The sequence below is a fragment of the Shewanella mangrovi genome (assembly GCF_000753795.1).
In the GTDB taxonomy this organism is placed as follows: domain Bacteria; phylum Pseudomonadota; class Gammaproteobacteria; order Enterobacterales; family Shewanellaceae; genus Shewanella; species Shewanella mangrovi.
Genome location: NZ_JPEO01000003.1, coordinates 1 through 57,671 on the forward strand (window position 1 = coordinate 1; position 57,671 = coordinate 57,671).

Genomic DNA, 57,671 nt, shown 5'->3' on the forward strand with positions numbered 1-57,671 from the left:
GGTTTAAGGGTGACAATAAAAAAGGAGCCAATAGGCTCCTTTTCTGAACAGTCATAAAATGGCTGAAATTAAGCTTCGTACTTACGCATCACCAAAGTTGCGTTAGTGCCACCGAAACCGAAGCTGTTGCTCATTACCGTCTTCAGTTCAGCATCACGATATTCACGGACAATTGGCATACCAGCAGCAGCTTCGTCTAAATTGTCGATGTTGATAGATGGTGCGATAAAGCCACTTTCTAACATGATCAAGCTGTAGATGGCTTCATGAACGCCAGCAGCACCCAGCGCATGACCGGTCATTGACTTGGTAGACGCAATTGGTGGAACTGCATCACCAAAGACTTCTTTAATGGCTTCCAGTTCACGTACGTCACCTACTGGGGTAGATGTACCGTGTGTGTTGATGTAATCGATTGGCGTATCAACATCTTGCATCGCCATCTGCATACAACGCACAGCGCCTTCACCACTTGGTGCCACCATGTCGTAGCCATCAGAAGAGGCACCATAACCCACAACTTCCGCGTAGATTTTTGCGCCGCGAGCCAACGCGTGCTCAAGCTCTTCCACCACGACGATGCCGCCGCCACCTGAGATCACAAAGCCATCGCGGTCTGCGTCATAGGTACGAGAGGCTTTTTCTGGCGTGTCATTGTATTTAAATGACAGCGCGCCCATGGCGTCAAAGCCCATGGTTAAGGTCCAGTTGATCTCTTCTGCACCACCGGCAAACACCATATCTTGTTTGCCCATCTGGATCAGTTCAACCGCATGGCCGATACAGTGTGCACTGGTTGCACAAGCAGAACTGATAGAGTAGTTCATACCTTTAATTTTGAACGGGGTAGCCAGACATGCACTGGCTGTGCTCGACATAATACGTGGCACAATATAAGGGCCAATACGTTTTACGCCTTTGGTACGCAGCGTATCTGCTGCTTGTACTTGGTTAGCTGAAGAGGCACCGCCGGATCCGGCAATCAGACCGACGCGAGGATCTGAATATTGCTCTTCCGTCAGATTTGCGTCCGCAATCGCTTCTTGCATCGCGATATAAGCATAAGCAGCTGCATCGCCCATAAAGCGCAAGGCTTTACGATCAATCAGTTCAGATGGATCGAGCTTGACGTTTCCCCAGACATGACTGCGAAGTTGCATCTCTTCAAACTGGGCTGAATGGGTGATGCCGCTACGGCCTTCACGCAGAGATTCAGTCACTTCTTGTTTGTTATTACCGATACTTGAAACGACGCCAATTCCGGTGATCACGACTCTTTTCATGTTTTACTATCCATTCCGTACAATTGTGTACATTCAAATTTTGCTGACGCAATGTTAGCTGTTTTACTCTGCACAAGTGGTCAGCTTTCCATAACTACGGCTAAAATGATGCCCATTTACGGCAGCAATGTCACATTTAGCCCTATAAAATTCCGGTAGTTACTGTGCAAACATCTGAACATCAGCACTTTTCTTCAAGTATTGCCTATTGTGGTGTAAACGCCACCCGACTGTTATTTGATGAAATAATCAACCAGCCTGCCAATACGGCGCATTATCGAGTGCTGTTTTTATCGGCAACTGATTCTGACCTTCAACAACGTCACGCAGAATTTAAGCAACAGTTGCACGCGCTGCCAGCCGATAACCGCACGACGAGACTTAAGCATGCACTGTTACAAATGAGCCGCGACGGTTTCGCGATAGGTCAGCGCTACGTCAACAATGGTCTTTGCCTTGATATCTATCCGCTATTAAATGCGGAGCGCTTAAAACATACCTTGTTATCCAAAGCCACGTTGCAACGATGGGAGTTAAGCGAATCCAACATCAGCGACATCCCCCACCAACTTGCTTGGCAGATGGCACTCATCAGCCAAAATGGCGCACACGTAAGCTTACCAAAGCATGCCAATTCAGCATTACAACATGCATTAGTGACAGCAGGATTTCAAACTAACGAGCATATCAGCGCGTCAGTTTCGTCAACTAACGCTGACATTATCAATCAGGAGAAAGCGGCACTCACACTACGCACAGCGCAAGCCATGCTTGCTTATCCCGTTTATGTGGAAAAGATTGCAGACAAAGCCGAGACCATTGCGATTATTGGCGCTGGCGTTGCAGGAAGCCAACTGGCGCTTTCGTTAGCAGAAAAAGGCTATAAAACACGGGTGTTCTGTGCTGACACCAATCCGGGAGAAGCCGCATCAGGCAATCGCCAAGGCGCCTTATATCCGTTACTAACGCCTGAAACATCCGTACAAAATCGCTTTTTTGTGCAGGCATTTGAGTTTAGTCGCCAACGCATTCAAAACTTAGTTCACTATGAACCCACCCTCGCCCATGATTTTTGTGGTGTGTTGCAAACAGGTTTCGATGAACGCAGTCGAAAACGACTTGCCAAAATTGCTCATGGACAAGCGTGGTCAACAGAATTGCTGCAATGGATATCGGCGGAGACTGCCACTGAAATTGCCGGCCTCGACATCCACGAAGATGCGATATTTTATCCCAACGCTGGTTGGGTCTGTCCGCAACAACTCACTCAGTTGTCACTGGCACGCGCGCAATCTTTAAATCTATGTCGTTTTACTGGCAACTGTAATATTCAACATATTGAGCGGCAGCCCAACGGGTGGTGGTTAACTAGCGCTACAGAACGTTTTGGGCCTTTCCGGCAGCTAGTTTTGGCCAACGGCGCCGGCGTCACTGAGCTGACTCAATTCAACGCCTTACCTATTTCACCATTCCGTGGCCAAGTATCAGAAATTGACAGCAACCCGACGCTCGCCCAGCTTAAAACCGTACTTTGTGCTAAAGGCTATCTGACGCCCGCCTGGCAACAGCAGCATTGCTTAGGAGCCACCTACATCAAAGACGAACGTGATTGCACTGTGAAAGCCGAAGAACAGCAAGACAATTTAGACAAGCTGAGATTAAGTTATGCGCACCATGATTGGCTGGAGAGTATTGAGATGGGCGAGCGGGCCCGTGTAGGCGTCAGAATGGTGACTCGCGATCATCTGCCAATGGTGGGACCAGCGCCTGACATTAGCGAAATTTTTACGAAGGCCGAAAGACTGGGGCCAACCCCAGAGAGCATTAAGGAATGGCAGTCTCAACCTGCGCCGATTTTATCGGGGCTTTATCTGTTGGCAGGATTAGGATCTCGTGGCATCTGCAGTGGGCCACTAGCGGCTGAAATATTGGCATGTGAACTCACTCATCAGCCCATGCCGGTGAGTATTGAGGTGTTACAAGCACTTAACCCTAACCGTATGTGGCTGCGAAAATTACTTAAAGGTCGAGCAATTACCTGCTGAATCAGCTGTTCAGAAGAGACAACAAACCGACACAAAAAAGCCCTGCATTGCAGGGCTTTCAAACAGTTCAAAGGCAATTAAGCCGTAAGGCGCTGCTGCAATTCTTGCCATGCAGTCGCCACTAAACGATAGTCGTGATCTTCCAACTCTTTGGCGGCCAGCTTTAAACATTGCTGCATTTTTTCGGCTAATGCTGCGGTGCTATGGTCGTCTTCGGCTTCCAACTCCGCCAGCACTACTGCGAAATGGCCCTGAAGATAACCACTTGCGAATAAGGCATCATCATCGCCCTTAGCGACAATTTCCCCAATCCACGCCTCTAGTTGTTGATCATAATGTTCCAACATGTGTCACTCCGATAAATCCGGATTGGCAACCCGGTACATTACATAATCCCGGTATCCGGTCACAATTCGATAATAGCCGCTCATCTCAGCGTCTAATTCAGGGTCGCCACTATCCACGATTAGCGGCCGACCTTCAAGCGCTTTGAGCTTAGTTTTTGTCGCAACGATAATGATATTGTCTTTACCAATCTGGCGGATCAACGCCGGAGTCAGCTGTTGATTTCCCCGGCCTAAAATATGCCCTTGTCCACCAATCAAGGTGATCACCAACTTCGTCGCTTGCGCTTGGCACGCGGCAAGCAGTTGCTGCGCGGTAAGATCACTCGCCACCAATTGGCGCTGCTGCACGAGGTCAACGCCCAACAGCGTGTTATCGACGCCAAGCTCGTCCATTATCGCCGCAACTGTGGAGCCCGACCCCATAATAAACAACTCATCTTCCATGTTGTCGATGACGTCTGCCGCGATATCAGCCAAGACCAATTCGTCGACTTCGCGCCCGCCCATTTTTACGGCTTGAATATAACGTGGCTCAGCAGGCACTAACATTTCACCAAAACGCTTCGCTTTAACCGACCCAGCACGAAATGCCTGCTCGTCGATGTCCATCACATCAGCATCCATTAAACTGACAAGCTCACCGTTAATCAGCATTTGTAGTACTCTGCCAGCCGCATGCGGGGTTATGGCATAAACACCCGAATGAATTTTCACCCCGGCAGGCACGCCAAGAACGGGTTGGGTTTCAGACACAACGCTATAGACATCACGCGCGGTGCCGTCACCACCAACAAATAACAACAGATCGAGGGATTGCGCGCTCAGTGCTCGCACCGCAGCTTGGGTATCGGCCGCTGTCGTCAGCTCAGCATCGGCGCTATACAACACCTGCGTGTCAAATCCCAGTTCACTGGCCACACGCTCGCCAAGCTCGCCCGCTGCGGTAAAAATCTGTACTCGATTGGCAAAGGGCTGCAAGGCTGTTAAAGCTTGTGCCGCACGCAAAGGCGCTTTGGGCTCAGCACCGCGAGCTAAGGCTTCAGCTGCAACGCCATCGCTGCCCTTAAGTGCAACACTGCCACCCAAGCCAGCTAACGGATTGATAATTAGCCCTAAACGGAATTTAGCAGCATTCAAGCTGGTCATACGTACTCCTTCCATTAATCGGCTGTGGCCTCAAGGTCCACTCTGCATGCTGGTGTCGGGATAAAATATACCGTTAACATAGCAGCCACCGCGCACGCAGCAGAGAATAACCACACATAGGCAGCCCCGGAACCATCACCCCATATATGACCGCTTATCCAGTTGCCGATAGCTCCGCCCAAACCAAAACTCATACTGGCATATAACGCTTGGCCTTTGCTGGCATGCTCTTTACCAAAGTTGCGATGGACAAACTGAATCGAGGCGGCGTGCACTAACCCAAAAGTAAAGGCATGCAAAATTTGGCTCGCAATGAGTGCCACAATATGTTCAGGCATAGTTGCAACAAGACACCAGCGAATCGCCGTCATCGCCATACTGAACATCATTAAGGTTTTCAGATTGAAGCGCTTGAGCAACCGAGGCACCAGCATAAACATAAAGATTTCAGACAGTGCGCCCATCGCCACAAAAATGCCGGATAGCGTTTCGCTATACCCTACTTTTTTCAGGTACAGCACGAAAAAGCCATAAAACGGGCCAACACTGGCTTGCAGCAATAATGCAGAAAGCAAAAACAGCACAATTGCGCGATTGAATACTAATGGCGGTTTGCTTACAGTGTGGTGTTCGGTTCTTGCTTGACGACTCGATGGCAATGGCAGAGAGCAGACAAACAAACCGACAAATAGCGCCAATCCGACCCATAGTACCATCTCAGCGCCCCATTGATTCACCAACCAGCCAGTAATCACCACCCAGATGATGTAACCGACACTGCCAAAGCTGCGGACAGAACCATAGCGATGCGCATTACGGCCTAAGGTATCAAGCGTTAGCACCTCGACCTGTGCCAGAATTGCATTCCAAAAGAAGGTATAAAAGGTGAGACTCGCCGCCAGATACCAAAAACCGCCATCGTAGAAGAAACTGAGATACCCGGCTGCAGCGGTAAAACTACCAATTTTTACTAACTCGGCACGCAAGCCATTCCGGTCAGCCACCATTGCCCACAGATTGGGAGCAATGATGCGAGTGCCCATAAAAATCGCCATCAAAAAACCAATTTCAGCCGCATCAAATCCACGATGTTCAAAGAACAAGCCAAGATAAGGAATTAACGCGCCTAAAATTGCGAAGTAGAAAAAATAACAGCCGGAGAGCCAACGTAGCGGCCCTCCGGCAGAAAATAGACTGGACATAGTGAAAATTTCTAACGCATTCCTAATACTGGAGTTGGACTGTTTACGTCGATATTTTGCGCGCGGTGGCGCAGAAGATGATCCATCAACACAATCGCCAGCATGGCTTCTGCAATCGGTACTGCGCGAATGCCCACACAAGGATCATGACGACCTTTGGTGACAACTTCAGTCGACGTACCTTGTACTGTCATGCTTTCACCAGGGATGCTAATGCTAGAAGTCGGCTTTAACGCCATGTGTGCCACGATAGGTTGTCCGGACGAAATTCCGCCCAATACACCGCCAGCGTGATTAGAAGCAAACCCCGCGGGAGACATCAAATCTCGATGTTCTGAACCTTTTTGGGTAACAACGGCAAAGCCATCACCAACTTCAACCCCTTTTACCGCATTAATGCCCATCAGAGCATGTGCGATATCAGCATCAAGGCGATCGAACACTGGCTCGCCGAGTCCGACAGGAACATTAGTTGCCACCACCGACACTTTGGCGCCTACGGAATCATGCTCTTTCTTCAGATCGCGCATGTAGCTATCAAGCGCTTCAACTTTACTCGCGTCCGGGAAGAAAAAGTCATTTTTCTCCACTTGGTCAAAATCAATCGTCTCAGCACAGATAGGGCCAAGTTGCGACAGATATCCACGAATTTCGATACCGAAATGTTGTTTAAGGTACTTTTTAGCCACAGCGCCTGCGGCAACACGCATTGCGGTCTCGCGCGCGGAAGAACGGCCACCACCACGATAGTCGCGCAAACCATATTTTTGCTGGTAGGTATAATCGGCATGGCCGGGGCGGAATTGATCTTTGATGTTGGAATAATCTTGGCTGCGCTGATCAGTATTGTGGATCAACAAACCGATAGAAGTGCCTGTTGTTTTCCCTTCAAACACGCCAGAGAGAATTTGCACTGCATCCGGCTCACGTCGAGCAGTGGTATGACGCGAACTGCCTGGACGACGTCGGTCCAGATCATGCTGCATATCAGCTTCGGTCAACTCAAGTCCTGGAGGACATCCGTCGATGATGCAACCTAACGCCACACCATGGCTTTCTCCAAAGGTAGTTACGACAAAATTCTGACCTATGCTGTTTCCCGACATCTAGTGATCCCACCCCTTCATTTTATTGTGTTGTTATTGATTTCTCTTTACTTAATCGTTGTTACGATATTGTGCGAACAACGCTTGATGTTCGACTAATTGGTCGCGTGTCAGCACAAATACGCCATCGCCACCGCGCTCAAACGAAACCCATGTAAACGGCACATCAGGAAACTGTTCCATCAAATGCACCATGGAGTTTCCGACCTCTACCACCAACATCCCAGTGTCAGTGAGATAGTCAGCAGCATTTGCCAAAATACGTTTGGTCAAATCCAAACCATCAAACCCAGACGCGAGCCCGACCTCAGGTTCATGATGGTATTCTTCCGGCATATCCGCGATATCTTCTGCGTCCACGTAGGGAGGATTGGACACAATCAAATCGTACTGAGGGCCTTTCGGCAATGCGGCAAACAGGTCTGACTGCATTGGATAAACGCGATCCATCACACCCAGCGTTTCAATATTAATTTGTGCCACTTCTAACGCATCTTCACTGATATCCAGCGCATCCACTTCAGCATCTTCAAAAGCATAGGCACAGGCGATAGCGATACAAGCACTACCGGTACATAAATCCAGCACTCGATTGACTGGCTTGTTATAAAGCCATGGACTGAATTGATTTTCAATCATTTCGGCAATCGGCGAACGCGGCACTAACACCCGTTCATCAACATAAAACTCTAATCCGGCAAAATTTGCACGATGGGTTAAATACGGTACCGGTATACGCTCGCGGACGCGACGAATGATGAGTTCAACAATTTTGTGTTTTTCGCTACTGGTGAGGTTGGCGTGCAATACCTGTGGGCCAATTTCTTCTGGCAAATGTAACGAATGAAACACCAATGAAATCGCTTCATCCCACGCATTGTCAGTACCATGTCCATAATAGATACCTGCGTCGTTAAATCGGCTTACCGCCCAGCGCAGCATATCTGCAACGGTTCGCAGCTCTGTGACTGCTTCATCAACAAAAATCTTGTCCAAAAGACCACTCCAGTACGTTCATATCCGGCCCATTGTAACTGAACTCTGTTCAGAAGGAACAGAATTCAATAAAATGCCGCCATGAACAAAGAATTTGACGATAACGGCGCCGCCGAATTTGAAAAATTGTTGCAGGGAGTCAAGCCGTTAGCGCAGGACAAGCTGCATTTTCGGCCGCCTGTAAAATCCCGCAAACAGATAATTGAAAACAGTCATCGCCAAACCGCTGAAGTGGTGTTTTCTGACATTTATCAGCCGCTATTGCCTAGCGAAGGCCCAATGCGCTGGAATCGAGAAGATGTTGATCCGGTCGAAGTAAAACGCTTGCGTCGTGGTGACTATGTGCCCGAGTATCTACTCGACCTACATGGCATGCGCCAAACAGAAGCGAAGCGTGAAATCTCTGCACTTATTCAGGCGTGTGTACGACAGAACAGCCCTTGTTGCTGCATTATGCACGGTCATGGCACGGGTATTCTCAAGCAGCAATTACCTATTTGGTTGGCGCAGCACCCTGACGTTAAAGCCTTTCACAAAGCCAATAAAGAATGGGGTGGCGACGCAGCCTTGTTAGTTTTGGTCGATGTGGCTGAGCCAACACAAAAACGCTAACTGCCCAGTGTACATTCCATAGCCATTAAAAAAGCACCCTTCGGTGCTTTTTTATTTTCATATCACATCAAGCAATGCTATGGGGCGACTGTTGCCACATCAAGGAGGCGTGTTTACCCATCAAATCCACCAAGGCCACCGCTGAGGTAGCAAATAAAGGTGGTTCCATTCCTGGGACAAATTCACTCACCATATATCCCAACAAGGGCATATGAGAAACCACTAACACATTCTGTGCCTTGAATTGCTCGGCGTACGCCAGTACCAAACGAGAAGCCATATCCGGATCCGCAGCTGGCACTAATTCATCTAATACTTTCACCTTGTGCGGTACCGGGAAATGAGATGACACTTCTTTCCACGTTTGCATCGCACGCAAATAGGGACTGACCAATACGAGATCAAATTCCGCTACACTGTTTTTTAACCATTCGCTCATCATGCCGGAATTGTATGTTCCCGACTCTGTTAGCGATCGTTCCCTATCGCTTCGCGCATGGTGTTCCGCTTCCCCGTGCCGCATCAGAAATAACTGCATACATCACTCACTCATGATGATCTACTTTTTATTATGACCCACTATTGTAGTCTTTTCTTTTGCAGGAACAACTCCCCTTTACCTTCCTGTGTCGCAGATTGAGGAGTAAATTTGCCAAACAGCTGATTCGGCTCCAATATATAGGCATTAGTCTTTAAAGAGATCCTACTTTTGCTGCCAAAAAGCGACATCATCACGAGCCCTAATGACACGCGCGAATACCGTTTTCTCACGCTGTCTAATGGTATGAAAACGATTCTGGTGAGCGACATGGAAGCCTCACAGGCAGCTGCATCGGTAGCGGTAAATGTCGGTCATTTTGACGATCCTGTTACTCGACCAGGCATGGCGCATTTCTTGGAACATATGTTGTTTCTCGGTACAGAGAAATATCCTGACGCCGGTAGTTTTCTGGAATTCATTAACCACCACGGCGGCAACAATAACGCCTGGACAGGTACCGAACACACCAATTTTTTCTTTGCTATCAATGCCGAAGTGTTTAACGAAGCCGTTGATCGCTTTAGCCAATTTTTTATTGCACCATTATTTAATCAGGAACTAGTAGACCGCGAACGACATGCCATCGAGTCCGAATTTCGACTTAAGCAAAAGGATGATATTCGCAGGGTCTATCAGGTACTTAAAGAAACGGTAAATCCTCAGCATCCCTTCTCAAAATTCTCCGTAGGTAATCTTGAGACACTTGCAGGAGAGCCTGCACAGCTTAGAGAAGAGTTACTGCAGTTCTATCAGCAGAATTACAGCGCTAATCTGATGAGCTTGTGCTTGGTAGCCCCCTGCTCACTCGACGAACTGGAAATACTGGCGCACAAACATTTCGCTCTGGTAAAAAATCAGCAGCTAACCAAACCCTACCCTGAGACTCCGTTATTTACAGCTCACCAGTTAAGCAAGTTAATCACTATCGTGCCGCTGAAAGAGCAAAAACGTCTCACACTGAGTTTTAGTATTCCAAGTATCCATGAGCAATACCATCAAAAGCCGCTGACCTTTATCAGTCATCTACTAGGTAATGAAGCAGAAGGCAGCCTACTTTCTTGGCTTAAAAATCGCGGTTATGCGGTTAATTTATCCGCCGGTGGTGGTATTCAAGGATATAATTTTAAAGAATACAACATCAGCGTACAGCTGACGGAAAAAGGCTTACAACACTATCAGGAAGTGATTTCGGCTTGCTTCGCTTTTATCAAATTAATAGCGACACATGGGCTGGAAGCTTGGCGCTATGATGAAAGAGCCAATCTGCTTAAGTTGGCGTTCCGCTATCAAGAGCAAAGTAAGCCGATGGATTTAGCCAGCCATCTCAGTATGAACTTGCATCACTTTTCACCTCAAGACGCAATTTGGGGCGATTACGTGATGAATGGCTTTAATAAAACACTCGCAGAACAGATGCTGTCGCTGATGACACCTGACAATATGCGCCTGCAGTTAGTCGCAACTGAATTGCCAGCGGACAAACAAGCAGACTGGTATCACACACCTTACGCCATTAATGAAATATCCGCAGCCCAATTAGCGGTTTGGCGCTCTCCTAAAATTCCCGATGGTTTAAGCTTACCGGCGCCCAATCCGTTTATCGTAGAAGACAGCAATGCTCGACAGGAAGCCGACGTATCCGCTTGTCCGATCATTGTCGCTGAAGCTGCGGGCTATCGTATCTGGCATAAAAAAGACGACGAATTTAATGTGCCTAAAGGCCATATCTATCTGTCACTTGACTCTGACGAAGCCAGCAAAACGGCGCGCCACGCTGCGTTAACGCGATTATACGTGGAGTTATTACTAGACCATCTGGCAGAGTATACCTATCCTGCGGAGGTCGCAGGATTAAGCTATAACATCTATCCCCATCAGGGGGGGATAACCTTGCATTTAGCTGGCTACACTGGTCAGCAGGAAAAGTTGCTGGATGTATTAATAGAAAATGCTAAAGGCTGCATGTTTACCGAACAGCGTTTTCACAATATCAAGTTGCAGTTGCTGCGGAGTTGGTACAACCACCAACAAGCCAAGCCGATTTCACAACTTTTTACGAGCTTAACGGTGACATTGCAGCAGCGTAGTTTTGAGCCTCACAAAATGGCTGAACTATTGGAAGAATGTACACTGGAAGACCTGTGTGAACATGTCGCTGCGTTTTTCGACAAGATTTACCTAGAAGGCTTAGTGTACGGTGACTGGCTCACCTCGGAAGCCAAAACACTGTCTAAAAAAATGCGCCATATTCTGTCGCTAGTATCCAAACCTACTGACGAATCGGCACGCGAGTTAGTCGATATCCGCAATAAAGGGACGCTGTTGCGTGAACTTAATATTGCTCATCAAGATAGTGCTATTATCGTTTATTATCAGTCTGAACACGCTTGTCCAGAGCAGATGGCAATTTTCAGCTTGTTGAACCACACCATGTCTTCGTCGTTTTTCCACGAACTACGTACTGAAAAACAACTGGGATATATGCTGGGAACCGGTTACTTACCGCTGAATCGCCACCCAGGCATTATCTTCTACGTCCAATCACCCGTTGCTGGCCCGCTAAAACTATTAGAAATCATTGACCAATTTATCGCCGATTTTAACTATGCGGTAATGCAAATCACCAATACTCAGTGGGAAGCAACCAAGCAAGGATTGATCAATCAAGTCATGGAACATGATGCCAATATGAAAACTCGCAGCCAACGCTACTGGGTAAGTATTGGCAACAAAGATTATGAGTTTAATCAACGCGAAACCGTAGTCGCTAAAATCAAACAACTCACTCGTGCCGATCTCATTAAATTTATGATGAAGAAAATGCGCACAAAAACTGCGGATAGACTGGTTATTTTTAGTACTGGCGAACAACACAAACAAACAGATGCATTAACCGCAGGAGTTTCAATTGATGACTTGCGAGCATTTAAACAAAGCAGTGATAACTTTAATTTTTAATGCAATGTATGCGTTGCTAATAACGAGAGATGTTAGCGCACCGCGTACAATCGACGGAAACGTAGACAAAAGTAGCAAACTCGCTAGAATCGTATGTTAATTAATCGTTTAATTTTGACAAACTCATTACTTTCTGAAAGAGTTATGATTCAGATACTTGGCATCAACTAAATAAAGACAACATTATGCCGAATAGAACATTTTGGTTGCTTCTCATTCTTCAACTTTCCATTTCAGTAGCGGCCTTTTCTGCCCCAAGCAGAGCTTCCGATGACACGCCATCCGTTACAAGCGACACCAAAGCTGAATCTGTTGAAGATTCAGATGATAACTTCTCTCCACCAGTCCTACTTAACGTAGACACCTATGGCGTATCAGAAGGACTTTCTCAAAGCACAGTCACCTCAGTGGCTGAGGACGACGATGGCTATATCTGGATTGGTACCCTCAACGGACTCAATAGGTTTGATGGTAAGGAGTTTAAACAGTTTTATGCGAATGATGGATCGGGGCTAGATAGTTCATTTATTCGAAATATATTTTTCTCTAAGTATTATAAGAGAATCTACATTAAGACAGATGAGTCAATTTTTTACTTTGATAAAAAAATTGAAAAGTTTATAAATACCGCACTAGACCCAAAATCCATTAGTCTTTCTGAATATCAAAAGATATCTTCTGATAGTTACACCTTTAATAGAAACATCGAAAATGATCATGAAATTAATATCGACAATTTCAAAACATCAATTTTCTTTAAAAACGTATTATATACTTTAGATTCTGATGGCAATCTTTATAGGAATGGTGAAGATATTATCAGAACTAATATAATTGATATTGTAAGTACAACCAACGATCTTGTTGCATTATCAAAAGATAAAATTGAGTTCATTGAACAAAAACAGATTATAAAAACCAATATGGATGCAATCTATGTAAAAAATGGAACTTTGTATTCTATAAAAAAATCTGACATATATAAAATCAAAAATGATGAAGTAATAAAAATAGGAAGAATAAATTCCAAGAATTTTTATATAAGTAAAAATCATTACATAAAAACAATTCGCAGTGGAGTAATACTTTCTAACCTAAATGAAGGTTTTTTGTATATGGGGAAAACAAAAAACCTTCTAAAAACTATCGAGAAGTTTCAAAGTCCTGTTTGGTCTATATCAAAAACCCTTGATCTGAAAAATAATAGTTTTAACTTTGTTATTGCTGACAACAGTACAAATATCAAAGTTTTTGACGAAAAATTCCGAGAAAATCTTGATGTGAACTGTAATATCGCAGGAGCAAAATCAGCCACTATTTATAATGAACACATATATTTAGGATCATTAAACGGCGTATTCGAATGTACATTCGATGGAAAGAACAGAAAAATTTTAGATAAGCCAGCCACAGTAATTAAAAGCTACAATAATAGCCTACTAATCGGTGCTGCCGACGGTGAAATATACAAATTCGACAGCAATAGTGGAATCCAATTAATATATAGCATTCCAAACAAAAATCCAATATTTGACATATACGAATCGCAAAAAAATAATGAGATTTACATTGCTCACCAAGATGGTATGGAAAGGATTGAATTATCATTAGATAAAACAACCTTGAAAAACTCATACACCGAAGTTTCCGGGAAAATAGTATTCTGCATATTAAAAGATGGAGATATAATATATATTGGAACTAATGACGGTGTATTCACTCTTAAAGATGGCAACCTATCAAAAATAAGCAGAAGTAAAAAATCAGTTTTTTCAATAACAAAGATAAATGATATAGTAGTAGCTAGTTCAATTAATGAAGTCCAACTATTTAATAACGAAAAAACATATATTATAAATTCGTTAATGGGTGCTCAGTACGAATACAACAGCCAAAGCGCAGCCAATAATGGAAAATATATCTTACTTGGAGGAAGTGAGGGATTAAGTATATTTGAGCCTAAAGATTTAATAAAAACAATAACCGAAACAAAAAAAATCGAAACTAATATAGACTCTATACTTGTATTTAACATCCCACTAAAGCCCGGGACGGTGAAACTTCCAGAAGCAGCTTCAATAGCAAATGAAATAACATTGAAATATACTGATTACCCATTTACACTTAAGTTTAATAGTCCTTCGAGCAGTTCTTTTGAACCTGAATATAAATACCGATTAGCAGGACTATCTTCCGAATGGATTGCAAGCAACAAAAATCAAAGTGCTACCTACACTAATCTTTCTCCAGGAAAATATGAATTCCAAGTTTATGCTGTTAACCCGATCAACGATGAATCTGGTGCTATAAAATCAATTGGTGTAGTTATTACTCCGCCATGGTGGCTATCAATTGAAGCCAAATTGATCTACTCACTAATAGTATCGCTGATTGTCATCTTTTTAATTAAAGCCATTTTAAGAAAAAGACAAATTCAACGCCAAATAGCTCAGAGTGAAGAACGCCTTAAACTTTCACTGTGGGGAAGCGGTGATGAAATGTGGGACTGGGATATTGAGACAGGCAAAATCTACCGCTCCAATATATGGGGGGCCCTTGAATTCCCTATGGATGGTCAGCGCTCTGGTAAAGATGGAGAAGAAAGTAATATTCATCCGCAAGATCAGCTAAGGGTAAGAGAGGCCTTAGATAAACATTTTGTTGGTGAAACTGATCATTTCGAAGCAACATATCGTGTAAGAAGTAAAAATGGCGATTGGTTGTGGATTCTCGATAGAGCAAAAATCGTAGAGCGTGATGATAAAGATCAGCCTCTTCGCATGACCGGTACAATTAAGAATATCAATAGTTTTAAAACTGCCGAGGAACAGCTCAGGCTGTTTGAACGTGCTATTGAAAATATATCAGAAGGTGTATTCATTCTCGATATAGACTTCAATTTCGTTGAGGTAAATGAGGCAGCTTGTGATATCACTCGCTACACACATGATGAAATGGTAGGAGTGCCACTCTACTTTGCAAAATACTCAGAAGATTACAATAAACAGATTGTTCTGTTACTTAAGCAACAAGGCCGATGGAATACTGAAATCGAAGTAATACGTGGCGATAGCACAGAGTTCTTGATGGAACTGACTATCGATGCAATTTACGACGAACAAGGCGTATTAACTCATTATGTTGGTGTTTTCTCAGATATTTCTCACCGTAAAAAGCAAGAAGCTGAATTACGACGATTAACCAACAATGATTTACTAACTGGGCTGCCTAATCGATCGAATCTGCAAGTGACGTTAGAAAACCTTGTGAAAAAAGATAGTCATCATACGTTAATGATGATGGATTTAGATAATTTCAAAAAAATTAACGACTCCCTTGGTCATCAAATCGGTGATGAGCTGTTAAAGAATGTAGCAACAAGACTACGCAAAGTTGTGCCCAAGCACACCAACCTCTATCGTCTTGGCGGGGACGAATTTGCTATTTTGATTGATAACAATCCTGATATAGGCTCTAGCGCAATTATTGCCAATGATATTATTGAAGCATTTAGAGCACCGTTTGAGCTCTCAGAAGAAATTTTAGTTGTCGGTGTGAGTATTGGTATCGTGCTGTATCCTGAAGACGAACAAAACGAGCAGGCATTGCTACGTAAAGCAGATATTGCCATGTATCATGCAAAGTCTGCTGGCGGCAACCGATATCAGTTTTATTCTGAATCACTTAATCGTAATGCTCTGCGTCAACTTGAAGTTGAAAGTCTTATCCGTGAAGCATTACGAGATGATCTATTTGAAGTATATTTTCAACCCAAAATTAGTTTAGCGACGACCAAACTTGCGGGAATGGAAGCACTTGTTCGCTTAAATCATCCTAAACACGGTCTGATTTCCCCGGCGGAGTTTATTCCTCTCGCAGAAGAAACCGGTTTAATTGTCGAGATTGGCGATGTTGTGCTTAAAAAAGCCTGTTTCGCCGCCCAAGGTTGGCGTGAACAAGGATTATTTAACGGCCGAGTCGCCGTCAACCTTTCGTCACGTCAGTTTGCGTTACCAGACCTGCAGACACGTATTGAAACGATTTTGCAATTAACTAAGCTCCCTGCTTCCAATCTTGAATTAGAAATTACCGAAGGTACCGTTATTAAGCAGCCAGAGAAAGCTATTAAAGTGATGCATCAATTAGCAAAACTCGGCATTAGTTTAGCACTTGATGATTTCGGTACTGGCTACTCATCATTATCTTATTTAAAACGTTTTCCTATTCACACACTAAAAATTGACAAAGCCTTTGTTGACGATATCGATAAATCAGACAGAGACCTAAAGATGGTCGATTCAATTATCACAATTGCACACAACATGGGACTCTCAGTTGTCGGTGAAGGAGTGGAGCAAACTGCACAACTCAATATACTCAGAGCTTTAAAATGCGAGGAAATACAGGGATTTATATATAGCAAGGCAATATCACGTGATGATTTCACATCTTACTTAGAACGAGATTGTCTGGAGAAAAATTTAGGGAACGGAACCGAATAGTCAATCGTCAAAATTACGACGTTAAAAATTGGCACGCTAGATGCTTTATCTACTCTGACCTGTGTAACGAGCCTGTCGGCTTAGACGCTTACTAAACATAGAAAAGAGAGATAGAGATATGATTAAAGGATTCGTTCTGTCCGCTACTGCGTTAGCTTGTTTTAGTGTTTTTGCTGCTGCTCCTGGCATCAAACTGCAACCAGTTGAAGTTGCTGCTGCCCCTGGCATCAAACTGCAACCTATTGAAGTTGCTGCTGCCCCTGGCATCAAACTGCAACCTATTGAAGTTGCTGCTGCCCCTGGCATCAAACTGCAACCTATTGAAGTTGCTGCTGCCCCTGGCATCAAACTGCAACCTATTGAAGTTGCTGCTGCCCCTGGCATCAAACTGCAACCTATTGAAGTTGCTGCTGCCCCTGGCATCAAACTGCAACCTATTGAAGTTGCTGCTGCCCCTGGCATCAAACTGCAACCTATTGAAGTTGCTGCTGCCCCTGGCATCAAACTGCAACCTATTGAAGTTGCTGCTGCCCCTGGCATCAAACTGCAACCTATTGAAGTTGCTGCTGCCCCTGGCATCAAACTGCAACCTATTGAAGTTGCTGCTGCCCCTGGCATCAAACTGCAACCTATTGAAGTTGCTGCTGCCCCTGGCATCAAACTGCAACCAGTTGAAGTTGCCGCTGCCCCTGGCATCAAACTGCAACCAGTTGAAGTTGCTGCGGCCCCTGGCATTAAACTCCAACCAATCGAAGTCGCTTAAGGAGAATCACTATGCTGAATTCAATCAAAAAAGCGCTGGGTATTGCTAAACCACAACGTAAAAAAGCTAAACTGCCACAAGGCTTAGTTCAACTTGAGGTTGTTAATGCTAAAGGTTGGTGGAACTAATTGGACAAATCCAATTAAGAATATCAAAAAGGGAGCTCAGGCTCCCTTTTATTTTATATGTAACAGTCAAAATTACGGCATATATTTACCGCAAGGCAATGCCTCTACGGCTAATTATTACCCATAATTAAACTTCTAATTTCAGTAAGTCGCCACAGGATTTTCTTAATAATCCCGCACAACGCCATAAACCTAGACAGGCGACTAATATAGCACCGCTCAGAGGGGCTAACCACCACCATAGAAAATGCGCTGACACCTGTAATTCAAACACTCTCGTTTTTAATATCCACAACGCAAACTCAGACACCGTAACGGCAAGTACACCGGATACGGCCCCTAAAATGGCAAATTCCAACGTTGTCGACCAACGCAATAAGCTGCCTGAAGCGCCGAAGGTGCGTAACACCGCTAGTTCCTTTTGGCGGCTAGCCATGCCAGCTTCGGTTTGCGCAATCATTACCAGAGAACTCGCAAGGACGACCATCACCAGCACTAAGGTCAACGCTAACGATACCTGAGCAACAATTCCACGAAGCTGAACGATCATTGCCCCAACATCAATAATAGATACTGTAGGAAACTGTTTGATTAAGTCGAGAATTACTCCCGCTTGCTCAGGTTCCAGATGAAAGCTAGCCATGGAGGTATACATAAACGGTGCTAACGCTTCTTTTGAAAAAATCATAAAGAAGTTAGGCTGTAACGTTTCCCATTGAACTGCACGAATACTAGCAACTTCAACGTCAACTTTTTGGTTATCGATAATAAATGTGAGCTTATCACTTAAACCAATTCCCAATCGCTCTGCGACACCCGCCTCCACCGACACCTCGTTTGCTCGTTCATTAAAGTGCCCCGACATAATTTTATTATTTGGTGGCAGTGTTTCACGCCAGGTGAGATTGAGTTCGCGCGAAATACCGATACGCCCCCGCTCCCCCTGTCTCTGCTGTTCAGGTGTAATCACTTCCTCACCATTAATTGCACTTAACCGCCCGCGAATGACCGGATAGACGTCCGTCATTTCTATTCGATGTGACTGAATAAATGCTTCGAGCGGTGCAACTTCTTCGGGCGCAATATTTACCAGAAAGTAATTTGGCGCATTCTCAGGTAGCTGCTGTTGCCATTCATTTAGGAGATCTTGCCTTAAGGCCAAAATAGTCAGCAGCAATACCAATGCACTGGAAAATCCGACTAACTGTACCGAGTTTTGTCTGGCTCGACGGCGTAATCCAGCTAATGCTAATGCGACCGGGCTCGAGGTTTTCATGCCGACGCTACGTCCTGCACTTACCAGAAGATAACCCATTAATGCCAACAACAGTCCTAATAGCACCACACTAGCAACGACCGTCAAAGTCAGAGTGAGTGAACGCGAATAGAGCCATCCAAGCACCGCCATAGCCAACAAACTCAGTAACGGATGAAGCCAATTACTAATCGATGATGACTCTAATTGGCGTTGCAACACTCGTAATGGCGGTACAGACAGCAGTTTCAATAGCGGAAATGCAGAAAACATCAAAGCACTAATGAATCCGGTAGCGATACCTAACAACACCGGACGCCAGATTGGCGCATCGTATGCTGCAATTTCTGCGGGTAGAGCAGGCGTTATTGCCATATCAAGCAAAAAGCCGCCGAAAAGCCCTAGCACGACGCCAACGCAGGTAACTAACAGTAAGTGCATGCCAAATAACCAGCGAATTTGCTTAGCAGAAGCACCAAAGGTTTTAAGCATGGCAACAACATCATAATGACGCTGACAATATCGCTGTGCCGCAATGCCGATAGCCGCACAGGCAAGCGCAATCCCAAGTAAACTCGCCAGCAGTAAAAAACGCTCAGCCCTTTTAACAGCCGAAGCGACTGGCGAATTTCCGGATTGAATATCAACCCAGCGTTGCGAGCTGGTCAGTTTAGGTTTGGCATATTCCTCAAACGCTTCGAGCGCACTGGAGTCCCCGGCGAATTGATACAGATAAGTCACCCGGCTTCCGGGCTGAACCACGCCAGTCGCAGGCACATCATCTAGACGCATCAGTACCACGGGCGACGAGGCAAAAAGATTAAAACCACCATCCGGTAGCCGTAAAATTTCTGCAGACATGGCTAACTGGCTATTGCCCAACTCAACCGACGGCGGATGATTCAGCAATCCTGCCAGCCGACTTTCATACCAGAGCTGATGATGTAAAGGCGTTTTATTGGGCTGTGGAGCAGACAACTCGACAGTCCCTTTAAGCGGGTAGTTATCATCAACAGCACGCACCGTCACCAGTTGAAACGCATCGCCCGCATAGACCATAGAGTTAAATTGCAAACTCCGCGACAGTGATAAACCAAGTTCCTCGCTCTCTGCCAGAATGGCTTCATCTAACGGTTGCGGTGAGTTAATAATTCGGTCAGCAGCGATAAATTTTGACGCTTGACCATTAATCGCGACCTGCAGTCGTTCGCTCACGCGCGCGAGCCCGGTGACTGATAACACGGCTAACATCAGTGCTAAAATAATCAGCACTAACTGTCCTTGCTTGAGTTCACGGTTAAAAAGCCGCCAAGCTAACTGCCATTCCATTAGCCCGCCTCCTGCTCCGTTGCAATTTCAAACAACTTACCATCTTGCATTTCAAGCTGGCGCCGACACCGCTTTGCCAAGGTCAAATCATGCGTCACTAACACCAATGTGGTCGAGCTTTCCCGATTCATGGCAAACAACATATCCGCTACACGATCAGCATTGTGCTTATCCAAATTACCTGTGGGTTCATCAGCAAATAGTACTTTGGGTTCACAGATAAATGCCCTAGCGATGGCGACCCGCTGTTGCTCTCCACCAGAAAGTTGCTTGGGTAGATGACCGAGACGATGCTCCAGCCCTACCCTTTGTAGCATTTGCGTCGCTTTAGCTCGCGCATCTTTGATACCCGACAGCTCTGCAGGCAACATGACGTTCTCAAGCGCTGTCAGGGTATCAACCAACATAAATGACTGAAAAATAAAACTGATTTTTTGCTTCCGCAACGCGGCCTTTTGCTCTTCGTCGAGGCCAACCAGCGAAACGCCGTCAAGACTAATCTCACCTTCCGTTGGAGAGTCCAATGCTGCTAATAAACCAAGTAACGTTGATTTCCCGGAACCGGAAGGCCCCAATATCGCCACACTTTCACCAGACTTGACTTCCATATTGATGCCTTTCAGGATAGTCAGCTCACCTTCTTGAGTCGTTACTGTTTTCACCAAATGGGAAACTTTTATGGCACTGTTGTTCAAGTTCGCTTCCTTATGTTGTCGTCCTGTGGCGCTGTTACCACTGTTAGTTATTCTGCTGACGGCGCCTGCGCAAGCTGCCACTTTACTCATAGTCGGAGACAGTCTAGGCGCCAGCTATGGCGTAAATGAAAAAGACGGTTGGGTTGAAGGGCTACGTAACGCTTTACCACAACACACGCTGATTAATGCGTCGGTCAGTGGCGAAACGTCTGGTGGCGGCTTACGTCGTCTGCCGTCACTACTAAGCTCTGCATCGCCCGATGTCGTATTGATTGAACTTGGTGGAAATGATGGGTTAAGGGGGTTTCCACCGCAACAGTTGAAAAACAATCTTACAAAAATGATAGCCTTAGCCAAACAGGCTGGTGCAAAAGTCATGTTGTCAGAAGTCATGGTACCGCCCAACTATGGCCCCCGCTATGAAAAAGCATTTACCTCTGTCTATCAACAACTCGCTGAAGATAAAAGCGTTACGCTTGTCCCCTTCTTTATGACCGTAATCGCCCCTCATCCAGAATTAATGCAACGTGACGGCATTCATCCCAATACTGTCGCACAGCCTAAAATTACCGCGTTTATGTTGCCCTTTATCAAACATGCCTTAGACGAGGTAAACAACTCATAACCACTTGTGGAATATATGCATTGATTGCCCCATGAGTTCACCCATGCCCATCAGTTTCATCTGTAATTTGTGGGCGAGGCGCTCAGAGCCGATGTTGCCGGGCATAATCAAAGCGATTACGTCTTTGATTTCGCCCTTTTTCAGTAAATGTTCTAACGTCGCATTTGCCGCTTCGTAACCAAAGCCACGCTGCCAATACTCTGGAAAGTATCGATAGCCTAACTCCACTTTATTAAATGAAGCTAAATATTTGGGCCCGCAAAACCCGATCACCTGACCATTAGTCTTTAACTCCACGGCCCAACGTCCAAAGCCGAACTGACGATAATCTTCGTAAATAACGTCTCGAAGCACCCGCTTTGCATCCTGCAAACTATTGCTTGGCGCGCCGGGAATAAAATTGAGAATGCGAGGATCACGGTTCAGCTCAAACAGACTCGCAGCGTCAGCGTCTTCAAATTCTCGTAAAATCAAACGTTCGGTTTCACAGACAACCACACCACCACCCTATATGAGAAAAATTGAGTAAAAATGCCGATTTGCATGAGAAAATATCGCGCAAAAAGCGTGACTTAATCTATATATCCGAATAAACGACAAGACTAAAATGTGCACAAACTTTCACCATCATTCTCAGGAAAGAGTATGTCACAGTCAAAATTGTATGTGCCACTGACCACACGTACGAACCAGTATATCAGCGCCGAGCTCAAATTAACCGACGAACTCTTAGTGCACTATCAAGATGTTGAGCAGTGTTATCAGCAAATTGCCGAGCAGTTCTTTAAGCTGACCGAAGTTCATCATTTGTTCAATGTCCACGTGATCGCCAACGATAAGCTGCCCATTGTGCGTTATCACACTGAAGCCTATTGTCTGCAAACTGCAGAGCAAATTTTGTTTTTCTACGACCCCGAACATCACGAAGCCCAAAATTTGTTTTATCAGGCTGACTATCGCGCGCGTAAGTTGCGTTTTCTGTTTCTTGCGACAGGTAACGACATTCGAGCCAATGCCGCGTCTTTCCACAAAAATGTCCGCATGGTAATAGACAAACTCAGCACACAACTGCCAGCTCAATCTCAACCATTTAAAGTACGTGACCACCAACAGATGTCATACGACCTGTTTGCTGCGGCTAAACGCAGCACCGAGACTTATGGCTACAAGTTGCGTAATATTTATAAGCGCTATAAATCACGTGGTTGCGAGTTGCCAGCAAACTATACCTCGACTGCCCATGTGAAAGTGACATTACCACTATCACGCCAATTGAAACAGCAACTTATGCTGCACGGACAAGATGATCAAGCCCTATATCGCTACCTAGAAGATCACTTTCTCAGCGCCATTAATCAACGTCATCTAACCCATGCAGCAATGGTGGCTAATGGCCTTACGCCATTAGTCCGTAACAGTAAGTTTGAACTCAAAGGACAAACCGCTGAAACTCAACATATCGGCTTTAATCCGAACGATAATGAAGCTGAATATCAGCGCTATTGGGACGGTGGAAAACGCCATGTAGAAGCTGTCGACTTTATTCTTGTCGCCACCACTCAGGACTACGCAGAACCTGGCTATTGCCGCTATATGAATCACGTTGAAGCAGCACTAAAAGACTTTGCTAAATCGATTGGTCTAGATCCGAAAAAGCAGGTAATGACAGTGGGTTTCTACCAACATATCAGCTATTTAATTTAACCTGCTGAAGCATAAAAAAGGCCAGCTGTTGCTGGCCTTTCTCAATATTGACGATTAAACCGCACGATTACGTGAAGTTAGCGTATCGATACATGCATGCAATAATACTGAAGCGCCATGACCGATTTTATCGGCCAATTTTTTCTTAATCTGATACTGCACTTTAAACACCTGCCGTTCATTAGCAAGTGACATCAACAGATCATCGCTGGTGCCAATTTGGTCGATCAAGCCTAAATCTAGCGCTTGCTGACCATACCAATGCTCGCCGGTTGCCACCTTATCAATCGCCAGCTCTGGTCGGTAGCGCCCCACAAAGTCTTTAAACAAGTGGTGCGTTTCTTCCAACTCTTCACGAAACTTTTCACGTCCTTCTTCGGTGTTTTCACCAAACATGGTAATGGTTCGTTTGAACTCACCAGCAGTGTGCTGTTCGTAATCGATGTCGTGTTTACGCAGTAAGCGATTAAAGTTAGGCAACTGGGCAACGACCCCGATCGAGCCAATAATGGCGAATGGTGCAGCTACGATTTTATTGGCGACACAAGCCATCATATAACCACCGCTGGCGGCCACTTTATCGACGCAAACCGTCAATGGAATATTGGCAGCACGAAAGCGTTCCAGTTGGCTCGCGGCCAAACCGTAACCATGCACCATACCACCGCCACTCTCTACATTAACGACCACTTCGTCATGGCTATTGGCAACCGCCAAAACGGCACTGATCTCTCGACGCAGCGACGCCACTTCGGCCGCTTCTATACCGCCTTTAAAATCCATCACGAACACTCGTGAGACATTATCATCGGTCTCTTTTGCCTTGGCTTTTTCAGCAGCTTTTTGCTGCTTTTCATACTGTTTAAACGCCTTTTTATCGAGCAATTCAGCATTTAAATGATGTTTCAGAGATGACAATTCATCAGACAGATCTGACAAATGTAACTCACCTTTTTCAGCTTTGGGTTTCACCGCCGAGCTCACCACGATCGCAACGACCACCGCAATCGCCACAACCAGCGTTACGGCTTTGGCAAGAAACAGCCCGTATTCGTATAAAAATTCCAATGTTTTTATCCTGTTACTTTAGGCAATAAGAAATTTAACCGGCAGCCATTCTAGCAACAGTTGCACTGGATAAAAAACCTATTTGTCGGCGTAGCTTAAGCACGAAGGTAAATCGCCATAACTCAGTCCAAAACGTTAGAGAATCGCCGTCAGTAAATGTGGTAACATGCCGCAAAATTTGATCCAGTTAACAATTTGGAACCTCATGAGCCGTACATTTATTCCGGGCAAAGATGAAGCCCTCGAAGTGTCCATCAACACCATGCAACAACGTTTGGTGAACTTAGGATTTGATATTGAAGAGGCCTCATGGCTGAACCCAGTACCCAATGTTTGGTCAGTGCACATTCGCGATAAAGCCTGCGGAGCTTGCTTCACCAACGGTAAAGGCGCCAGTAAAGATGCCGCATTAGCAAGTGCGTTGGGCGAATACTTTGAGCGTTTGGCGTGTAATTATTTCTTCGCTGACTTCTACATGGGCGAGCAAGTGGCTAACAGCGAATTTGTACACTATCCAAATGAAAAGTGGTTCCCAATTGCTGACGGTTGGTCAGCCGGTTTGATGGACGACTACCTGAAATCGCACTACGATCCAGAGCAAGATGTGGCCATGTCACAACTGATTGACGTGCAGTCATCGAATGAACAGCGCGGCGTATGTGCCCTGCCATTTGAACGTCAGTCTGACGGCGCGCAGGTTTACATTCCAATGAACATCATCGGCAACCTGTACGTGAGTAACGGCATGTCAGCCGGTAACACCAAAACCGAAGCTCGCACTCAAGCGCTGTCTGAGTGTTTTGAACGTTACGTCAAAAACCGCATCATTGCCGAATGTATTTCGCTGCCAGAAATTCCAGCAGAGGTAATGGCGCGCTATCCAAAAGTGGTTGAAGCGATTGCAAAATTGGAAGCGGAAGGTTTCCCAATCACTTGTTTCGATGCGTCACTAGGCGGTGAATACCCGGTCATTTGTGTGACTCTGTTTAACCCAGAAAATGGCGGTTGCTTTGCATCATTCGGCGCGCATCCACGTTTTGGTGTGGCATTAGAACGTACCGTGACTGAATTGCTGCAAGGTCGTGGACTGAAAGATCTGGATATTTTCCCAACTCCGTCATTCAACAATGATGAAGTGGCCGATCACACCAACATTGAAACCCACTTTATCGATTCATCAGGTTTGGTATCGTGGGATCTGTTCAAGCAAGACAGTGACTTCCCATTCGCAGATTGGGACTTTACCGGGTCAACGCAAGAGGAATTTAGCTTCCTGCTGGCAAAATTCCGTGAGTTAGGCGCTGATGTTTACATTGCGGATTATGAGCATTTAGAAACTTACGCTTGCCGCGTATTGGTACCGGGTTACTCAGAAATCTATCCAGCGGATGATCTGCATTTTGCCAATAACAACCGTGGTACTGCTTTGCGCCGTATGCTAGATCAATGGCTCAGCAACCAAGCGAACGCTGAATTGGCAGAAGAGATCCTGGCTGAAATCGACGCATTGAACGTTGATGAATTCCAACCGCTGGACCAACTGCTTGGCATTGCGGTAGATGCCACTAGCCCATGGGCGACGTTGCGCATCGGTGAACTGCGTTGTTTGTTGGCCTTGGCCATGGGCGAGCTGGAAGATGCGTTAGATTGGGCGCAGTGGACAGTAGATTTCAACGCATATGGCATTACCGCTGATCGGCAACCACGCTTACGCTTCTATCATGCTGTTTTGGCTGTACTCCAACTGCAGGAACAGGGATTGGAACTTGAACAGTATCTTCCTCAATTCAAGCGCATGTATACCACAGCGCATCTTGAAGCGGCGCTAACGCATATCAACCAACAAGCCTATGGCTACGATTTGCATCTGACGCATGGCATTTTAGGCTTCGCGAAGCATCAGTCGTTACTGCAAGCTTACGAGAAGCTACAACGCGCTAAAGCGGCACATACTCACTGGCCTAAATAAGCTGAGCATTACTGCAGCGCTGTAAAACAAAAATCCGATGACGTTTGTTCATCGGATTTTCTGTTTTAGCCGCCAAATACGACTACGACACTCACTCACCTTGAGCCAGTTCTCCGCTGACTTTGCTGGTGTCGTTACGCGATACAGAGTGCTTCATCTGCGTAGCTGTTCGACACATCATCCTGCGATAAATCAAGCTCGAATAAAGACGCCGCCAATCCCCTAAGTACACCGATGAGCACCATGCGGCTTTGAACGTCTTTTTATTAACAGACTGGGTGATCAGGATAAAACCACGCCCATAAAAAATGCCACCCACAAAGTGAGCGGCATTTATATTGAAGGCGATTAGAGCATTATTCGGCGGACGCAGAAAACGCTTGATGGACGTCTTCAGCATCTTGCTTTGGCGCTGCCATAGCATCCTGCGCACCAGATAATTTCTCGGTGCCCAATAACCCTAAGCCAACAAAGAAGGCACCACCGACGATATTCCCCAAGGTCACAGGAATCAAGTTGGCGGAAATCACGTGGCCGATGTTCAACGCTTCTAAGGTTTCAGCCGTGTAACCGTGAGCCAACAACACGTCTGCCGGTATCACGTCTTTAAAAACCAAACCAAGTGGCAACATAAACATGTTGGCGATACTGTGCTCAAAGCCAGTAGCAACAAACAAGGCCACTGGCATAATCATCAACAACGCCTTAGTGCCTGGCTGCTTAGCCATATACGCCAACCATACCCCCAAACACACCATGATGTTACATAGCATGCCGAGGAAAAACGCTTGGCTCCAGGTGTGGTGCAGTTTATGCAGCGCAATACCAATAACATTGATACCCCACTCACCGCCCGCCACTAAATTAAGCCCAGCACCAGATACCAATCCAACCAGTATCAACGCACCAATGGCATTACCAAAGTAGACTTCTGCCCAGCAAATCAAAGTGCGCGACACACTCACTCGGCCCTGGACACAGGCTACTGCTGATAGCACAGTACTGGTAAATAACTCCATACCAAACAATACAACCAGAATAAGCCCCAGACTAAACACTGTGCCGCCTAACAGATGGATGACACCCCAATGTGCTTCTTTTGTACCTGTGGTTACTGTGACATAAAAAACAAACGCTAAGCCGATAAAAAAGCCGGCGTACATAGATTGTGCAATTCGATGCAAAGAATTTTTATTAACTTTGCCTTCACCACTGTGGATGACGTTTTGCAAATGTTCAGAGAACTGCTTCATTTTCATTACCTCTTCAGAGCGTCAGCCGGTAACTGAGACATCCGTACAGTGTTCAAGAGCTCTTCTGCACTACCGGCATATATTCACTAAAACTACATTTGTACTGCAACATAATTGAAACATCTGATTTACATACAGAAATTGCAAAACTACATCACCGTCAGCGCTATATTTGGCGCTGACAGAGTTTGAAAATCAATTTTACAAATAAAAGATGTTAGCCAGATCCCACTTAACGCAACATTTTTGCTAGTGAACAAAGCGCACACAATTTACGTACAAATTTAATACCGCTAAAAATTGTATGAATATTCCAGTTGTGACAATTTAAAAACCTATTAAAAAAGTCAAAACCAATCGAAATTCCGGTCAACGATGCCGATTTTCTTGACCAAGGGTAATATTAGCCAATACAAAACTAATATCACAGTTCTGGTCAGCAATAGCCCCTAACATAGCGATAAAGCTAACTCATACGACCAGTTGGGTGAACCAATGTAAGTTGGCCTAATCGCTCGCAAAATCATCTTTTTGGATAAAATTTCAACATTTTCTTGCGTGAGTATCACTACTAGCAAAGCTAAAAGACAGTGAATTACACTAGACTAAATAGTAATCACCCCTGAAAAATCTAGTAATTTAACTACATAAAGAGACCCAAAATACGCGACATTTTGGGTAGACCAAGCTCTTAATTGCGCAAAAATTGCTACCCCAGTAACAAATTCAACATTAAGTAGTACTTATTGGGCGTTATTCAGTGTGGTACGAAAAAAGATTGTGTTAATATCTTTATGGACAATTGGTCTTACCAATTCTGATTGAAGTGTTTACCGAGGCATACAATCAGAATTATGCAGATTGAACGGCAATAATATCCTGGTCACATTAATCCATAGTACCGGGGTTTCTGCTAAATAAAGGGGTTAACGGCCCGTGGAATCAGACAGGCCCATAATCCCGCCCACTTTATCAACGAAAAGGTGAAGTAAGATGACCGAAACAACTGATCTGTTCCAAAAGGCATGGGAAGGGTTTGTTCCTGGTGACTGGAAATCCGAAGTAAACGTTCGTGACTTTATCCAGAATAACTACACTCCTTACGAGGGTGACGAAGCATTCTTAGCAGGTCCTACCGCAGCGACCATTACTTTGTGGGACAAAGTGATGGAAGGCATCAAGCTGGAAAACAGCACTCACGCGCCTGTCGACTTTGATACAGATAAAGTATCTACCATCGATTCTCATGACGCTGGCTACATTGAAAAAGATTTAGAAACTATCGTTGGTTTGCAAACTGAAGCACCACTGAAGCGTGCACTGTTGCCTAACGGTGGTATTCGTATGATTGAAGGTTCATGCAAAGCATACGACCGTCAATTAGACCCACAACTGAGCTACATCTACTCTGATCTGCGTAAAACTCACAACGCAGGTGTATTTGATGTTTATACCCCAGAAATTCTGGCCTGCCGTAAGTCTGGTGTTTTGACTGGTTTGCCAGATGCCTATGGCCGTGGTCGTATCATCGGTGATTACCGTCGTATCGCGCTGTACGGTATCGACTATCTGATGAAAGATAAATATGCGCAATTCGGTTCACTGCAAGCGCAATTGGAAGCAGGTGAAGATCTGCAAAACGTTATCCAATTACGTGAAGAAATTGCTGAGCAGCATCGTGCATTAGGTCAGATGAAAACCATGGCAGCTAAATATGGTTTAGACATCTCTGGCCCAGCAACTAACGCGAAAGAAGCCATTCAATGGACTTACTTCGGTTACCTCGCTGCAGTTAAGAGCCAAAACGGCGCTGCAATGTCTTTAGGCCGCACCTCTTCTTTCTTGGATGCTTACATCGAACGCGACCTGAAAAACGGCGTAATCACTGAAGAACAAGCGCAAGAGATGATTGACCATTTCGTCATGAAACTGCGTATGGTGCGTTTCCTGCGTACTCCTGAGTACGATGAGCTGTTCTCTGGCGATCCAATCTGGGCAACTGAATCTATCGGTGGTATGGGCTTAGATGGCCGTACGCTGGTAACTAAAAACAGCTTCCGCTTCCTGCACACTCTGTACAACATGGGCCCAAGCCCAGAGCCAAACATCACTGTACTGTGGTCAGAAGCATTGCCAGAAGGCTTTAAAAAGTACTGCGCTAAAGTGTCTATCGACACTAGTTCAATCCAGTACGAAAACGATGACTTGATGCGTCCTGATTTCGAATCAGACGACTATGGTATCGCTTGCTGCGTGAGCCCAATGATTATTGGTAAGCAAATGCAGTTCTTCGGCGCTCGTGCCAACTTGGCGAAAACTCTGCTGTATACAATCAACGGCGGTGTTGACGAAAAAATGAAGAAGCAGGTTGGTCCTAAACTGGGCGCAATCACTTCTGAAGTGTTGGACTACGATGAAGTCATCTCACGCTTAGACACTATGATGGGCTGGTTGGCTGACCAATACGTCACCGCACTGAACGTGATTCACTACATGCATGACAAGTACAGCTACGAAGCTGCACTGATGGCACTGCATGACCGTGATGTACGCCGTACTATGGCGTGTGGTATTGCCGGTCTGTCTATCGCAGCTGACTCACTGTCTGCCATCAAGTACGCCAAAGTGAAACCTGTGCGTGATGAAGACGGTATCGCAGTAGACTTCGAAATCGAAGGCGACTATCCAAAATTTGGTAACAACGATGCACGTGTTGACGAAATCGCTTGTGATTTGGTTGAACGCTTTATGGCCAAGATCCGCGATAAGAAAATGTATCGTAACGCCATTCCAACTCAGTCAATCCTGACCATCACCTCTAACGTTGTGTATGGTAAGAAGACGGGTAACACTCCAGACGGTCGTCGTGCAGGCGCACCATTTGCACCAGGTGCAAACCCAATGCACGGTCGTGATGAGAAAGGTGCAGTTGCATCTTTGACATCAGTCGCTAAACTGCCGTTTGCTCACGCTCAAGATGGTATCTCTTACACCTTCTCAATCGTGCCTAACGCACTGGGTAAAGATGATGGTGCTCGCCGCGGTAACTTGGCAGCCTTGATGGATGGTTACTTTGCTCACAAACCAGGCCATGAAGGCGGTCAGCACCTCAACGTGAACGTGATGAATCGTGAAATGTTGGAAGATGCGGTAGCTAACCCAGATAAATATCCGCAGTTAACTATCCGTGTATCTGGTTACGCAGTGCGCTTTAACTCACTGACCCCAGAACAACAACGGGATGTAATCACCCGTACTTTCACCAAGTCTATTTAATCCCGAAGGCTGCAGTGACCTCACTGCAGCCTTTGTTCAGGAGAGTTGATGACAGTAGGTAGAATTCACTCGATAGAGTCTTTCGGCACCGTAGATGGTCCAGGTATTCGTTTTATTGCGTTTATGCAGGGATGTTTGATGCGGTGTAAATACTGTCACAACCGTGACACCTGGGATTTAGACGACGGCAAAGAAGTGTCGGTAGCTGAACTGATGGAACAAATCATCAGCTACCGTTCTTTTTACGAAGCCAGCGATGGTGGTGTAACTGCCAGCGGTGGTGAAGCGGTACTACAGGCAGAATTTGTTGCTGAATGGTTTAAGGCTTGCCAGCAAGAAGGATTTCACACCTGTCTCGATACCAATGGGTTTGTCCGCAAATATACCCCGGTAATCGATGAATTACTCGACCACACCTCTTTGGTCATGCTCGACATCAAACAGATGGATGATGCCAAGCATATTGACCTGACTAAGGTCAGTAATCACCGCACCCTGCAATTTGCAGAGTATTTAGCTAAACGCGGACAGAAAACGTGGATTCGCTATGTGGTTGTGGGTGGCTACACTGAAGATGAAGCCTCAGCCATAAAATTGGCCGACTTTATCGCGCCAATGAAAAACGTAGAGAAGGTAGAACTTCTGCCCTATCACGAACTGGGCAAACACAAGTGGGAAGCGTTAGGCGAAAAGTATGAGCTTGACGGCGTCGCGCCCCCTACCCGTGAAACCATGGAAAAGATTAAAGCGGTATTTACTGAACGCGGTATTACAGCAACGTTTTAACGGCTTACAGTTCTTCCCAGAACTGCCTGTCGAGACGTTCAAAGGCCGTTTTCAATAACACCGCAATGTCCATATAGCTGGCATTGACGCCAAGAGGACGAGCACTGATCCCTAAGCCCGCAAGCTTAGCGTTCAGTTCATTACCCCAACCGAGGAGTGACACCGGGAGCGGATGGCGTGAACGCCAACCCAACCACAACACGCCTTGCACGGGCAAGCTAATGAAAAACAATGTGGTTGCCAGAGCTTGAGGCAGAAATGTCCAGCCAAGAAAGAATAACTGACCACCACCGGCTACAAGTGCCAGCAGGGGCAGCAGGTTTTTTGCCAACTGAGTCGCTTTAATCACGCGATACTCTGGGAAAAAATACCCAAGCTGTGGCACTAGCGGCCAGGTCCGCATATAACGCTGACCATCCCTCAGGGTGTTGACAATATCAGGACTCAAATGGGCAAACCTGCAAAAAGAGTTATTGCTTTTTACCATAGCACATTTACTTAACAGCGCCCACTAGCGCACCAGCTAGCAATGTGCTCACACAGGTCCCGCAGCAACATCGGGGTCCGTCAGTTTACGGCAAAAGGTTATATAAGATGTCAAATAAATTTGTATTGGTTTTGAACTGTGGCAGCTCATCTTTGAAGTTCGCCGTAATGGATGCACTCACCGGGGAAGAGCAGGTTTCTGGTCTTGCTGAGTGTTTCGGTTTAGAAGATTCAAGAATTAAGTGGAAATACAACGGCGAGAAGCAAGAAGTAGCCCTTGGCGCCTTCACCGCTCACCGCGAAGCCGTTGAATTTATTGTGAAAGATATTCTCGGCCCATTGCCAGAATTAGCATCGCAAATCCTAGCCGTCGGTCATCGTATCGTACACGGCGGTGAAAAATTCACTCGTTCTGTCATCATTGACGACAGCGTTATCGACGGTATTGAAGAATGTGCGTCATTGGCGCCATTACATAATCCGGCTCACCTGATTGGTATTCGTGCAGCCATTGCATCATTCCCGAAACTGCCACAGGTCGCCGTATTTGATACTGCGTTCCACCAATCTATGCCTGAGCATGCGTACATCTACGCTCTGCCATATAAACTGTATCGCGAACACAGCATTCGTCGTTACGGCATGCATGGTACCAGCCACCTGTTTGTTAGCCGTGAAGCGGCTAAACTGCTGGATAAACCAATTGAAGACACCGCAATTATTTGTGCCCACCTCGGTAATGGCGCATCAGTGACCGCAGTAAAAGGCGGCAAGAGTGTTGATACTTCTATGGGCTTAACCCCACTGGAAGGTTTGGTGATGGGAACTCGCTCAGGCGACCTCGATCCTTCGATCATCTATCACTTGGTTCATCAATTGGGTTACACCATTGATGAAGTCAACAATATGCTCAACAAGCAAAGCGGTTTGCTGGGTATTTCGGAAAAAACCAACGATTGCCGAGGCATTGAAGAAGGTTACGCCGACGGTCATAAAGGCTGTACTTTGGCACTGGAAATCTTTTGCTATCGCTTAGCCAAGTACATTGCTTCTTACACTGTGCCTTTGGGTAAACTGGATGCCGTGGTATTCACCGGTGGTATTGGTGAAAACTCTTCGCTGATCCGTGAAAAAGTGCTGCAACATTTGCAAATCTTCAACTTTAAAGTGGATGAAGAACGCAATCTGGCTGCACGTTTCGGTAACGAAGGTATCATCACCAGCGATGACAGCACTGTTGCCATGGTTATCCCAACGAATGAAGAGTGGGTCATTGCTGAAGACGCACTGCGTCTAATTCAGTAATCGCTTAAACTTTGATGACTGCCGCTTCGGTGACATGCCAAGCGGCAGTATAATGACGCAATCAACGATGAGTTCACCAAGAGCTGAAGAACAAAGTTCAGTTCATCAAAGAGGTTGATATGTCCCGTAATATTATGTTGATCCCCATCGGCACAGGCGTAGGCCTAACGTCAATCAGCTTGGGGATGGTGCGCGCGCTTGAACGCCATGGTGTAAAAGTCCAGTTTTTCAAGCCAATCGCCCAAATGCGACCTACTGATAAAGGTCCAGAACGCTCTACCACTATTCTCAGTAAATCCCCTACCGTTAATCCACTCGAACCATTCGATATGTCCCATGCAGAAGCGCTGATCCGTGCTGATCAGACCGATGTACTGATGGAACAAATCGTTGCTCGTGCCTCAGAAACGGCGGGAAATACTGAAACCTTGATCATTGAAGGTCTGGTACACACACGCAGCCACCATTTTGCCGATGACGTGAACTACGCCATTGCGAAAGCTTTGGATGCTGACGTGATTTTCGTGGCAACGCCTGGCAATGACACGCCAAACGGACTGATGAACCGCTTAGAAATCGCCTTCAACTCTTGGGGCGGAGCGCAAAATCGTCGCTTGATTGGTGCAATCGTGAATAAGATTGGCGCACCCGTTGATGATGATGGTCGTACTCGTCCAGACTTGTCAGAAGTGTTTGATTCCGATCATGTTCAGCGCGCCGACACCGCCGGTATGTTCCAGCTCCCTGGTAAGAGCCCACTGCGTATTTTGGGTAGTGTGCCTTACAATCTGGACTTGGTATCACCTCGCGCCTCAGATCTGGCGAAGCATTTAAGCGCTCGCATCATCAATGCTGGTGAAATGCATACTCGCCGTCTGCGTAAAGTGACGTTCTGTGCCCGTTCTCTGCCGAACATGGTCACTCACCTGCAAACAGATTCTTTGCTGGTAACGTCAGGCGATCGTTCTGACGTGATTGTGTCAGCCTGCCTTGCATCTATGAACGGTGTGAAAATTGGTGCCTTGCTGCTGACGGGGAGTTATGAGCCTGAACCTGCGATTATGGCACTGTGTGAACAAGCCTTTGAAACAGGCCTACCAGTGTTCTTAATTGACAGTAACACTTGGCAAACCTCACTCAATATTCAGCGCTTTGACCATGAAGTACCGGTTGACGATGCTGTACGTATTGAACTGGTTCAAGATTATGTTGCTGGTCATATCGACCAAAGCTGGATCGAAAGCGTGACTGAAAATGCCGCGCGTGAAAATCGTCTTTCTCCTCCGGCGTTCCGCTATAAGCTCACCCAACTTGCCCGTGCTGCGAATAAGCGTGTTGTCCTGCCTGAAGGTGATGAGCCACGTACCATCAAAGCGGCCTCGATTTGTGCTGAACGCGGTATTGCGCATTGCGTATTGATTGGCAAAAAAGATGAAATCATGCGTATTGCGTCACAACAAGGTGTCAGCCTTGGGGAAGGCATCGAAATTGTCGATCCAGACGAAGTACGTGAACGCTATGTTGCTCCTATGGTGGAACTGCGCCGCAATAAAGGCATGACCGAAGTGGTCGCACGTGAGCAACTGGAAGACAACATGGTACTGGGTACCATGATGCTGGCAGAAGATGAAGTAGATGGCATCGTCTCTGGTGCTGTGCACACGACCGCCAATACGATTCGTCCGCCACTGCAGTTGATCAAAACCGCACCGGGCTCAAGCTTAGTATCGTCCATCTTCTTTATGCTGATGCCGGATCAAGTCTTGGTATATGGTGACTGCGCCATCAACCCAGACCCAACCGCAGATCAATTGGCCGATATTGCCATTCAATCTGCTGAATCCGCGAAAGCCTTTGGCATTGAGCCTCGCGTGGCCATGATCAGTTATTCTACCGGCACCTCAGGTACCGGTTCTGATGTGGACAAAGTACGTGAAGCGACTCAAATTGCGAAAGAGAAACGCCCTGATTTAGTCATTGATGGTCCACTGCAATACGATGCGGCAGTAATGCCAAACGTCGCTCGCTCCAAGGCTCCTAACAGCCCTGTTGCCGGTAAAGCCACGGTATTTGTGTTCCCCGATTTGAACACGGGTAACACCACATACAAAGCGGTACAGCGAAGTGCAGACCTCATCAGTATTGGCCCAATGCTGCAAGGCATGCGTAAACCAGTGAACGACTTGTCTCGTGGCGCATTGGTAGATGACATCGTCTACACCATCGCCCTTACAGCAATTCAAGCGACACAAAATCCGTAATAGGTAAAAGGCGCCAATTGGCGCCTTTTCTTTTTCTCACCTGCCGAATGACCACTAGGTACTTTTTGAGCACCTTTGATTTAACCTTAAATTCAGGGTGTTAGCGATTTTAGTGTAAGTATTCAACACACTTGTCCACAGATTTTGTGGATAACCCATTAAGTTATCAAAAGCTGAGCAGGCGCAAGATTTGCCTTGTGGATGAACTTGCGTAGTGGCGTTAAAAACCAGATACTTTAGGGCATCATACTTAATAATCCGTACTATGAGACAACTACTACTGCTGGTGTTATTGGCGAGTTCGCTACTTGTCGGCTGTGATAATGTCGAAGATGGTGAACTAAAGCCAGAGGATGTCGCCACTGAGTTTTTGCGAGCAATCTATATTGACCGCAATATTGAAAATGCCCTGCCCTATGTAACACCGCAAATTCAAGAGGTGATGAAGAGCTACTACATTGCCGCCTCGGTGCAGCGCTATATGCTCGGTCTATCCATGACGGATGTGACCTTGTCAGTGGAAGATATCGACATCGACTTCTTTCGCAAGTTTGCTGACGAAACCACGGTTGTGATCAAACTTACTGGGAAAAAAGGCGGTAGCGACTGGATCGACGACCGCACATTAAGGTTGAAAAAAACGCGTTCAGGTTGGATTATCACCGAAATTCTGCCGGAAACAGGCAAAATCAACAAAGGCGCCTACTAGCGCTGTTTTTAAAGGTTATTCATGAAGCAAATTCTCGATTTTTTACCGCTGATTATCTTCTTTGCTGTCTACAAATTTTACGACATCTATATCGCCAGTGGTGTGCTCGTCGCGGCGACCACAGTACAACTGCTGATTACTTACATCATTTATCGCAAAATCGAAAAAATGCTGCTGTTCACTTTTGCGATGGTGGCAGTGTTCGGCACCTTAACCATAGTGTTTCATAACGATGCCTTTATTAAATGGAAAGTTACCATTATTAACTGGCTGTTTGCTGCGGCATTAGTCATCAGTCACTTTATGAAACAACCGCTGATAAAGCGCATGTTAGGCGCAGAATTCAGTGTCAAAGAGCAAGTATGGACTCGTATTACCTGGTACTGGGTCTGTTTTTTCATGCTATGCAGCTTTGCAAACTTGTATGTTGCATTTCAAATGAGCCAAGAGGCATGGGTCGATTTTAAGGTCTTTGGGCTCACAGGGGCGACGCTGGTAAGCACGCTACTCACGGTGTTTTACCTGTTCAAACATATTCCAGAAGAACAACGGAAGGAACTTAAATAATGTGGTATATGATTTCATCTCAAGATATTGAAAACTCATTAGAAAAGCGTATGTCTGTACGTCCTGCGCACCTTGCCCGTTTGCAAGCACTGGCAGACGAAGGCCGCTTGAAAATCGCCGGTCCGCATCCTGCTATCGACAGTGAGAATCCAGGTGAAGCTGGCTTTACCGGCTCTTTGGTAGTGGCTGAGTTTGACTCACTAGAAGCGGCACAGGCATGGGCAGCTGAAGATCCCTATGTAGGTGCTGGCGTTTATGCTTCTACCGTTGTTAAACCTTTTAAACACGTGCTGCCTTAATGAAGATAGTTTCATTTAATATCAATGGGCTGCGAGCGCGCTTGCATCAGTTGCAGGCGTTGATCGATACGCATGCGCCCGACATTATCGGCCTGCAGGAAACCAAGGTGCACGACGAAGCGTTTCCACAAGCTGACGTTGAGGCTATGGGTTACCAAGTGCATTACCACGGTGGCAAAGCTCACTATGGTGTTGCTTTGCTATCTAAGCTTCCCGTCGGCGAGGTCAAAAAAGGTTTCCCTACCGATGCTGAAGACGCACAACGACGGTTGATTGTCGGTCGATTCCAACAGCCTAATGGTCGTGTGCTAACGGTGATTAACGGCTATTTCCCTCAAGGCGAAAATATCGACCACGAGGTGAAATATCCCGCAAAACGCAAGTTCTACGCAGATCTCATGCAGTATTTGGCTAACGATTTTTCCGCTGATGAAGACTTGGCGATTATTGGCGATATCAACATTTCTCCTATCGATTTAGATATCGGAATTGGCGACGTCAATGCGAAACGTTGGCTAAAGACAGGCAAATGTAGTTTTCAGCCAGAAGAACGTGAATGGCTCAGTACCTTGGTTAATTGGGGGCTAGTAGATACTTTCCGTCAACTGCATCCAACTCGAGAACAACGTTACTCATGGTTTGATTACCGTAGCAAAGGGTTTGACGATAATCGCGGCTTGCGTATCGACGTGATTTTGGCGACTGAACCACTGGCGCAACGTCTGATTGAAGCGGATGTGGATTATGATTTGCGGGCCATGGAAAAGCCTTCTGATCATGCGCCGATTTGGAGCAGTTTTAGCGATTAATCACGCAATCGCGCGCACCACAAACCTAAAAAAGCCCGGTTTTTACACCGGGCTTTTTACGTAAGCTAAGGACCAATCTTAGTTGGCACAGCTTTGCACAACACTGTTATCACGCACCACAATCATTGGCGCCCCCGCTGACGCCGTTGCAGCAAAGGTAGCAACTTCAGCTTGCATTTCTGCCGTCGCTTGCGCTGCCATACCGTCAGTGACACCTGGCACCTCTGAAGGGCTCACAATTGAACTGTGGTGACCTTTAGTAAAGCGCACGACACCACTACCACTTGCCGTGCTGTCCACACAAGTTAATCCTAAGCTACTGATCAATGGCTCAGTGCCTGACAGCGGGAAGCCTGAGACACTGTTAGGTAGGGTTTGATCGCTCAGGTTACCAGCACCATCACCCACAACCTCAATCAGCTGCACAGGCAAACCTGTATCGGCTAACTTAGCGGCTTGGTTAATTGGATCACCGGCTTCAATTGAGGTTTGAATAGCAAAGGCAAAGGTTGGAATAAACTGCTCATATACCGCCTGCACTAGCGCATTGTATTCAGCAGAACCTTCAGCATAGCCTGCCGTATTCGCCGCAGCGACCAACTGCTGGAAGGTCTCAGAAGCGGTTACATTACTAAACAACACCGGACTAAAGGCCGCAGAACCTGCGAATGCACCCGCTAATCCGCCTGCAGGGACAACCAGAGAAGCGCCTTTAAGCTCATAGGCATTTGGTAACGCATTACCACTCGCAGGATCAACTAAGCCAGTACTCGCATATGTGGCAAAGTCAGTCCCCACAATGCCACCCAGACTCATCCCCTGCGCGGTCACTTTGGAAGCATCCAACAAAGGCGAAGCACCATCTGCTGTGGTCAATAGGTTCAGCGATTGACGCAATGCCAACTCGTCAGCGGTAGCCTGACGGAAATTATCACGCACACTAAGTGGGCTACCAATATTAACGAATACCAATGGCGTACCGTTGGTAAAAGCATTAGGCGTCCCCACAACTGGGCCAAATGAAGCATCAGTAGCAGAGACTTCGTATACACCATCACCGTTGGCATCAAACGAACGCGCGCCGTGCAATGGCATATCTATCGCCACCACAGCTTGGCCTGCCGCCGCATACGCCCCGGCATACGCCAGCGCCATTTCCTTTCCGCCACCCAGACCGTGCATGGCAATAGTCGTAGGCCAACCATTGGTTGGGGCAGTGAAGCTCCGACCTTGTGCCGCATTAAATGCCGCTAACTTAGCTGCATTTGGCACACTCACCATTACTGGTACAACTTCATAGCCCTGAACGGCTGGCAAAGGGTTATAGCCCGTCAAGTGCCGCGTTGCGTCAACTTGAGCGCCTGAATCTAAGGTCCAAGTTCGGCCAACCATCAATGACGGCGTGGTCAGTGCGGCTTGCGCATCGATGCCATAGGCTTGAGCTTGCGCACTAAAGTTTTCCAGACTCAATTGCCCGGTTTGCAATGCTTGGATAACCGCCACAGGGCTATCACCTGCCGCATGCCAGAAGCCATTAATCCCGCTACTACAGCCAGCAGACGAACAACTACCGTAAATAGGTAAACGCAATGCCCCCATATACAGATCGGCGAGATTTGCCAATACGTAAGCGGTACCGCTGTCGGCGGTGAGTCCCGCAGCTTGAGCAACGGTCAAGCCAGTAGCTACCGGTTGCTGCGCCCAAACTGGTTGATATGCTTCGCGAGACAGCATCGCCAATTTAACCGCTTCATAGACATCACCAATCGACTGCGTAGTGAACATGCCAGAATAGGTAATACCGTCTAGATTCACCCCATGCGCATTCGCCATGCCTTGCTCATAGCTGTTAATTAAGGTTTGGATCCACAGCGTAGAGGCGCTACCAATCGGCGAAGTCGTCACATCCTGACGATAAACACTGTAACTTTCTGAAGGCATCACTGGCTGACCAGCACTGTCCATAATCAGATTTGTCGTGGCGTATACATACGACGTGCCGGGTTTTAGAGGTTTCAACGGTACGATAGCAATACTGTTACCAGAAGCCATCGAAACAAAATCTACTCCCCAGGTCAGCTCATCGCCGACGGAACAGGCACTGCCATTATCCAACGCTTGGCAATCGCTATCGCTTGAAAGAGGACCACCGGCAACCGCTTCAAAAACTCTTACGGCGCCTGGCTGATAAACTGAAGATGCCAACAAGGTACGTGCGGTACCATCGTCAGAGGCAAGATCAACATCAATGCTGATAGGTTGTGTCGTTGACCAACCGTCGAGCGCACCAATGGCGATACTGGGATCGGTATAATCTCCCGTCGCTTCATTTGGCATCACTAACGTGCCGTCAAAAGTACCATTACGCAGCAATGCGTTAGGCACGGGCACTTCTGAAGCTGTTGGATTAAAGACCAGATGCGAATAGTTAGTTACCTGAGAATCGTCGCTGCTATCCTTGTGATTGTCACTGCCGCCACAGCCTGTAAGTGCGATTACAGACGCAGCGATAACGCTCAAATAGAGTCTTTTCATGTTGTACCCTTTGTCTTGTTGTAATAGTGTGTTCCCTCGAAATTTTTGCCCCGGTACCCCAATACAGAGACTTTCGTTTGTAGGAACTGTCTGATGATCATGTTCAAAGTTAATGCATGAACGGAAATTTGGCTACAGTACAATAACAAATGAATCTCATTAATAATATTGGATTTTATACGGCTGTTTAAAACATGCGCTAGCGTAAAGCGCGAACGCCGATAGATTGGGCATTAGCGCCAATGAGGAATATGTCACGATGTTGGAATACCAACCGAAAAAAGATCTACTAAAAAATAAAATTGTGCTGGTGACGGGCGCTGGCGATGGAATTGGTAAGCAAGCGGCCTTAAGCTACGCCGCCTTGGGTGCAACAGTGATTCTGCTTGGTCGTACTCAACAAAAACTTGTCGCGGTGTATGATGCGATTATTGCCCAAGGTCAGGCCACTCCCGCGATTGTCGCACTCGATTTACAAACCGCCAATGACGCCCAATATCAAGAATTGGCGCAGTTAATTGCGCACGAATTCGGCCAGTTAGATGGACTACTACATAATGCCAGCTTGTTGGGTTCCTTAGGGCCATTGGAACACCTGCCAATCGACACCCTGGAAACCGTATTGAAAGTGAATGTCACCGCACAAGTGGCATTAACGCAAGCACTATTGCCTCTGCTACGCAAAGCGCCCAGCGCATCGATTATCTTCACCTCCAGCAGTGTCGGGCGAAAAGGACGGGCATTTTGGGGGGCTTATGCTATCTCAAAATTTGCAACAGAAGGTGTCATGCAAACCCTCGCCGATGAACTCGACGGCAGTACAATTCGCAGCAACAGCATTAATCCCGGCGCTACCCGCACCACAATGCGTGCCAGTGCCTACCCTGCCGAAGATCCACAAACGTTGAAAACGCCGGCAGAGATTATGCCCATTTATGAGTATTTGATGGGTGAGGACAGTCTTCACGAAAACGGACGCGCCTTTAACGCTCAGTGAGCGTAAACCGCCTGATAACGTCCGCACAATTTAGGAAAATATATGCAACAGTATCCAATTGGTACTCCCGGAATTCCTTGGGGAGACATGGAAAAACAACAGTGGCGTCAAAGCCAAACTATTAAACGCAGCTATCAGGCAGAGGTGCTCGATAAGATTGCCGCCCTTGGTGAAGATTTTGACATCGTTCGCTATGGCGCGCTCAGCTACGATGTGGAACGCTATCCTTTACTGGCACTTAAATCCCCTAGTTGGCAAGCTGACAAGCCAACCGTACTGATTACCGGCGGCGTGCATGGCTATGAAACCAGCGGCGTACAAGGTGCGTTATTGTTTGCCAAACAGTACGCAAGCGCCTACTTTGCCGATTTTAACCTGCTGATTGCCCCTTGTGTCAGTCCTTGGGGATATGAAGTAATTAACCGCTGGAACCCTTTAGCGCAAGATCCGAACCGTAATTTTGTGGCGAACTCTCCAGCCGAAGAATCCGCAGCGCTGATGCAGTTGGTTGCCGATCAGCAAGTACAATTTTTGGCGCATATTGACCTGCACGAAACCACAGATACTGACGAAAGCGAATTTCGTCCGGCACTCGCTGCCCGGGATGGCAAATATATTGCGCCGGGTGAGATCCCAGATGGTTTCTATAACGTCGATGACAGCGCCAGCCCACAACCGGAATTCCATAAAGCCATTATCGATGCCGTGGCGAAAGTGACGCATATTGCGCCAGCCGACAAAGACGGCAATATTATCGGCTCGCCAGTGGTTCAGCCAGGCGTGATTGAATATGCGCTAAAAGAACTAGGCTTATGTGCTTCAATCACTGGTGCCGCCTACCGCTGCACTACCGAAGTCTATCCTGACAGCCCGAAAGCAACCGATGACATCTGTAACCAAGCGCAGGTTGCAGCAGTGAAAGGTGCGTTAGACTTTCTTAAAACACGCTAGACATGCATCAGCCATAAAAAAGGCCGCGATTGCGGCCTTTTTTAATATGAACTGACGTGTCACGCTTAACTACGCGTGCGAGTCGGTGCCTTACGCCCATTACTCGCGGTACCTGCCGACTTATGTTTACGTACAGCACGACGTACTTTAGCACTGCGCACTTTGGCACGCGCTACACTGTGTTTATCCATGCCCAGCAATGAACGTTCTTCGGCATTCATGCCCGCTACCTGACGCAGGTAGTTCACTTGATCCAGCGGCAGCTCAATCCAGCCACCACGCGGCAAGGTTTTTGGCAATTCAATCATACCGTAACGTACCCGGATAAGACGGCTCACTTGTACTTCTACCGCTTCCCACAGACGACGAACTTCACGGTTACGACCTTCACGCAACACAACGTGCCACCATTGGTTGATACCTTCACCGCCGGCCGCCTTGATCGCGTCAAACTGGGCCGGGCCATCTTCCAACGTCACGCCAGTACGCAATTGCTGTACTTTTGCGTCGGTCACTTCACCAAAGGTACGCACCGCGTATTCACGCTCAACTTCACTCGATGGGTGCATCAAACGGTTCGCTAGTTCACCATCAGAGGTAAACAACAACAGACCAGACGTGTTGATATCCAAACGTCCAACAGCAACCCAGCGGCTGTCTTTAGTACGTGGTAAACGGTCAAATACGGTTGGACGACCTTCAGGATCTTTACGGGAACAGATCTCACCTTCAGGTTTGTGGTAAGCCAGCACACGACAAATCACTTCATCGGCTGACTTGAGCGAAATCAGGCGGCCATCGATACGCACTTTGGCGTCAGATTCAATGCGGTCCCCAAGGGTCGCAATTTCACCTTCGACACTCACCCGACCTGCAGCAATCCATGCCTCCATCTCACGACGGGAGCCATGGCCTGCTCGGGCCAAGACTTTCTGCAATTTTTCACTCATGTAGAATTCACTTATAAATAGAAAATAATTTCAATGGGTTACTGCTTCCATCGATGATGATTGGCACGATTTGAAACCAAACAGCAGTAAGGCAGCCGACTATTGTACATCAGGAACCGCAAACCGCACAGGAATTAGCGCATTAACTGGCCAATATCCTAGCGGCACGCAAACAATAACAAACGCAACTAACCGCAATAGTGCCCACAAAGGCTATTCTTCGGTGACAGATTCCGGCTCTGGGACGGTTTTCAGACCAGAAAATACGGTCTGCAAAGATTCGGCATCGGTGAGTGGCGGCAGATCTCGAAGTGCATCCAGGCCAAAATAGGAAAGAAACTCACTGGTAGTGGCATACAGCGCTGGGCGACCCGGCACTTCTTTATGACCAATGGCCTTGATCCAGCCTCGGTCAACAAGGTTTTTGATAATTTGACTGCTCACAGCCACACCACGTACCGCTTCTATTTCGCCGCGCGTCACAGGCTGTTGATAAGCAATCACTGCTAGGGTTTCTAAGGTCGCACGGCTATAACGTGGTGCTTGCTCCTGCCACAGCATTTGTAACGGGCCGCTCAAACTATCGCGCGTTTGAAAACGATAACCGCCCGCCACTTTTACCAGTTGCACGCCTCGCTCTTGATAATCGTGAATCAATTCTTCAATGACCGCCTTTAGGCGATCGCGCGATACCGAAAACTCAGCCAGTACTGTTTCTCTCAGAGCCGTTATCGTCACCGCTTTGCTTTGCACAAAAATGCTTGCTTCAACCAGCTGTTTTAACTGCAAATCATTAATCTGGGCCAACGGATTAACTCCTTAAAATGCCTTGAGATAAATAGGCGCAAACGGCTCAGTTTGCACGAGTTCAACTAACAACTCTTTGACTAACTCCATTAACGCCAGAAAACTCACCACCACACCAGCTCGGCCTTCTTCCACATCGAATAATGCCTCGAACGGTGTAAATTGCTCGCTGGAGAGTTTCATCAAAATTTGACTCATGCGTTCACGGGTTGAGAGTTGCTCTTTACGCACCTGGTGATCACCGCTCGCCTCCACCCGTTTCAATACGTCACCAAAAGCACGAGCAAGCTCTAACAAACTCACGGCAGGAGGGATTTGTTTTGGGCGAATATCCGGTGCTGGGGTCGCAGTCGCGCGAAATAAGTCCCGCTCCAAGCGCGGCAACTCATCAAGACTCACTGCCGCATCTTTAATGGTTTCGTAGGCTTTCAACTGACGAATCAATACCGCGCGCGGATCTTCCTCATCATCGAGTTCCAACTCAGGCTTAGGTAATAACAGGCGGGATTTAATTTCCGCAAGGGTGGCAGCCATCACTAAGTAATCCGCTGCAAGCTCAACTCTTGCCCCTTGCAGCATCTCAATATATTCCAAATATTGCGATGTAATCTGCTGCAGCGGCAAATCTACGACATCAAGCTTTTGTTTTCGAATAAGATATAGCAACAGATCGAGCGGCCCTTCAAAGGCTTCAAGAAAAACCGCTAACGCTTCAGGCGGAATAAACAGATCGGTGGGAAACTCTTGCAGCACTTCACCCTGCACCACGGCCAATGGCAAACTTTGTTGTACGCCTTCCATCGCTGCGGTTTCTCCACCTGTAAAATCAAATAAATTAGCTAGTTAAGCGAATAATTGCAATGATCCAGCGCAGTTAAACAAAGGGTGCGATATCCCCCGTACCTTCGCGCAGAATCGTCATTTCCCCTTCCGACATATCAATCACAGTTGTCGGCTTTTCACCAAGATAACCGCCATGCAATATCGCATCCACTTGGTGCTCTAACTCATCACGGATCTGCTCAGGATCTGACTCAGTAAAATCATTGCCGGGCAGAATAAGACTGGTCGACATCAAGGGTTCACCCAAGGCTTCCAGCAGTGCCAGCGCAATGACGTTGTCTGGCACACGAATACCGATGGTACGCTTTTTCTCATTCTGCAAACGACGCGGAACATCTTTTGTCGCTTTAAAGATAAAGGTGTAGGCGCCAGGCGTATTATTTTTCAACACGCGAAACGCCTGATTGTCGACGCGAGCATAGTTCGACAACTCAGACAAATCACGACACATCAGCGAGTATTCATGATTTTCCCCTAACTGACGGATACGTGCGATACGCGTCATCGCATTCTTGTCACCCATCATGCAGCCCAGCGCATAGCCGGAATCGGTGGGATACACAATCACGCCGCCGTTTTGCAGGATGTTAACTGTCTGACTGATCAACCTCGCTTGTGGGTTAACCTCATGTACGTAAAAGAACTGACTCATAAACTTACCTTCCATTGTGCGGATTGCCATACCCACTGCAATCCTTTTGGCCGGGTCAAATTGCGCCCCAGCTCTAACCACCTGCCGGGAAAGTGAAAATCACTACCGACAGAGGCGAATAATTCGCGTTGATTGGCGAGCGCGGCCAACTGCACTAAGTCATCAGTTGACTGTTGCCCAAGCACCACTTCCATCGCAGTGCCACCAGCAGCTTTAAAATCATTGACCAAGCGCTTTAGCCATTTGCCGCTGAGCTGATAGCCACTTGGATGGGCCAATACCGCTACCCCACCAGCGTTATGGATAAGCTCAATCGCGCTTGCCATATCACCCCAGTTGTTGGGAACGTAACCTGTTTTGCCGCGCGCCAAATACTTTTTAAACACTTTCGCCATATCGGCGACGATACCTTGCTCCACCATAAAACGGGCATAATGGCCGCGACTAATCGCAGCGTCGCCCGCCAACGCCTTTGCGCCTTCATACGCACCGGCAATTCCGGCTTTTTCTAGGCGCACACCGATTTCGCGGGCACGCTCTTCACGTAATTGGCGCTGATTTTCCATGAAATCCAGTAACACAGTCCGATGACGATCAACACCTAGGCCGACAATGTGAATGTCGTAGGCATGCCAGCGCGTTGAAATCTCAACACCATCAATCAAGGTGAGCGGCTCGGGTTGTGACGCATTAAATGCATGTGCTTCGTCCAAGCCTGCAACTGTGTCATGGTCGGTAATCGCCAACACATTCACGCCCTTTTCGATAGCTCGTGCCACCAATTGAGAAGGCGTAAGCTGACCATCGGAGGCGGTGGAATGACAGTGGAGATCTATTGAAGTTTGTTCTGTGATCATAGGGCTATTGTACTTGGTTTTATTATGAAAAAGCGATGAATCTGTGATATCTGCAGAATTAATTTCCGATAATTAAACAATTAGCCGTTGACATTGATAGCAGAGTGCGGTTTTCTATAGCCACTAACACAAGGAACCAAGATTTATGCAACTCAATATCGCTTCATTACACACTGTTTGGTGGTGGCACTCCCCTTAACGCGGGTGGTGTGAAGCGCTGTATACATAAATCAGCAGAATTCAACAAGAAGCCCGCATCATGCGGGCTTCTTTGTTTCGGCAGTGAAAGTATCCGCAGGTAGGCAACAAGCAAATTAGCATCAACAGGATAGTGAAATGAACATCTCCCCGATAGCGAGAGTCAGATACCAACGGCAAAAAATGGCGTACCACGATGACCCGCTCAGACTGTACCATCTGCTCACAGAAAATCGCCCTAACACTATGTTGCTTGAATCGGCAGAAATCGACAGCAAGGATAGTCTAAAAAGTATCATTCTGAGTCATGCTGCACTGTCGGTTTCCTGCCTCGGGCAAACCATCACTTTCACCGCTATGAGCAAAAACGGCACGTCACTGCTAGGTGGTATTGCCGACTTCTTTCAGCCAATTGCGAAAGTGATTCGCCAACTGCGTGAAATCACCGTCACCTTCAAACACCCGAGCGGCATGTTAGATGAAGATTCTCGCCTTAAAGCACTATCCCCATTAGAAGGTTTGCGGTTATTACAACACGGCATTGAAATGGAAGGTAAACCCTGTTTCGACGGTCTCTTTCTCGGCGGTGTGTTGGGATATGACTTAATTGCCGCGGTGGAACCATTACCGAAAGTAGACAATGCTGAAAACAACTGCCCTGATTACCTCTTCTACCTTGCGGAAACCTTGGTGATTGTCGATCACCAGCAAAAAACGGCCGAAGTCATCACCCATAGCTTTACCCAAAATGCAGAAGTACTGGATGTGCTTACCAAGCGCCGCGCAGATATCATCAAACGTTGTCAAAGACTGCCGAAAGCGACCGGCTTAACCGGCATTCATCAAGAACCCGTTGCTAACATCAGTGACGAGCAGTATGCCGCCCAAGTGGAAACCTTAAAAGAACACATCCGTGCTGGCGATATTTTCCAAGTAGTACCGTCACGTTGTTTCCAAATGCCGTGCCCAAACCCAATGGGCGCCTATCGTGCGCTACGTATCACTAACCCAAGCCCATACATGTTTTATATGCGCGCCGAAGAGTTCACTCTGTTTGGCGCATCACCAGAAAGCGCCATCAAGTACGAAGCCTCAACCAACCAAGTTGAGATGTATCCGATTGCAGGCACCCGCAAGCGCGGTAAAGACAGTGATGGCAACATTGATGCTGACTTAGATGGCCGCATCGAACTGGAACTGCGTCTCGACAAAAAGGAACTGTCGGAACATATCATGTTGGTCGACCTTGCGCGCAACGACATCGCCCGTATTTGTGAAAGCGGCACCCGAAAAGTGGCTGAGTTACTGAAAGTTGATCGTTACTCGCACGTGATGCACTTAGTCAGCCGCGTGACGGGGCAACTACGCAGCGATTTAGACACGCTGCACGCCTATCAGGCCTGTATGAACATGGGCACGCTGGTTGGCGCCCCCAAAGTCCGCGCGGCACAATTGATCCGTGAAGTCGAGCAAAAAAGACGCGGCAGCTATGGCGGCGCCGTTGGCTATATCAACGGCTTAGGTGACATGGACACCTGCATCGTGATCCGCTCCGCCTTCGTCAGTGACGACAAAGCCTACATTCAAGCTGGGGCTGGCGTGGTATATGACTCAGAGCCAATGTTAGAAGCGGAAGAAACGCGCCAGAAAGCGCAAGCAGTGATTAGCGCAATCAAAATGGGGGGCGGACTATGAAAATCTATCTGTTAGATAACTTTGATTCCTTTACGTATAACTTAGTGGATCAGTTCCGCAGCCTCGGCTTTGAAGTGGTTGTCTACCGTCACAACATCAATGCCGGCTATCTGGCCGATTTGATGTTAAGCGAACCGGGTAAAACCGCCTTAGTATTGTCACCAGGCCCAGGCGAACCGCGTGATGCTGGCTCGATGATGGAGTTGATCGATAAAGTTGCGGGCAAACTGCCTATTTTGGGCATCTGCCTCGGACACCAAGCCTTAGTCGAGCATTACGGCGGTAAAGTCGGCCGCGCCAGTCAAATCGTGCATGGTAAATCCAGCGCTGTAGAGCACACAGGTAAAGGTGTGTTTGCGGGCATGCCGTCCCCGCTCCCCGTTGCGCGCTATCACTCACTGGTCGCGACTCAGGTACCTGATTGCTTAGATGTTATCGCCAGCTTTGAAGGGATGCCGATGGCGATTGAACACCATCAAGACCATGCGGTTGGTTTTCAATTTCATCCAGAGTCCATTTTGACCACTATGGGTAGCAAATTGCTGGTGCAAACATTGCAACATTTGACACTGAAGCAGGGGGATGTCGCCAATGTCTGATGTACAACCTTTACTGGAGCAACTCTATCGCGGCCAATCGTTAAGCCGCGAGCAAGCCCAAAGTCTGTTTCAACCACTGGTTGCGGGTGAACTAAGCGAAATTACCATTGGCGCACTATTAGTTGCGCTGAAAATCAAGGGCGAAACCATCGATGAAATCAGTGGTGCCGCTGATGCTCTGCTCGCTGCCGCGAAACCATTTCCAGCCACAGGTGCGGGCGTGATTGATATCGTTGGCACTGGCGGTGATGGCTTTAATACCATTAATATTTCAACCACTTCATGCTTCGTGGCCGCCACCGCGGGTGCAAAAGTCGCGAAACATGGTAATCGTGGGGTATCGAGTAAATCAGGCGCATCTGATCTCCTGTCAGCGCTGGGCATCAATCTCACCATGGCACCGGAAACCGCCGCTAAATGCTTAAATGAATTGAATATCAGTTTCCTGTTCGCGCCGCATTATCATGGCGGCGTACGCCATGCTGTGCCAGTGCGCCAGACGCTGAAAACCCGCACCATCTTCAATGTGCTGGGGCCGTTAATTAACCCATCAAAACCTGATTACATGCTGCTGGGCGTTTATAGCCCTGAGTTGGTAGCCCCTATCGCGGGCGTACTAAAAGCGCTTGGCGTCAAACGCGCCATCGTCGCCCACGGCAGTGGTCTAGATGAAATCGCCGTACATGGTGAGTCATTGTTAGCAGAGCTAAAAGACGGTGAGATTCGTGAATACCGTATGCAGCCGGAAGATTTTGGTGTTGAACGCGCGACCATCGAGCAATTGGTGGGCGGAACACCAGAAGATAATGCGGCGATTACGCAACAGATTTTGGCAGGTACTGCGACGGAAGCACAAACCAACGCGGTGGCTGTTAATGCGGGCACCGCACTATATGTTGCCAGTGTAAGTGACACAATTCCTGCAGGTGTCGCACTTGCCAAACAGGTAATGGCATCAGGTAAAGCAGTAGCGTTAGTTGAAAAGTTGGCGCAAGCGTCAAACCAAGGATAAGCGTCAATGAGTAATGTATTAACCAAAATTGTCGACACCAAAGCGGCTCATATTGAAAGTTTAAAAGCGCGTTTTCCCGAAGAAAGTCTGCACCCCAAAATATCGACGCGCAGCCTCTACGAGGCCCTGAACGGTGACAAAGCAGGCTTTATTTTGGAGTGCAAAAAAGCCAGCCCATCAAAAGGCCTCATCCGCGATGACTTTGACCCTATCGCCATCGCCGAGGTATACAGCCATTACGCCAGTGCAGTGTCAGTGCTGACCGACGAAGAGTTTTTCCAAGGCGACATGGCATTCATTCCAATGGTGCGCACTAAAATCGACCAACCGATTTTGTGTAAAGACTTTTTTGTATCGCCGTATCAAATCAAGCTGGCGGCTCACCAAGGCGCCGATGCGATTTTGTTGATGTTGTCAGTGCTGGATGATGAGCAATATCAACTGCTGGCAGCTGAAGCCGCCAAGTATCAACTTGATACGCTGACCGAAGTCTCCAACAAGGAAGAACTCACTCGCGCTATTGCGTTGAACGCGCCAATTGTCGGCATCAACAATCGAAATCTGCGTGATTTGAGCACCCACATAGAAACCACTGAACGTTTGGCACCACAGTTGCCCGAAGGCATGCTAGTGATCAGTGAATCCGGTATCTACACTCACCAAGATGTTCGCCGCCTAAGCCCGTTAGTGAATGGCTTTTTGGTTGGCAGCTCATTGATGAGCGAAGATGACTTAGATTTAGCCTGCCGCAAACTACTGTTCGGTCACCATAAAGTGTGTGGCCTCACTCGTGCGCAAGATATCGCTGCAGCCGCCGATGCTGGTGCGATTTATGGCGGGCTAATTTTCGCCGACAAATCGCCACGCAAGGTCACGGTTGAGCAAGCAAAAGCCTTGGCAACCGCTAACAGTGAACTTAAGCGGAGACTGCACTTGGTAGGCGTATTTGTGAATGAACGCGCCGATATCATTGCTGAGCTGGCCGCCAATTTAGATCTCGCAGCGGTGCAACTGCACGGCAATGAAACAGAACACGACATCACCGCCATCAAACAAGCACTGAGCAAAGCCCGCTGCTTTAACACGCAAGTGTGGAAAGCGATTCCAGTCGCAACCGATGCAGCACCAATCGCCATTCCAGCCAATGCCGACCGCGTGTTGTACGACAGCAAAAATGCCGCAGGTTTTGGTGGCACCGGCAGCAGCTTTGACTGGTCACAAGCATTGAGCAGTAAAACCGAAGCGATGCTGGCGGGCGGCTTATCGGCCTACAATGCCAAAGACGCTGCCAACGCGGGTTTTTACGGTTTGGATTTTAATTCTGGTGTAGAAAGTGCGCCGGGCATAAAAGACGCGCAACAGATTATCGCCGCGCTGACTGCGGTCAGAGCGTAAAAAATTAGGTCGTTATCTCGGCCACAAAGGAAGTAACCATGAGTGAAATGCAACTTGATCCATTTTTTGGCGAATTTGGTGGCGCCTATGCACCACAAATTTTGATGCCAGCATTAAAGCAGCTTGAAGCGGCATTTGTTGAGGCGCGCCAAGACCCTGAATTCATCCAAGAGTTTAGCGATCTGCTGAGCAACTATGCTGGTCGCCCTACGCCACTAACGTTAACCCGCAACCTGTCACCCACCCCTAAGGTGAAAATCTACCTTAAGCGCGAAGACTTACTGCACGGCGGCGCCCACAAAACCAACCAAGTAATTGGTCAGGCGCTACTGGCACAACGCATGGGTAAAACAGAGATCATCGCTGAGACTGGCGCGGGTCAGCACGGTGTGGCTACTGCATTGGTTTGCGCCCTACTCGGCCTTAAATGCCGTATCTACATGGGTGCCAAAGACGTTGAACGTCAAAGCCCGAACGTATTCCGTATGCGCTTGATGGGCGCAGAAGTGATCCCAGTAACCTCGGGTTCATCCACACTGAAAGACGCCTGTAATGAAGCCATGCGCGATTGGTCTGGCAGCTACGAGCGAGCGCACTACCTGCTTGGTACCGCCGCAGGCCCGCATCCATTCCCAACCATTGTGCGTGAATTCCAAAAAATGATTGGTGAAGAAGCCAAACAGCAAGTGCTGGAAAAAGAAGGCCGTCTGCCGGACGCGGTTATCGCTTGTGTGGGCGGCGGCTCCAACGCTATCGGCATGTTCGCCGACTTCATCAAAGAGGAAAGCGTCAAACTCATTGGCGTTGAACCTGCGGGTAAAGGCATTGAAACTGGTCATCACGGTGCACCGCTGCGCCACGGCAAACAGGGCATTTATCTCGGCATGCGCGCGCCATTGATGCAAGACCCTGATGGCCAAATCGAAGAATCTTACTCGATTTCAGCAGGCTTAGACTTCCCATCGGTTGGACCACAACACGCCTATTTGCACAGCATCGGCCGCGCTCAATATGAATCCGCGACCGATGATGAAGCGTTAGCTGCGTTTGAAAAACTGGCGCACTGCGAAGGGATTATTCCGGCCTTGGAATCATCACACGCCCTCGCCTATGCGCTCAAATATGCTGAAGAGTGCACCGAAGATACGATTTTGGTGGTTAACCTTTCCGGTCGTGGTGACAAAGATATTTTCACTGTGTCTGATATTTTGGAACAGCGTCAACAGGAGGCCAAATGAGCCGTTATCAGCAGTGTTTTGCCCGTTTAGCTGAACAAAAACGTGGTGCATTTGTCCCATTCGTCACTATTGGTGATCCTGATTTAGCGCAATCGCTGGCGATTATCGAAACACTGATTGCCAACGGTGCCGATTGCTTAGAGCTGGGTTTTCCATTTTCCGATCCTTTGGCCGATGGCCCAGTGATCCAAGGCGCCAACTTGCGTTCGTTGCACGCTGGTACCACCCCAAGTAAATGCTTTGAAATTATCGAAACCATTCGCGCTAAATACCCAGACACACCGATTGGTTTGCTGCTGTACGCCAACTTAGTATTTGCCAATGGCATCGACAATTTCTATCAGCGCGCTAAGGCCGCCGGCGTCGATTCAGTGTTGGTGGCCGATGTGCCAGTTGAGATGTCAGCGCCATTTGTTGCTGCAGCCAAAGCGGCCGGCATTGCACCGATTTTTATTGCACCGCCTAATGCGGATCACGACACGCTGGAGCAAGTGGCCAAAACCGCTGAAGGTTACACCTATCTGCTATCGCGCGCTGGTGTCACCGGTGCTGACAATGCTGCCGGCATGCCAGTCGATGAAGTGCTGAAAACCTTAAAAGAATTTGATGCGCCTCCGCCGCTGCTCGGTTTTGGTATCGCCAAACCTGAGCAGGTTAAAGCCGCGATTGATGCCGGTGCCGCTGGCGCGATTTCAGGCTCAGCAGTAGTGAAAATCATCGAAGCCAATCTTGATGATAAAACCTCCATGCTGGAGCAACTGGCGAAGTTTGTGGCGGATATGAAAGCCGCCAGCTAAGCCATACTAAGCTGCTACCAAAAACGCCACAGTGCACTGCATTTGTGGCGTTTTTATTTCGGCATAGCGAATAGCTATACAGTGTTATTAACTGAGCAACCATGCTAGGGTGAATGCCTACCTTTTTGCACAAGGAGCCAACACAATGGACGGTACGTTTCAAATCACTGAATGGGACGAAAACGCCTATAACGATAGTGGCGATGGTGTTAAGAAAAGCCATGCAAAAATCAAACAACAATACTCAGGTGCGATTATTGGCGCGAGTGAACTGCAATATTTGATGTCGTATCAATCTGCCACAACTGCGGTATTTGTTGGCTTTGAAGTCGTCAACGGCGTTATCGATGGTAAGTCTGGTACTATCACGCTTCAACACAACGGCAAATTCGAAAATGGCGTTGCAAGTAGCGAATTTTCTATCGTCACAGGATCTGGCACTGGTGAATTGGCGGGTGTTGAAGGTAATGGTAGTTTCCGTTCCGGCGCTGCAGGACAAGCGAGCTACCAGCTGACACTAACAGCATAGATGCGCAGTCGTCTTAAACAATCATGCCAGCCGTTAGTTGTGCTAAAGAAGTCATCCTCGGCATACAGCCTTGCATCTAAAAACGGTATGCCGATACACCGAATGTATTCGAACCAAACCTAAGCTGGGAGACACTATTCCGTTGCTAGTCGGATGATTCCGCTGCCGCTTGTTGACGTTGCTTTAACACTTGGAACAAGCGGCCAATAGCAATCAGCGCTAATCCCAAGCCTAAGAAACTCACCACCCGCCAGACGCCATCTAGATGGCCGATGTCTGATAGGAACACTTTCAACGCAGCGACACCCAATAACGCCAGTCCTAATTTCTGCATCAATGCTTGTTGCTGGCGGATACCGCCAAAGGTCAAGGCACATCCTGCCAGAATCAGCGTTACCGAATAGCTTAACCATTCGGCCATGGTGGTGCCGACCTCGATATTCAGCATTCCCGGTTGCCAGAACTGGCGTATCGACAAGATCAACCAAATACCGACTAAGGCGCCACCAATGGCATAGCGTGCCAATTTCAATTGCATGTCATCGATCTTAGGTAAGCTCGGCAGCCAACGACGTTGCGTTGCCAACAATAACAATGCCCCCGGGATCAACCACCCTAACGCCAGTGGATTAAATACTGGCCAGTCAGCACCTGTGACACTATCGCTCCACAGTGGCATAAACTGCACATTAATCAACAATACACAAAATGCGGCGGCGCCTTGTAGCAGTTGACGATAAACGAGGTAGAACTTCTGCATCGCTGCGTGCTGGCAACGCTGTTGACGATAGCCATACACCGCACACAAGCCCAATGCTTCTATTAACCAGAAACTGCAGCTGATCAGGTCAATATCGCTAAACACCAAATAACTACCAGTGACCAGATAATGACTTTCGATAAACAGGAACAGTGCTGCGATATGGATTAGTGCCCCTTCCAACCAATCCGCCAAAATTAGCTTGGCCTGCTGAGCTATGCGCATCGCAAATGCCAACACCAACAACGGTGGAATACAGGTGACCCAAGCTAACGACCACAGCGGCCATGAACCCATATGCCAGTCAGGCATGAAGGGCAACAAGGTCAAGCGCAGCAACAATAACGATACAAACACTTTAGGCACGAACGCGTGCATCACAGGTAACTGCTTTGCCGTTTGCCACACAATCACGAGGACTTGTAATGCCAGCAATAGGCCAAAGGTTGGGCCATCAAACCACAACGCAGAGTTAACCAAGAGTAATGCATGAATCGCGGTAGAAAAGTCCGCCCGCAGACGGTCAATTTTAACCGCAGCAAATGCCAATACAGCCATAACAACAGCACTGAGGAGTGAGCTTAACCACAGCTGTTGTGGCAGATGGGCGTCGGTATAAACCAGTAAACTCGCAATCAATAATTGCGGCCCCGCAACTAGCCACCAATAACTCACTTTGTTGTCATCAGAGCGATTGGCTAAGTATGCCTGAGCCATAGTGAGTAGCCACCAAACGGCCACTATCCCCACCAATACTGGTAGCGCAATATAATGGTGCACTAGCGGATATTGCGAGCTTGCCAACACCAAGGTTAACCATGCTGCCAACGCTGGCGTGTGATAGCGATGGCGTCGTAACAGTAACATGGGTTGCCATAACAGTAAGGCCAATAGTAGCGATACCATAGTGCTTGAGACGCTATTACTAGGCAACAGCTGCATATTGCAGCCAAGTAGCAACATCAAACTTAATAAGACTGGAGCAAAATAGCTTTGGAAGCCGCGACAGGCAATTGCCTCACCACGCAGTAACCAGCTTTGCGCTGGTACAGTGCTTAATAGGTAGGCACTTACAGGATAGAAAATAACAGTCCACCACAGTACGTTTGGCACAAGTACCGTGATCAGCGCCATCCACAGCATATGCCCAGTAAATACGCCCCATAACAGCCAAGGTAATTGACAACGTCTGAGCACATAAAGGCCGACGGCTGACACCGCACAGATATAACAAGCAAGGGTAAAGTAAGCGCCCGTGCCGGAGGACAACCACAAGGGGGCGAGGTAGCCGCCGACTAAGCCCAACACCGCCATTAAGCTACCGTAGCGTATCCCAGCAAACAGTGACAACAGCGCTGTCGCTGCGATAAACAGCATAGCAACCGAGGTGCTAAGCAGTTGGTAACTCACAGTGGCAAACACTAAAGAGGCATACACGCCAGTAGTCCCCGCCGCCACAATGGCTGCAGGAATGTAATCCTTGCCTAGTTTGCCGGTGACAGCTTGGCCATTGTTGATCTTACGGTGTAACCATTCGCCGACGCCGATGATGGCCAAAGAGATAAACAATGCAATGCCGATGCGCGTAGCCGGCGTGGTATCAACGCGATGCGCAATAAATTGCACCAAATAGCCTAGGCCAAACACCAAGGCTAAGCCACCGCACCATACCAACCAGTTATCTTTAAAATGTGAGATCAGTATTTGCTGCCAGGCGGGGATGCTGTGATTGGAGCGATTGGCGCTATGTTTCTGCGCGTTGCGGTCATCTTGAGCTTTCACTGCCGCCATCGGCGCCGCTGATTTCGCAATACGTGGAGGTTCCAACGCGGCAGCAACTGGCGTAGGTTCCGCTTGGGCTGTTTGAGGATGGGCGTCGCTATTGGCCTGATTAAGATATGTCGCGGTAGCGGCTTGTTCATGCCGTAGCGATTCAAGTTGCTGTCGCATCATTTTGAGACCCACAGCAAGAGTATTGACGCGTTTGGTCAAGCGTTGAACTTCCACAAACGCCAAAATAGCGAGTACGGCGAGCACTAGCACCAACAGCACTAATATCTCTTCCATTAGACATCCTTGTTGCGATCGAAATCAGCTTATCGCGAGAGCATATCATTGCCCTCTGTCTGGGTAAAATCAGTAGTTTAGTTAGCAAACATTAAGGTATGCAGCAATAAAAAACGCCGCAGCACAACAAAGTACGGCGGCGCCTCACGTCGCAGAAGCAATTACGCAGCAAAACGCTGCTGTAAATACTTTTTAATCTCTTCCGATTCATACATCCACTGTTCGCTGCCATCATTTTCGACAATTTTGAGGCAAGGAACTTTAACTTGTCCGCCTTTGCTTTCCAGTTCATCACGCGCATTTTGATCGCGCAATACGTTCGCCATGGAAATCGGCAGTGCTAGGCGATGAATTTCCTTCTTCACTTTAATGCAGAACGGACATGTAGTGTATTGATAAAGCGTTAACTGGCGACACTGAGCCTCAACCTCAGCCTGCGCCTGCTGCTCACGCTCAATAGGTTTAGGTTTTGAAACCGCGGCATAAATCAGCATAAACGGCATTAAAATACGACGTAACAATTTGAAAAACAGTCGAATAACAATACGCATGTGGGCCCCTAACTTTAAATGTTACTACATTAGTGTTCGTAAATTCGCGCTAGTCTAACAGGCAGCGTAGGTGTCACGCGAGTGCAAAATTTGCCTGTGTCCAACCACCATTTACAGACCAACGGTCATAGTTTGCTGGCTAGTCCTTACAATAGAAGTGATATCTAATTAATTGCTATATCCATGTAACTGATAATCACTATTAGTTCTTAT

General features: G+C 47.3%; 46 protein-coding genes and 1 other annotated feature. Of the genes, 25 read left to right on the forward strand and 21 right to left on the reverse strand.

Features of this window, described 5'->3' with window-relative positions:
- Window positions 1–68: 68 nt before the first annotated feature.
- Complete coding sequence (gene fabB, locus HR45_RS05190; RefSeq protein ID WP_037440465.1) at window positions 69–1,283, reverse strand: beta-ketoacyl-ACP synthase I; 1,215 nt, start codon at window positions 1,281–1,283, stop codon at window positions 69–71.
- A gap of 164 nt (window positions 1,284–1,447) precedes the next feature.
- On the opposite strand from fabB, the gene mnmC1 reads away from it, so the two are divergent.
- Complete coding sequence (gene mnmC1, locus HR45_RS05195; RefSeq protein WP_052074531.1) at window positions 1,448–3,328, forward strand: FAD-dependent 5-carboxymethylaminomethyl-2-thiouridine(34) oxidoreductase MnmC1; 1,881 nt, start codon at window positions 1,448–1,450, stop codon at window positions 3,326–3,328.
- 77 nt (window positions 3,329–3,405) lie between these two features.
- Here mnmC1 and HR45_RS05200 read toward each other — a convergent pair whose 3' ends face one another.
- From HR45_RS05200 to prmB, 5 genes are read right to left on the reverse strand one after another with little or no spacing between them, the layout of a single operon-like run.
- Window positions 3,406–3,675 carry a YfcL family protein gene (locus tag HR45_RS05200; RefSeq protein ID WP_037440468.1) on the reverse strand — a complete coding sequence of 90 codons (270 nt, stop codon included), beginning with the start codon at window positions 3,673–3,675 and terminating at the stop codon, window positions 3,406–3,408.
- 3 nt (window positions 3,676–3,678) lie between these two features.
- On the reverse strand, window positions 3,679–4,821 hold the full coding sequence (locus HR45_RS05205; RefSeq protein WP_037440470.1) for an ATP-NAD kinase family protein: 1,143 nt from the start codon (window positions 4,819–4,821) through the stop codon (window positions 3,679–3,681).
- A 14-nt stretch (window positions 4,822–4,835) separates the two neighbouring features.
- On the reverse strand, window positions 4,836–6,023 hold the full coding sequence (locus tag HR45_RS05210; RefSeq protein ID WP_052074532.1) for an MFS transporter: 1,188 nt from the start codon (window positions 6,021–6,023) through the stop codon (window positions 4,836–4,838).
- Window positions 6,024–6,034: 11 nt separating this feature from the next.
- The gene (aroC, locus tag HR45_RS05215; RefSeq protein WP_037440472.1) at window positions 6,035–7,129 is read right to left on the reverse strand and encodes a chorismate synthase; all 1,095 of its coding nucleotides are present in this window, start codon (window positions 7,127–7,129) and stop codon (window positions 6,035–6,037) included.
- A gap of 51 nt (window positions 7,130–7,180) precedes the next feature.
- Complete coding sequence (gene prmB, locus HR45_RS05220; RefSeq protein ID WP_037440474.1) at window positions 7,181–8,125, reverse strand: 50S ribosomal protein L3 N(5)-glutamine methyltransferase; 945 nt, start codon at window positions 8,123–8,125, stop codon at window positions 7,181–7,183.
- A gap of 81 nt (window positions 8,126–8,206) precedes the next feature.
- Between prmB and smrB the strand changes: the two genes are divergently transcribed.
- The gene (gene smrB, locus HR45_RS05225) at window positions 8,207–8,737 is read left to right on the forward strand and encodes an endonuclease SmrB (RefSeq protein WP_037440476.1); all 531 of its coding nucleotides are present in this window, start codon (window positions 8,207–8,209) and stop codon (window positions 8,735–8,737) included.
- Between the two features lie 67 nt (window positions 8,738–8,804).
- On the opposite strand, the gene sixA is transcribed toward smrB, so the two are convergent.
- A complete protein-coding gene (gene sixA, locus HR45_RS05230; RefSeq protein WP_037440478.1) occupies window positions 8,805–9,275 on the reverse strand; it encodes a phosphohistidine phosphatase SixA in 471 nt (156 codons plus the stop codon).
- 171 nt (window positions 9,276–9,446) lie between these two features.
- On the opposite strand from sixA, the gene HR45_RS05235 reads away from it, so the two are divergent.
- The 3 genes from HR45_RS05235 (at window position 9,447) to HR45_RS05245 (ending at window position 17,501) form a co-directional block, all read left to right on the forward strand.
- Window positions 9,447–12,236 carry an insulinase family protein gene (locus HR45_RS05235; protein ID WP_430742019.1) on the forward strand — a complete coding sequence of 930 codons (2,790 nt, stop codon included), beginning with the start codon at window positions 9,447–9,449 and terminating at the stop codon, window positions 12,234–12,236.
- Window positions 12,237–12,421: 185 nt separating this feature from the next.
- On the forward strand, window positions 12,422–16,738 hold the full coding sequence (locus tag HR45_RS05240) for an EAL domain-containing protein (RefSeq protein ID WP_037440480.1): 4,317 nt from the start codon (window positions 12,422–12,424) through the stop codon (window positions 16,736–16,738).
- A gap of 118 nt (window positions 16,739–16,856) precedes the next feature.
- On the forward strand, window positions 16,857–17,501 hold the full coding sequence (locus HR45_RS05245) for a hypothetical protein (RefSeq protein ID WP_037440483.1): 645 nt from the start codon (window positions 16,857–16,859) through the stop codon (window positions 17,499–17,501).
- 255 nt (window positions 17,502–17,756) lie between these two features.
- On the opposite strand, the gene HR45_RS05250 is transcribed toward HR45_RS05245, so the two are convergent.
- Window positions 17,757–20,213: an ABC transporter permease gene (locus tag HR45_RS05250; protein ID WP_037440485.1), complete on the reverse strand. Its 2,457-nt coding sequence runs from the start codon at window positions 20,211–20,213 to the stop codon at window positions 17,757–17,759.
- The gene (locus tag HR45_RS05255) at window positions 20,213–20,908 is read right to left on the reverse strand and encodes an ABC transporter ATP-binding protein (protein ID WP_037440487.1); all 696 of its coding nucleotides are present in this window, start codon (window positions 20,906–20,908) and stop codon (window positions 20,213–20,215) included. Before HR45_RS05255 ends, HR45_RS05250 begins: the two co-directional genes overlap by 1 nt.
- On the opposite strand from HR45_RS05255, the gene HR45_RS05260 reads away from it, so the two are divergent.
- Window positions 20,892–21,533, forward strand: a complete 642-nt coding sequence (locus HR45_RS05260) for an arylesterase (protein ID WP_052074533.1) — start codon at window positions 20,892–20,894, stop codon at window positions 21,531–21,533. The two genes, HR45_RS05255 and HR45_RS05260, sit on opposite strands and share 17 nt — an antisense overlap.
- Here the strand turns inward: HR45_RS05260 and HR45_RS05265 are convergent.
- Complete coding sequence (locus tag HR45_RS05265) at window positions 21,528–22,031, reverse strand: GNAT family N-acetyltransferase (protein WP_037440489.1); 504 nt, start codon at window positions 22,029–22,031, stop codon at window positions 21,528–21,530. The genes HR45_RS05260 and HR45_RS05265 overlap by 6 nt on opposite strands.
- A gap of 147 nt (window positions 22,032–22,178) precedes the next feature.
- On the opposite strand from HR45_RS05265, the gene HR45_RS05270 reads away from it, so the two are divergent.
- Window positions 22,179–23,237, forward strand: coding sequence for a DUF3083 family protein (locus HR45_RS05270; protein WP_037440491.1), 1,059 nt, complete (start codon window positions 22,179–22,181; stop codon window positions 23,235–23,237).
- A gap of 54 nt (window positions 23,238–23,291) precedes the next feature.
- On the opposite strand, the gene sohB is transcribed toward HR45_RS05270, so the two are convergent.
- Window positions 23,292–24,305, reverse strand: coding sequence for a protease SohB (gene sohB / locus HR45_RS05275; protein WP_037440493.1), 1,014 nt, complete (start codon window positions 24,303–24,305; stop codon window positions 23,292–23,294).
- 205 nt (window positions 24,306–24,510) lie between these two features.
- Between sohB and ycaO the strand changes: the two genes are divergently transcribed.
- On the forward strand, window positions 24,511–26,274 hold the full coding sequence (ycaO, locus tag HR45_RS05280; protein WP_037440495.1) for a 30S ribosomal protein S12 methylthiotransferase accessory factor YcaO: 1,764 nt from the start codon (window positions 24,511–24,513) through the stop codon (window positions 26,272–26,274).
- Window positions 26,275–26,630: 356 nt separating this feature from the next.
- Here ycaO and focA read toward each other — a convergent pair whose 3' ends face one another.
- Window positions 26,631–27,527, reverse strand: a complete 897-nt coding sequence (gene focA / locus HR45_RS05285) for a formate transporter FocA (RefSeq protein ID WP_052074534.1) — start codon at window positions 27,525–27,527, stop codon at window positions 26,631–26,633.
- A 993-nt stretch (window positions 27,528–28,520) separates the two neighbouring features.
- Between focA and pflB the strand changes: the two genes are divergently transcribed.
- Both pflB and pflA read left to right on the forward strand, forming a co-directional pair.
- A complete protein-coding gene (gene pflB / locus HR45_RS05290) occupies window positions 28,521–30,803 on the forward strand; it encodes a formate C-acetyltransferase (protein ID WP_037440497.1) in 2,283 nt (760 codons plus the stop codon).
- A gap of 45 nt (window positions 30,804–30,848) precedes the next feature.
- Window positions 30,849–31,589, forward strand: a complete 741-nt coding sequence (gene pflA, locus HR45_RS05295) for a pyruvate formate lyase 1-activating protein (RefSeq protein WP_156104019.1) — start codon at window positions 30,849–30,851, stop codon at window positions 31,587–31,589.
- Window positions 31,590–31,593: 4 nt separating this feature from the next.
- On the opposite strand, the gene yfbV is transcribed toward pflA, so the two are convergent.
- A complete protein-coding gene (gene yfbV, locus HR45_RS05300; protein ID WP_037440501.1) occupies window positions 31,594–32,037 on the reverse strand; it encodes a terminus macrodomain insulation protein YfbV in 444 nt (147 codons plus the stop codon).
- Between the two features lie 146 nt (window positions 32,038–32,183).
- Between yfbV and ackA the strand changes: the two genes are divergently transcribed.
- The 6 genes from ackA to xthA all read left to right on the forward strand — a co-directional run bounded on the left by ackA (window position 32,184) and on the right by xthA (window position 38,025).
- Window positions 32,184–33,380, forward strand: a complete 1,197-nt coding sequence (ackA, locus tag HR45_RS05305; protein ID WP_037440503.1) for an acetate kinase — start codon at window positions 32,184–32,186, stop codon at window positions 33,378–33,380.
- Window positions 33,381–33,499: 119 nt separating this feature from the next.
- Window positions 33,500–35,641, forward strand: coding sequence for a phosphate acetyltransferase (pta, locus tag HR45_RS05310; RefSeq protein WP_037440505.1), 2,142 nt, complete (start codon window positions 33,500–33,502; stop codon window positions 35,639–35,641).
- Between the two features lie 265 nt (window positions 35,642–35,906).
- Entirely contained in the window at window positions 35,907–36,350 is a 444-nt protein-coding gene (locus HR45_RS05315) for a hypothetical protein (protein ID WP_037440507.1), read from the forward strand.
- Between the two features lie 21 nt (window positions 36,351–36,371).
- Window positions 36,372–36,917 (forward strand): septation protein A, encoded by a 546-nt coding sequence (locus HR45_RS05320; RefSeq protein ID WP_037440509.1) that lies wholly within the window; start codon window positions 36,372–36,374, stop codon window positions 36,915–36,917.
- On the forward strand, window positions 36,917–37,216 hold the full coding sequence (locus HR45_RS05325; RefSeq protein ID WP_037440511.1) for a YciI family protein: 300 nt from the start codon (window positions 36,917–36,919) through the stop codon (window positions 37,214–37,216). Before HR45_RS05320 ends, HR45_RS05325 begins: the two co-directional genes overlap by 1 nt.
- On the forward strand, window positions 37,216–38,025 hold the full coding sequence (gene xthA, locus HR45_RS05330) for an exodeoxyribonuclease III (RefSeq protein ID WP_037440513.1): 810 nt from the start codon (window positions 37,216–37,218) through the stop codon (window positions 38,023–38,025). The genes HR45_RS05325 and xthA overlap by 1 nt, the downstream gene beginning before the upstream one ends.
- A gap of 78 nt (window positions 38,026–38,103) precedes the next feature.
- Here xthA and HR45_RS05335 read toward each other — a convergent pair whose 3' ends face one another.
- On the reverse strand, window positions 38,104–40,560 hold the full coding sequence (locus HR45_RS05335) for a VolA/Pla-1 family phospholipase (RefSeq protein ID WP_037440515.1): 2,457 nt from the start codon (window positions 40,558–40,560) through the stop codon (window positions 38,104–38,106).
- Between the two features lie 259 nt (window positions 40,561–40,819).
- Here HR45_RS05335 and HR45_RS05340 point away from each other — a divergent pair, with 259 nt between their 5' ends.
- Both HR45_RS05340 and HR45_RS05345 read left to right on the forward strand, forming a co-directional pair.
- Window positions 40,820–41,557 carry a YciK family oxidoreductase gene (locus HR45_RS05340; protein WP_037440516.1) on the forward strand — a complete coding sequence of 246 codons (738 nt, stop codon included), beginning with the start codon at window positions 40,820–40,822 and terminating at the stop codon, window positions 41,555–41,557.
- A gap of 42 nt (window positions 41,558–41,599) precedes the next feature.
- The gene (locus HR45_RS05345; RefSeq protein ID WP_037440517.1) at window positions 41,600–42,508 is read left to right on the forward strand and encodes a M14 family metallopeptidase; all 909 of its coding nucleotides are present in this window, start codon (window positions 41,600–41,602) and stop codon (window positions 42,506–42,508) included.
- 65 nt (window positions 42,509–42,573) lie between these two features.
- On the opposite strand, the gene rluB is transcribed toward HR45_RS05345, so the two are convergent.
- From rluB to rnm, 5 genes are all read right to left on the reverse strand, one after another.
- Window positions 42,574–43,458: a 23S rRNA pseudouridine(2605) synthase RluB gene (gene rluB, locus HR45_RS05350; RefSeq protein WP_037440518.1), complete on the reverse strand. Its 885-nt coding sequence runs from the start codon at window positions 43,456–43,458 to the stop codon at window positions 42,574–42,576.
- A 213-nt stretch (window positions 43,459–43,671) separates the two neighbouring features.
- The gene (gene scpB / locus HR45_RS05355; RefSeq protein WP_037440521.1) at window positions 43,672–44,265 is read right to left on the reverse strand and encodes an SMC-Scp complex subunit ScpB; all 594 of its coding nucleotides are present in this window, start codon (window positions 44,263–44,265) and stop codon (window positions 43,672–43,674) included.
- Window positions 44,266–44,277: 12 nt separating this feature from the next.
- Complete coding sequence (locus tag HR45_RS05360; RefSeq protein ID WP_037440523.1) at window positions 44,278–45,066, reverse strand: segregation and condensation protein A; 789 nt, start codon at window positions 45,064–45,066, stop codon at window positions 44,278–44,280.
- A 73-nt stretch (window positions 45,067–45,139) separates the two neighbouring features.
- Entirely contained in the window at window positions 45,140–45,760 is a 621-nt protein-coding gene (locus HR45_RS05365) for an L-threonylcarbamoyladenylate synthase (RefSeq protein ID WP_037441356.1), read from the reverse strand.
- On the reverse strand, window positions 45,757–46,617 hold the full coding sequence (gene rnm, locus HR45_RS05370) for an RNase RNM (protein WP_037440525.1): 861 nt from the start codon (window positions 46,615–46,617) through the stop codon (window positions 45,757–45,759). Before rnm ends, HR45_RS05365 begins: the two co-directional genes overlap by 4 nt.
- Before the next feature lie 172 nt (window positions 46,618–46,789).
- Window positions 46,790–46,892 (forward strand) — a sequence feature (Trp leader region).
- A gap of 61 nt (window positions 46,893–46,953) precedes the next feature.
- Between rnm and HR45_RS05375 the strand changes: the two genes are divergently transcribed.
- The 7 genes from HR45_RS05375 to HR45_RS05405 all read left to right on the forward strand — a co-directional run bounded on the left by HR45_RS05375 (window position 46,954) and on the right by HR45_RS05405 (window position 54,080).
- Window positions 46,954–48,510, forward strand: a complete 1,557-nt coding sequence (locus HR45_RS05375) for an anthranilate synthase component 1 (RefSeq protein WP_052074536.1) — start codon at window positions 46,954–46,956, stop codon at window positions 48,508–48,510.
- Window positions 48,507–49,109, forward strand: a complete 603-nt coding sequence (locus HR45_RS05380; RefSeq protein WP_037440528.1) for an aminodeoxychorismate/anthranilate synthase component II — start codon at window positions 48,507–48,509, stop codon at window positions 49,107–49,109. The genes HR45_RS05375 and HR45_RS05380 overlap by 4 nt, the downstream gene beginning before the upstream one ends.
- Entirely contained in the window at window positions 49,102–50,121 is a 1,020-nt protein-coding gene (gene trpD / locus HR45_RS05385; protein ID WP_430742020.1) for an anthranilate phosphoribosyltransferase, read from the forward strand. The genes HR45_RS05380 and trpD overlap by 8 nt, the downstream gene beginning before the upstream one ends.
- A gap of 6 nt (window positions 50,122–50,127) precedes the next feature.
- Window positions 50,128–51,516 (forward strand): bifunctional indole-3-glycerol-phosphate synthase TrpC/phosphoribosylanthranilate isomerase TrpF, encoded by a 1,389-nt coding sequence (gene trpCF / locus HR45_RS05390; RefSeq protein WP_037440532.1) that lies wholly within the window; start codon window positions 50,128–50,130, stop codon window positions 51,514–51,516.
- A 38-nt stretch (window positions 51,517–51,554) separates the two neighbouring features.
- A complete protein-coding gene (gene trpB / locus HR45_RS05395; protein WP_037440534.1) occupies window positions 51,555–52,754 on the forward strand; it encodes a tryptophan synthase subunit beta in 1,200 nt (399 codons plus the stop codon).
- A complete protein-coding gene (trpA, locus tag HR45_RS05400) occupies window positions 52,751–53,551 on the forward strand; it encodes a tryptophan synthase subunit alpha (protein WP_037440537.1) in 801 nt (266 codons plus the stop codon). Before trpB ends, trpA begins: the two co-directional genes overlap by 4 nt.
- 145 nt (window positions 53,552–53,696) lie before the next feature.
- Complete coding sequence (locus HR45_RS05405) at window positions 53,697–54,080, forward strand: DUF3224 domain-containing protein (protein WP_037440541.1); 384 nt, start codon at window positions 53,697–53,699, stop codon at window positions 54,078–54,080.
- A gap of 145 nt (window positions 54,081–54,225) precedes the next feature.
- Here HR45_RS05405 and HR45_RS05410 read toward each other — a convergent pair whose 3' ends face one another.
- Together HR45_RS05410 and HR45_RS05415 are read right to left on the reverse strand one after the other, a co-directional pair.
- Window positions 54,226–56,907 (reverse strand): DUF2339 domain-containing protein, encoded by a 2,682-nt coding sequence (locus HR45_RS05410; protein WP_037440543.1) that lies wholly within the window; start codon window positions 56,905–56,907, stop codon window positions 54,226–54,228.
- A gap of 161 nt (window positions 56,908–57,068) precedes the next feature.
- The gene (locus HR45_RS05415) at window positions 57,069–57,458 is read right to left on the reverse strand and encodes a glutaredoxin family protein (RefSeq protein WP_037440545.1); all 390 of its coding nucleotides are present in this window, start codon (window positions 57,456–57,458) and stop codon (window positions 57,069–57,071) included.
- Between the last annotated feature and the right edge of the window lie 213 nt (window positions 57,459–57,671).

What these genes read in the sequence shown, in the direction of transcription:
- fabB (WP_037440465.1), bottom strand. Translation starts at nt 1,283, where the DNA reads ATGAAAAGAGTCGTGATCACCGGAATTGGCGTCGTTTCAAGTATCGGT.
- HR45_RS05200 (WP_037440468.1), bottom strand. Translation starts at nt 3,675, where the DNA reads ATGTTGGAACATTATGATCAACAACTAGAGGCGTGGATTGGGGAAATT.
- HR45_RS05205 (WP_037440470.1), bottom strand. Translation starts at nt 4,821, where the DNA reads ATGACCAGCTTGAATGCTGCTAAATTCCGTTTAGGGCTAATTATCAAT.
- HR45_RS05210 (WP_052074532.1), bottom strand. Translation starts at nt 6,023, where the DNA reads ATGTCCAGTCTATTTTCTGCCGGAGGGCCGCTACGTTGGCTCTCCGGC.
- aroC (WP_037440472.1), bottom strand. Translation starts at nt 7,129, where the DNA reads ATGTCGGGAAACAGCATAGGTCAGAATTTTGTCGTAACTACCTTTGGA.
- smrB (WP_037440476.1), top strand. Translation starts at nt 8,207, where the DNA reads ATGAACAAAGAATTTGACGATAACGGCGCCGCCGAATTTGAAAAATTG.
- sixA (WP_037440478.1), bottom strand. Translation starts at nt 9,275, where the DNA reads ATGCAGTTATTTCTGATGCGGCACGGGGAAGCGGAACACCATGCGCGA.
- HR45_RS05240 (WP_037440480.1), top strand. Translation starts at nt 12,422, where the DNA reads ATGCCGAATAGAACATTTTGGTTGCTTCTCATTCTTCAACTTTCCATT.
- HR45_RS05245 (WP_037440483.1), top strand. Translation starts at nt 16,857, where the DNA reads ATGATTAAAGGATTCGTTCTGTCCGCTACTGCGTTAGCTTGTTTTAGT.
- HR45_RS05250 (WP_037440485.1), bottom strand. Translation starts at nt 20,213, where the DNA reads ATGGAATGGCAGTTAGCTTGGCGGCTTTTTAACCGTGAACTCAAGCAA.
- HR45_RS05260 (WP_052074533.1), top strand. Translation starts at nt 20,892, where the DNA reads ATGGCACTGTTGTTCAAGTTCGCTTCCTTATGTTGTCGTCCTGTGGCG.
- HR45_RS05270 (WP_037440491.1), top strand. Translation starts at nt 22,179, where the DNA reads ATGTCACAGTCAAAATTGTATGTGCCACTGACCACACGTACGAACCAG.
- ycaO (WP_037440495.1), top strand. Translation starts at nt 24,511, where the DNA reads ATGAGCCGTACATTTATTCCGGGCAAAGATGAAGCCCTCGAAGTGTCC.
- focA (WP_052074534.1), bottom strand. Translation starts at nt 27,527, where the DNA reads ATGAAGCAGTTCTCTGAACATTTGCAAAACGTCATCCACAGTGGTGAA.
- pflB (WP_037440497.1), top strand. Translation starts at nt 28,521, where the DNA reads ATGACCGAAACAACTGATCTGTTCCAAAAGGCATGGGAAGGGTTTGTT.
- ackA (WP_037440503.1), top strand. Translation starts at nt 32,184, where the DNA reads ATGTCAAATAAATTTGTATTGGTTTTGAACTGTGGCAGCTCATCTTTG.
- pta (WP_037440505.1), top strand. Translation starts at nt 33,500, where the DNA reads ATGTCCCGTAATATTATGTTGATCCCCATCGGCACAGGCGTAGGCCTA.
- HR45_RS05315 (WP_037440507.1), top strand. Translation starts at nt 35,907, where the DNA reads ATGAGACAACTACTACTGCTGGTGTTATTGGCGAGTTCGCTACTTGTC.
- HR45_RS05320 (WP_037440509.1), top strand. Translation starts at nt 36,372, where the DNA reads ATGAAGCAAATTCTCGATTTTTTACCGCTGATTATCTTCTTTGCTGTC.
- HR45_RS05325 (WP_037440511.1), top strand. Translation starts at nt 36,917, where the DNA reads ATGTGGTATATGATTTCATCTCAAGATATTGAAAACTCATTAGAAAAG.
- xthA (WP_037440513.1), top strand. Translation starts at nt 37,216, where the DNA reads ATGAAGATAGTTTCATTTAATATCAATGGGCTGCGAGCGCGCTTGCAT.
- HR45_RS05335 (WP_037440515.1), bottom strand. Translation starts at nt 40,560, where the DNA reads ATGAAAAGACTCTATTTGAGCGTTATCGCTGCGTCTGTAATCGCACTT.
- HR45_RS05340 (WP_037440516.1), top strand. Translation starts at nt 40,820, where the DNA reads ATGTTGGAATACCAACCGAAAAAAGATCTACTAAAAAATAAAATTGTG.
- HR45_RS05345 (WP_037440517.1), top strand. Translation starts at nt 41,600, where the DNA reads ATGCAACAGTATCCAATTGGTACTCCCGGAATTCCTTGGGGAGACATG.
- rluB (WP_037440518.1), bottom strand. Translation starts at nt 43,458, where the DNA reads ATGAGTGAAAAATTGCAGAAAGTCTTGGCCCGAGCAGGCCATGGCTCC.
- HR45_RS05360 (WP_037440523.1), bottom strand. Translation starts at nt 45,066, where the DNA reads ATGGAAGGCGTACAACAAAGTTTGCCATTGGCCGTGGTGCAGGGTGAA.
- HR45_RS05365 (WP_037441356.1), bottom strand. Translation starts at nt 45,760, where the DNA reads ATGAGTCAGTTCTTTTACGTACATGAGGTTAACCCACAAGCGAGGTTG.
- rnm (WP_037440525.1), bottom strand. Translation starts at nt 46,617, where the DNA reads ATGATCACAGAACAAACTTCAATAGATCTCCACTGTCATTCCACCGCC.
- HR45_RS05375 (WP_052074536.1), top strand. Translation starts at nt 46,954, where the DNA reads ATGAACATCTCCCCGATAGCGAGAGTCAGATACCAACGGCAAAAAATG.
- HR45_RS05380 (WP_037440528.1), top strand. Translation starts at nt 48,507, where the DNA reads ATGAAAATCTATCTGTTAGATAACTTTGATTCCTTTACGTATAACTTA.
- trpD (WP_430742020.1), top strand. Translation starts at nt 49,102, where the DNA reads ATGTCTGATGTACAACCTTTACTGGAGCAACTCTATCGCGGCCAATCG.
- trpCF (WP_037440532.1), top strand. Translation starts at nt 50,128, where the DNA reads ATGAGTAATGTATTAACCAAAATTGTCGACACCAAAGCGGCTCATATT.
- trpB (WP_037440534.1), top strand. Translation starts at nt 51,555, where the DNA reads ATGAGTGAAATGCAACTTGATCCATTTTTTGGCGAATTTGGTGGCGCC.
- trpA (WP_037440537.1), top strand. Translation starts at nt 52,751, where the DNA reads ATGAGCCGTTATCAGCAGTGTTTTGCCCGTTTAGCTGAACAAAAACGT.
- HR45_RS05405 (WP_037440541.1), top strand. Translation starts at nt 53,697, where the DNA reads ATGGACGGTACGTTTCAAATCACTGAATGGGACGAAAACGCCTATAAC.
- HR45_RS05410 (WP_037440543.1), bottom strand. Translation starts at nt 56,907, where the DNA reads ATGGAAGAGATATTAGTGCTGTTGGTGCTAGTGCTCGCCGTACTCGCT.
- HR45_RS05415 (WP_037440545.1), bottom strand. Translation starts at nt 57,458, where the DNA reads ATGCGTATTGTTATTCGACTGTTTTTCAAATTGTTACGTCGTATTTTA.